The sequence below is a fragment of the Rhodanobacter thiooxydans LCS2 genome (genome assembly GCF_000264375.1).
Taxonomy (GTDB): Bacteria; Pseudomonadota; Gammaproteobacteria; order Xanthomonadales; family Rhodanobacteraceae; genus Rhodanobacter; species Rhodanobacter thiooxydans.
On record NZ_AJXW01000024.1, the window covers coordinates 1 to 57,400 of the forward strand.

At 68.0% G+C, this 57,400-nt stretch carries 50 protein-coding genes, 1 tRNA gene and 1 other RNA gene (1 of these 52 cut by a window edge); 32 read left to right on the top strand and 20 right to left on the bottom strand.

Annotated elements, in window-relative coordinates:
- The first annotated feature begins 285 nt into the window (after positions 1–285).
- The 5 genes from pepQ to cydX all read left to right on the top strand — a co-directional run bounded on the left by pepQ (position 286) and on the right by cydX (position 4,935).
- The gene (pepQ, locus tag UUA_RS05840; RefSeq protein WP_008435077.1) at positions 286–1,602 is read left to right on the top strand and encodes a Xaa-Pro dipeptidase; all 1,317 of its coding nucleotides are present in this window, start codon (positions 286–288) and stop codon (positions 1,600–1,602) included.
- 209 nt (positions 1,603–1,811) lie between these two features.
- Positions 1,812–2,042, top strand: coding sequence for a cytochrome oxidase putative small subunit CydP (gene cydP, locus UUA_RS05845; RefSeq protein WP_008435078.1), 231 nt, complete (start codon positions 1,812–1,814; stop codon positions 2,040–2,042).
- The gene (locus UUA_RS05850; RefSeq protein WP_008435079.1) at positions 2,039–3,610 is read left to right on the top strand and encodes a cytochrome ubiquinol oxidase subunit I; all 1,572 of its coding nucleotides are present in this window, start codon (positions 2,039–2,041) and stop codon (positions 3,608–3,610) included. Before cydP ends, UUA_RS05850 begins: the two co-directional genes overlap by 4 nt.
- A 10-nt stretch (positions 3,611–3,620) precedes the next feature.
- Entirely contained in the window at positions 3,621–4,751 is a 1,131-nt protein-coding gene (gene cydB / locus UUA_RS05855; protein WP_008435081.1) for a cytochrome d ubiquinol oxidase subunit II, read from the top strand.
- Positions 4,752–4,794: 43 nt separating this feature from the next.
- Positions 4,795–4,935: a cytochrome bd-I oxidase subunit CydX gene (gene cydX / locus UUA_RS05860; RefSeq protein WP_008435083.1), complete on the top strand. Its 141-nt coding sequence runs from the start codon at positions 4,795–4,797 to the stop codon at positions 4,933–4,935.
- 16 nt (positions 4,936–4,951) lie between these two features.
- Here the strand turns inward: cydX and UUA_RS05865 are convergent, their stop codons facing one another.
- Positions 4,952–6,295, bottom strand: coding sequence for an aminopeptidase P N-terminal domain-containing protein (locus tag UUA_RS05865; protein WP_039953639.1), 1,344 nt, complete (start codon positions 6,293–6,295; stop codon positions 4,952–4,954).
- Positions 6,292–6,855 carry a UPF0149 family protein gene (locus tag UUA_RS05870; RefSeq protein ID WP_008435087.1) on the bottom strand — a complete coding sequence of 188 codons (564 nt, stop codon included), beginning with the start codon at positions 6,853–6,855 and terminating at the stop codon, positions 6,292–6,294. Before UUA_RS05870 ends, UUA_RS05865 begins: the two co-directional genes overlap by 4 nt.
- Before the next feature lie 97 nt (positions 6,856–6,952).
- Between UUA_RS05870 and UUA_RS05875 the strand changes: the two genes are divergently transcribed.
- The 6 genes from UUA_RS05875 (at position 6,953) to rpiA (ending at position 9,575) form a co-directional block, all read left to right on the top strand.
- A complete protein-coding gene (locus tag UUA_RS05875) occupies positions 6,953–7,192 on the top strand; it encodes a TIGR02449 family protein (RefSeq protein WP_039953640.1) in 240 nt (79 codons plus the stop codon).
- Between the two features lie 8 nt (positions 7,193–7,200).
- Positions 7,201–7,512: a cell division protein ZapA gene (locus UUA_RS05880; protein WP_008435090.1), complete on the top strand. Its 312-nt coding sequence runs from the start codon at positions 7,201–7,203 to the stop codon at positions 7,510–7,512.
- A gap of 64 nt (positions 7,513–7,576) precedes the next feature.
- Positions 7,577–7,763, top strand: a non-coding RNA gene (gene ssrS / locus UUA_RS18790) — 6S RNA.
- 66 nt (positions 7,764–7,829) lie between these two features.
- A complete protein-coding gene (locus tag UUA_RS05885; RefSeq protein ID WP_008435092.1) occupies positions 7,830–8,450 on the top strand; it encodes a 5-formyltetrahydrofolate cyclo-ligase in 621 nt (206 codons plus the stop codon).
- A gap of 11 nt (positions 8,451–8,461) precedes the next feature.
- The gene (locus UUA_RS05890) at positions 8,462–8,899 is read left to right on the top strand and encodes an EVE domain-containing protein (RefSeq protein ID WP_201029812.1); all 438 of its coding nucleotides are present in this window, start codon (positions 8,462–8,464) and stop codon (positions 8,897–8,899) included.
- A 34-nt stretch (positions 8,900–8,933) separates the two neighbouring features.
- The gene (rpiA, locus tag UUA_RS05895; protein ID WP_008435095.1) at positions 8,934–9,575 is read left to right on the top strand and encodes a ribose-5-phosphate isomerase RpiA; all 642 of its coding nucleotides are present in this window, start codon (positions 8,934–8,936) and stop codon (positions 9,573–9,575) included.
- 45 nt (positions 9,576–9,620) lie between these two features.
- Here the strand turns inward: rpiA and UUA_RS05900 are convergent, their stop codons facing one another.
- From UUA_RS05900 to rplM, 4 genes are all read right to left on the bottom strand, one after another.
- Complete coding sequence (locus UUA_RS05900) at positions 9,621–11,591, bottom strand: chloride channel protein (RefSeq protein WP_008435097.1); 1,971 nt, start codon at positions 11,589–11,591, stop codon at positions 9,621–9,623.
- Positions 11,592–11,790: 199 nt separating this feature from the next.
- Positions 11,791–11,865: transfer RNA gene (locus UUA_RS05905), tRNA-Gln, on the bottom strand.
- Between the two features lie 12 nt (positions 11,866–11,877).
- Entirely contained in the window at positions 11,878–12,270 is a 393-nt protein-coding gene (rpsI, locus tag UUA_RS05910) for a 30S ribosomal protein S9 (protein WP_008435098.1), read from the bottom strand.
- Between the two features lie 10 nt (positions 12,271–12,280).
- Positions 12,281–12,709, bottom strand: a complete 429-nt coding sequence (rplM, locus tag UUA_RS05915; RefSeq protein ID WP_008435100.1) for a 50S ribosomal protein L13 — start codon at positions 12,707–12,709, stop codon at positions 12,281–12,283.
- 251 nt (positions 12,710–12,960) lie between these two features.
- On the opposite strand from rplM, the gene coq7 reads away from it, so the two are divergent.
- Entirely contained in the window at positions 12,961–13,602 is a 642-nt protein-coding gene (coq7, locus tag UUA_RS05920) for a 2-polyprenyl-3-methyl-6-methoxy-1,4-benzoquinone monooxygenase (protein ID WP_008435102.1), read from the top strand.
- Between the two features lie 100 nt (positions 13,603–13,702).
- Here the strand turns inward: coq7 and UUA_RS05925 are convergent, their stop codons facing one another.
- Positions 13,703–16,201 (bottom strand): S8 family serine peptidase, encoded by a 2,499-nt coding sequence (locus tag UUA_RS05925; RefSeq protein WP_050981813.1) that lies wholly within the window; start codon positions 16,199–16,201, stop codon positions 13,703–13,705.
- Positions 16,202–16,484: 283 nt separating this feature from the next.
- On the opposite strand from UUA_RS05925, the gene UUA_RS05930 reads away from it, so the two are divergent.
- From UUA_RS05930 to UUA_RS05955, 6 genes are all read left to right on the top strand, one after another.
- Positions 16,485–17,327, top strand: a complete 843-nt coding sequence (locus tag UUA_RS05930; RefSeq protein WP_008435105.1) for a DUF6689 family protein — start codon at positions 16,485–16,487, stop codon at positions 17,325–17,327.
- 102 nt (positions 17,328–17,429) lie between these two features.
- Positions 17,430–18,338, top strand: coding sequence for an FHA domain-containing protein (locus tag UUA_RS05935; protein ID WP_081491510.1), 909 nt, complete (start codon positions 17,430–17,432; stop codon positions 18,336–18,338).
- Positions 18,335–21,634 carry a serine/threonine-protein kinase gene (locus UUA_RS05940; protein ID WP_008435107.1) on the top strand — a complete coding sequence of 1,100 codons (3,300 nt, stop codon included), beginning with the start codon at positions 18,335–18,337 and terminating at the stop codon, positions 21,632–21,634. The genes UUA_RS05935 and UUA_RS05940 overlap by 4 nt, the downstream gene beginning before the upstream one ends.
- On the top strand, positions 21,631–22,362 hold the full coding sequence (locus tag UUA_RS05945; RefSeq protein WP_039953630.1) for a sensor histidine kinase: 732 nt from the start codon (positions 21,631–21,633) through the stop codon (positions 22,360–22,362). Before UUA_RS05940 ends, UUA_RS05945 begins: the two co-directional genes overlap by 4 nt.
- 57 nt (positions 22,363–22,419) lie before the next feature.
- Entirely contained in the window at positions 22,420–23,070 is a 651-nt protein-coding gene (locus tag UUA_RS05950) for a response regulator (RefSeq protein ID WP_008435111.1), read from the top strand.
- Positions 23,071–23,183: 113 nt separating this feature from the next.
- Positions 23,184–23,909, top strand: coding sequence for a 2OG-Fe(II) oxygenase (locus UUA_RS05955; protein ID WP_008435113.1), 726 nt, complete (start codon positions 23,184–23,186; stop codon positions 23,907–23,909).
- Positions 23,910–23,992: 83 nt separating this feature from the next.
- On the opposite strand, the gene speD is transcribed toward UUA_RS05955, so the two are convergent.
- The gene (gene speD / locus UUA_RS05960) at positions 23,993–24,778 is read right to left on the bottom strand and encodes an adenosylmethionine decarboxylase (protein WP_008435114.1); all 786 of its coding nucleotides are present in this window, start codon (positions 24,776–24,778) and stop codon (positions 23,993–23,995) included.
- Positions 24,779–25,067: 289 nt separating this feature from the next.
- Between speD and crp the strand changes: the two genes are divergently transcribed.
- Positions 25,068–25,769: a cAMP-activated global transcriptional regulator CRP gene (gene crp / locus UUA_RS05965; RefSeq protein WP_008435116.1), complete on the top strand. Its 702-nt coding sequence runs from the start codon at positions 25,068–25,070 to the stop codon at positions 25,767–25,769.
- 91 nt (positions 25,770–25,860) lie between these two features.
- On the top strand, positions 25,861–26,604 hold the full coding sequence (locus tag UUA_RS05970; RefSeq protein WP_008435117.1) for a sulfite exporter TauE/SafE family protein: 744 nt from the start codon (positions 25,861–25,863) through the stop codon (positions 26,602–26,604).
- Positions 26,605–26,636: 32 nt separating this feature from the next.
- Here the strand turns inward: UUA_RS05970 and UUA_RS05975 are convergent, their stop codons facing one another.
- The 10 genes from UUA_RS05975 to UUA_RS06020 all read right to left on the bottom strand — a co-directional run bounded on the left by UUA_RS05975 (position 26,637) and on the right by UUA_RS06020 (position 36,825).
- A complete protein-coding gene (locus UUA_RS05975) occupies positions 26,637–27,311 on the bottom strand; it encodes a haloacid dehalogenase-like hydrolase (RefSeq protein WP_008435119.1) in 675 nt (224 codons plus the stop codon).
- Between the two features lie 5 nt (positions 27,312–27,316).
- The gene (gene trpC, locus UUA_RS05980; RefSeq protein ID WP_008435121.1) at positions 27,317–28,111 is read right to left on the bottom strand and encodes an indole-3-glycerol phosphate synthase TrpC; all 795 of its coding nucleotides are present in this window, start codon (positions 28,109–28,111) and stop codon (positions 27,317–27,319) included.
- A gap of 61 nt (positions 28,112–28,172) precedes the next feature.
- Positions 28,173–29,231, bottom strand: a complete 1,059-nt coding sequence (gene trpD / locus UUA_RS05985) for an anthranilate phosphoribosyltransferase (RefSeq protein ID WP_008435123.1) — start codon at positions 29,229–29,231, stop codon at positions 28,173–28,175.
- The gene (locus UUA_RS05990) at positions 29,228–29,824 is read right to left on the bottom strand and encodes an anthranilate synthase component II (protein ID WP_008435125.1); all 597 of its coding nucleotides are present in this window, start codon (positions 29,822–29,824) and stop codon (positions 29,228–29,230) included. Before UUA_RS05990 ends, trpD begins: the two co-directional genes overlap by 4 nt.
- Before the next feature lie 100 nt (positions 29,825–29,924).
- Positions 29,925–31,172 (bottom strand): dicarboxylate/amino acid:cation symporter, encoded by a 1,248-nt coding sequence (locus tag UUA_RS05995; RefSeq protein WP_008435126.1) that lies wholly within the window; start codon positions 31,170–31,172, stop codon positions 29,925–29,927.
- A complete protein-coding gene (locus UUA_RS06000; protein ID WP_008435127.1) occupies positions 31,169–31,942 on the bottom strand; it encodes a L,D-transpeptidase family protein in 774 nt (257 codons plus the stop codon). The genes UUA_RS05995 and UUA_RS06000 overlap by 4 nt, the downstream gene beginning before the upstream one ends.
- A gap of 169 nt (positions 31,943–32,111) precedes the next feature.
- On the bottom strand, positions 32,112–32,969 hold the full coding sequence (locus tag UUA_RS06005) for a MurR/RpiR family transcriptional regulator (RefSeq protein ID WP_008435129.1): 858 nt from the start codon (positions 32,967–32,969) through the stop codon (positions 32,112–32,114).
- On the bottom strand, positions 32,969–34,066 hold the full coding sequence (locus tag UUA_RS06010; protein ID WP_008435130.1) for a dipeptide epimerase: 1,098 nt from the start codon (positions 34,064–34,066) through the stop codon (positions 32,969–32,971). The genes UUA_RS06005 and UUA_RS06010 overlap by 1 nt, the downstream gene beginning before the upstream one ends.
- 171 nt (positions 34,067–34,237) lie before the next feature.
- Positions 34,238–35,641 (bottom strand): C40 family peptidase, encoded by a 1,404-nt coding sequence (locus UUA_RS06015; protein ID WP_008435132.1) that lies wholly within the window; start codon positions 35,639–35,641, stop codon positions 34,238–34,240.
- A gap of 26 nt (positions 35,642–35,667) precedes the next feature.
- Entirely contained in the window at positions 35,668–36,825 is a 1,158-nt protein-coding gene (locus UUA_RS06020) for a DUF819 family protein (protein ID WP_008435134.1), read from the bottom strand.
- A 160-nt stretch (positions 36,826–36,985) separates the two neighbouring features.
- On the opposite strand from UUA_RS06020, the gene UUA_RS06025 reads away from it, so the two are divergent.
- From UUA_RS06025 to UUA_RS06060, 8 genes are all read left to right on the top strand, one after another.
- Complete coding sequence (locus UUA_RS06025) at positions 36,986–38,512, top strand: transglutaminase-like domain-containing protein (RefSeq protein WP_008435136.1); 1,527 nt, start codon at positions 36,986–36,988, stop codon at positions 38,510–38,512.
- 58 nt (positions 38,513–38,570) lie between these two features.
- Entirely contained in the window at positions 38,571–41,567 is a 2,997-nt protein-coding gene (locus tag UUA_RS06030) for a TonB-dependent receptor (RefSeq protein WP_008435137.1), read from the top strand.
- Between the two features lie 152 nt (positions 41,568–41,719).
- A complete protein-coding gene (lysA, locus tag UUA_RS06035) occupies positions 41,720–42,955 on the top strand; it encodes a diaminopimelate decarboxylase (protein WP_008435138.1) in 1,236 nt (411 codons plus the stop codon).
- Positions 42,952–44,163, top strand: a complete 1,212-nt coding sequence (locus tag UUA_RS06040) for a dipeptidase (protein WP_008435141.1) — start codon at positions 42,952–42,954, stop codon at positions 44,161–44,163. Before lysA ends, UUA_RS06040 begins: the two co-directional genes overlap by 4 nt.
- Positions 44,150–45,781: a serine hydrolase gene (locus tag UUA_RS06045; protein WP_425476881.1), complete on the top strand. Its 1,632-nt coding sequence runs from the start codon at positions 44,150–44,152 to the stop codon at positions 45,779–45,781. The genes UUA_RS06040 and UUA_RS06045 overlap by 14 nt, the downstream gene beginning before the upstream one ends.
- Entirely contained in the window at positions 45,778–46,596 is an 819-nt protein-coding gene (locus UUA_RS06050) for a M15 family metallopeptidase (RefSeq protein WP_008435144.1), read from the top strand. Before UUA_RS06045 ends, UUA_RS06050 begins: the two co-directional genes overlap by 4 nt.
- 194 nt (positions 46,597–46,790) lie before the next feature.
- Complete coding sequence (locus tag UUA_RS06055) at positions 46,791–47,816, top strand: serine hydrolase domain-containing protein (RefSeq protein WP_008435146.1); 1,026 nt, start codon at positions 46,791–46,793, stop codon at positions 47,814–47,816.
- A 176-nt stretch (positions 47,817–47,992) separates the two neighbouring features.
- Positions 47,993–48,772: an N-acetylmuramoyl-L-alanine amidase gene (locus UUA_RS06060; protein WP_008435148.1), complete on the top strand. Its 780-nt coding sequence runs from the start codon at positions 47,993–47,995 to the stop codon at positions 48,770–48,772.
- A 194-nt stretch (positions 48,773–48,966) separates the two neighbouring features.
- Here the strand turns inward: UUA_RS06060 and UUA_RS06065 are convergent, their stop codons facing one another.
- Positions 48,967–51,660, bottom strand: coding sequence for a TonB-dependent receptor (locus UUA_RS06065; RefSeq protein ID WP_008435149.1), 2,694 nt, complete (start codon positions 51,658–51,660; stop codon positions 48,967–48,969).
- A gap of 329 nt (positions 51,661–51,989) precedes the next feature.
- Here UUA_RS06065 and UUA_RS06070 point away from each other — a divergent pair, with 329 nt between their 5' ends.
- Positions 51,990–52,766: a DeoR/GlpR family DNA-binding transcription regulator gene (locus UUA_RS06070; RefSeq protein ID WP_008435151.1), complete on the top strand. Its 777-nt coding sequence runs from the start codon at positions 51,990–51,992 to the stop codon at positions 52,764–52,766.
- Positions 52,767–52,939: 173 nt separating this feature from the next.
- On the opposite strand, the gene UUA_RS06075 is transcribed toward UUA_RS06070, so the two are convergent.
- Complete coding sequence (locus UUA_RS06075) at positions 52,940–54,070, bottom strand: amidohydrolase family protein (RefSeq protein WP_039953633.1); 1,131 nt, start codon at positions 54,068–54,070, stop codon at positions 52,940–52,942.
- A 140-nt stretch (positions 54,071–54,210) separates the two neighbouring features.
- Here UUA_RS06075 and UUA_RS06080 point away from each other — a divergent pair, with 140 nt between their 5' ends.
- The 3 genes in view from UUA_RS06080 to UUA_RS06090 are tightly spaced (each overlapping or abutting the next) and all read left to right on the top strand, a layout consistent with a single transcriptional unit that may run on beyond the window.
- Positions 54,211–56,301 carry a glycoside hydrolase family 36 protein gene (locus UUA_RS06080; RefSeq protein WP_235605856.1) on the top strand — a complete coding sequence of 697 codons (2,091 nt, stop codon included), beginning with the start codon at positions 54,211–54,213 and terminating at the stop codon, positions 56,299–56,301.
- Complete coding sequence (locus tag UUA_RS06085; RefSeq protein ID WP_008435156.1) at positions 56,298–57,302, top strand: DMT family transporter; 1,005 nt, start codon at positions 56,298–56,300, stop codon at positions 57,300–57,302. The genes UUA_RS06080 and UUA_RS06085 overlap by 4 nt, the downstream gene beginning before the upstream one ends.
- Positions 57,245–57,400 carry the start of a D-tagatose-bisphosphate aldolase, class II, non-catalytic subunit gene (locus UUA_RS06090; RefSeq protein ID WP_039953636.1) on the top strand. It continues 1,134 nt past the right edge of the window, so only the first 156 of its 1,290 coding nucleotides appear in the window; it begins with the start codon at positions 57,245–57,247; its stop codon lies beyond the right edge, outside the window. Before UUA_RS06085 ends, UUA_RS06090 begins: the two co-directional genes overlap by 58 nt.

Below are 57,400 nucleotides of genomic sequence, written 5' to 3' on the forward strand. Positions count from 1 at the left end.
ACGCAGGAGCGGTTGCCCGATGACCGAACATGAAACAGTCACGCAGGTGACTGTTTCATGTGAGCGAGTCCGGGCATGTACCGGACTCGCGGTCGAAGAAAACCACAGGATGTGGTTTTCTTCACAAGCTCTGAGCCGCCTCCGCCCGTCGTTCGCTGGCGGGCAGCGCGCGTACGCGCGATCATGGCCACTTGTTTCCCCTTCCCCCGTTCACGGGCCGCGCCGGCGCCCGCGCGACGCGGCCACCGGCCGCCGCCGATCCGCCCGCGCCGCCGAGGAGTCACCATGCACGAGCAGGCCGCCCCGCTGTATCCGCACCACCTGGCCACCCTGCGCGAGCGCGCCGACCAGGCCCTCGCGCTGGGCGGCTTCGACCACCTGCTGGTCGCCGCCGGCACGCCGCTGCGCAAGTTCCTCGACGACCAGGACTACCCGTTCATCGCCAACCCGCACTTCAGGCACTGGCTGCCGCTGGACGGTGCGCCGGGCAGCTGGGTCGCGTACACCCCGGGGGCGAAGCCGAAGCTGGTGTTCGTGCAGCCGCGCGATTACTGGCACGTAGTGCCGGAAGCGCCGCGCGGCTACTGGGTCGAGCACTTCGACATCGTCACCGTGCGCAGCGCGGCGGAAGCCGTCGCGCAATTGCCGGCCGGCAGCTGCGCGGTGATCGCTCCGGCCTGCCCCGGCATCGACGGCGTGGAGGTCAACAACCCGCCAGCGGTGCTCGACTACCTGCACTGGTACCGCTCGTACAAGACCCCGTACGAGTTGGCGCTGATGCGCGAAGCCAGCCGCATCGGCACGCGCGCGCACCGCGCCGCCGAGGCCGCCTTCCGCGCCGGCCGCAGCGAGTTCGGCATCCACCTGACCTACCTCGCCGCCGCGCGCCAGACCGACGCCGAACTGCCCTATGCCAGCATCGTGGCCTTGAACGAACACGGCGCGGTGCTGCACTACACACGCTTCGATCGCATACCACCGCATGAAAGCCGCTCGTTCCTGATCGACGCCGGCGCCAGCGCCGCCGGCTACGCCAGCGACATCACGCGCACCTACGCCGCGCCCCACGCGGCCGAATTCCAGGCGCTGATCGACAGCCTTGACGCCGCCCAGCAGGGTTTCGTGGCGAAGGTGCGCGCCGGGCAGAGCTACCCCGAGCTGCACATCCATGCCCACCACGTCATCGCGGGCGTGCTGCGCGAACACGGCTTCATCCGCATGAGCGCGGAAAGCGCGGTCGAGTCCGGCGTCAGCAGCGCATTCTTCCCGCACGGCCTGGGCCATCCGATCGGCCTGCAGGTGCACGACGTGGCCGGCTTCCAGCAGAGCGAGCGCGGCGGCAGCATCGCACGCCCGAACGGCCACCCCTACCTGCGCATGACCCGCGTGCTGGAGGCGGGCATGGTGGTGACGATCGAGCCCGGCCTGTACTTCATCGACATGCTGCTGGCCGAACTGCGCAACCAGCCGCTAGCCGCCGACATCGACTGGGCGAAGGTCGATGCATTCCGCCAGTACGGTGGCATCCGCATCGAGGACGACGTGGTGTGCACCGACGGCGCGCCGGAAAACCTCACGCGCGACGCGTTCGCGCTGAGCTGAGCCGCCGCACCGACTCTTCGCTTCTTCATTGTTCCAGAGCCGAAGAGCTTTCGTCCTCCGCAAGGAGGGCGAAAGCTCTTCGCTCTTGATCGGACCGCGCCACAGCGTGTGGCTCGGGGACATCGCGTCCGCCGCTGTGACATTCGTCCACACCGCGCCTACATCCGCGCGGCGTATGCTGACGAACAGATAATGCACGGATCCGTCCCATGCCCGGTCCCGCGATTTCCAGCGTTCCACCCGCAAGCCTTCGGGCGACGCCACGCCCGCTGCGGCGGCTGACGCTTGAGCTGTTCGGCATCGTCGCGCTGAAGGTCGCGGCGCTCACGCTGATCTGGTGGGTGGTGTTCGCGCCACAACCGAAAGCTGACGTCAGCCCGGCTGCGGTCGCGCAGCGGCTGGCCCCCGCCGCTCACGCGCCGACGGAAGCCCGGCCATGATCCTGATCGACACTGACGTCGTCACGCTGTCGCGCCTGCAGTTCGCGCTGACCGCGCTGTACCACTTCCTGTTCGTGCCGCTGACGCTGGGGCTGGTGTGGATGCTGGCCATCATGGAAAGCGTCTACGTGATGACCGGGCGCGAAGTGTGGAAGCGCATGGTGCAGTTCTGGGGCGTGCTGTTCGGCATCAACTTCGCGATGGGTGTGGCCACCGGGGTGACCATGGAATTCCAGTTCGGCATGAACTGGGCGTACTACTCGCACTACGTGGGCGACATCTTCGGCGCGCCGCTGGCGATCGAGGGGCTGATGGCGTTCTTCCTCGAAGCCACCCTGATCGGCGTGTTCTTCGTGGGCTGGGATCGCCTCTCGCGGATCAAGCACCTGCTGGTGACCTGGTTCCTCGCGCTGGGCACCAGTCTGTCGGCGCTGTGGATCCTGGTGGCGAATGCGTGGATGCAGCACCCGGTGGGCTCGGCGTTCAACCCGGCCACGATGCGCATGGAGGTCACCTCGTTCTCCGAGGTGCTGTTCAACACGGTGGCGCAGGAGAAGTTCGTGCACACGGTAAGCGCCGGCTATGTGCTGGGCGCGATGTTCGTGCTGTCGATCAGCGCGTGGTACCTGCTGCGCGGGCGCAACGTGGATTTCGCCAAACGCTCGATGACGGTGGCGGCCAGCTTCGGCCTGGCCGCGGCGCTGTCGGTGGTGGTGCTCGGCGACGAATCCGGCTACGGCGTGTCGCTGAACCAGAAGATGAAGATGGCCGCGATCGAGGCGATGTGGGAGACCGAGCCGGCACCGGCCCCGTTCACCGTGTTCGGCCTGCCCGACTTGGAGCAGCGCACCACCCATTACGCGCTGAAGATCCCGTGGGTGATGGGGCTGATCGGCACCCGCTCGCTCGACCAGACGATGCCCGGCATCAACGAACTGGTGGATGACGCCAAGGGACGGATCGGCAACGGCATCCAGGCTTACGACGCGATGCTGATGCTGCGCCAGAACAAGGATGACGCACAGGCGAAAGCAACGCTGGCCGCGCACGACAAGGACCTCGGCTACGCGCTGCTGCTGAAGAAGTACGTGGACGACCCCCGCCGGGCCACGCCGGCGGACATCCAGCAGGCCGCCGACAGCACCATCCCGAACGTGCCGGTGCTGTTCTGGTCGTTCCGCATCATGGTCGCCTGCGGTTTCTATTTCATCGCGCTGTTCGCACTTTCGTTCTGGAAGGCGAGCAAGCGCACGCTGGACAGCCAGCGCTGGTACCTGCGCCTGGCGCTGTGGAGCCTGCCGCTGCCGTGGATCGCCATCGAGCTGGGCTGGATCGTGGCCGAGTACGGCCGCCAGCCGTGGGCGATCGAGGGCGTGCTGCCGACCGCGCTGGGCGTGTCGGCGGTGAGCACGGGGCAGATCCTCACCTCGCTGGGCGGCTTCGTGCTGTTCTACACCGCGCTGGCGGTGGTCGACGCGGTGCTGATGCTGAAGTTCGCGCGCAAGGGGCCGGACGGGCTGGGCATCTGGCCGCCGGCGACCACCGTCCTTTCCTCCGACCGGCCCTGAGGAGACCGCCATGCTCGACTACGCGACGTTGCGGGTGATCTGGTGGGCCTTGCTGGGCACGCTGCTGATCGGTTTCGCGATCATGGACGGCTTCGACTTCGGCGTCGCCGGCCTGCTGAAGGGGCTCGGCCGCGACAACGAGGAACGGCAGGTGCTGCTGGAAGGCATCGAGCCGACCTGGGAAGGCAACCAGGTGTGGTTCATCCTGGCCGGCGGCGCCACCTTCGCGGCGTGGCCGATGCTCTACGCGGTGTCGTTCTCCGGCATGTACTTCGCCATCGCGCTGGTGCTGCTGGCGCTGATCCTACGTCCGGTCGGTTTCAATTTCCGCGGCAAGATCCACGACCCGCGCTGGGCCTCGCTGTGGGACTGGGTGCTGACCGGTTCCGGGCTGGCGGTGATGCTGCTGGCCGGCGTCGCGTTCGGGAACCTGTTCCTCGGCCTGCCGTTCCGCTTCGACGACGACCTGCGCATGAGCTGGCATGGCGGCTTCCTCGACCTGCTGCATCCGTTCGCGCTGCTGTGCGGACTGATCTCGCTCGCCATGCTGCTCGCGCACGGCGCGTGCTTCGCGGCGTTCAAGGCCGACCACGCGATCGCCGCGCGCGCGGTGGCGATCGCGCGCTGGACCACGCTGGTGTTCGCCGCGCTGTACGTGCTGGCCGGCCTATGGCTGGCCTGGGGCGTTCCGGGCTACGCGGTCGTCGGGCCGGCGGCGACCGAAGGCGTTTCCAACCCGCTGTTCAAGCAGGTCGCGGTCGGCGGCAGCTGGTTCGCCAGCTACCTGCAATATCCGTGGTTCTGGACCGCCCCGCTGCTGGCACTGGCCGCAGCGGTCGGCGTGCAGGTGCTGGTGGGCCGGCGCAACATGGCCGGCTTTCTCGCCAGCAGCGTGATGGTGGGCGGCACGATCGCCTCGGCCGGCTTCGCGCTGTTTCCGTTCCTGCTGCCGTCCAGCCTCGACCCGCATTCCAGCCTCACCGTGTGGGATGCCTCGTCAAGCCGCGGCACGCTGCAACTGATGCTGGTAGCCACGGCGGTATTGCTGCCGGTGGTGATCCTTTATACCGGCTGGGTGTACCGGGTGATGCGCGGGCGCGTCACGCTGGAACAGGTGCGCAAGGCGCACGGCGGTTATTGAACATGCGGGAGCGCAGCCGCAGCGAACGGGAGACAGTCTGACCATGTGGTATTTCTCGTGGATCCTCGGCCTGGGCCTGGCCTGCGCCTTCGCCATCCTCAACGCGATGTGGTACGAGCTGCACGCCACCGACGAGGCGAACCGCCAGCGCGAGGATTCCGAACTGCCGGACGCGCTGACCTAGCGACGCCCTGGTCCGTTCACCTGCGTGCGGCCAGCAGCGTCTCGATCGCCTCGGGTTCCTTCGGCACCGCGGCGCTCAGCACCTCGTGACCGTCGCGGGTCACCGCCACATCGTCCTCGATGCGGATGCCGATGCCGCGCCAGCGTTCCGCCACCGAGCGGTCGTCGGGCGGCACGTACAGGCCCGGCTCCACGGTCAGCACCATGTCCGGCTCGAGCAGGCGCGACTCGCCGTCGACCCGGTAGTCGCCCACGTCGTGCACGTCCAGCCCCAGCCAGTGGCCGGTCTTGGCGGGGAAATAGCGCTGGTAGCTGCCGTTCGCGACTGCCTCGTCGGCGCTGCCCCTGAGCAGGCCGAGTTCGCACAGGCCCTCGGCCAGCACGCGCACCGCCGCCGCATGCGCGGCGCCGAACGGCCGCCCCGGCCGCACCTCGTCGATCGCCGCCAGCTGCGCGGCCAGCACCACTTCATACAGCGCGCGCTGCTCGCGGCTGTAGCGGCCGTTGACCGGGAACGTGCGGCTGATGTCGGACGCATAGCAGTCCAGTTCGGCGCCGGCGTCGATCAGCAGCAACTCGCCGGCACGCAAGGGCGCGCGGTTGTTCTGGTAATGCATCACGCAGGCGTTCGGGCCGCCGGCGACGATCGGCGGAAACGCCGCCACCGCACCGCGGCTGCGTACTACCCGCAGCAGCTCGGCCTCCACCTCGTACTCGTGGCGGTCCGGCGTGGCGGCCTGCATGGCGGCCAGGTGCGCGTCCGCGGCGACCGCGGCGGACGCGCGCATCAGCTTCAGCTCGGCGCGTGACTTGTACAGGCGCAGGTCGTGCAGCAGGTGGCCGAGCGCCACGAACTCCTTCGGCACCACGCCGCCGCCGCGCAGCTGGCGCAGGCGGCGCATCCAGCCGAGCAGGTGCGCGTCGAAATCCGGCTCGCGGCCGAAGTGGCAGTACACGCGGCCGCGCCCTTCGATCATGCCGGGCAGGATGTCGTCGATGTCCTCGATCGGGAAGGCGTCGTCCAGCCCGAAGTCGGCCACCGCCCGCTCGGTGCCGATCGACGGGCCGTGCCAGCGCTCGCGCGCCGGATCATGCTCGCGGCAGAACAGCACCGCCTCGCCGTGCCGGCGCCCCGGCAGCAGGGCCAGCATCGCGTCGGCCTCGGGGAAACCCGCCAGGTAATGGAAGTCCGAATCCTGCCGGTACGGCCACGCCGCGTCGGCGTTGCGCATGCGTTCGGGCGCGGCGGCAACCAGCACCACGGCATCCTCGCCGGCCATCTGCATCAGCTGGCGCCGCCGCCGCGCGAACTCCTCCGCGCCGATCGCCAGCGCAGCCAGCTTCGAAGCTTCAGGGATCAATGCACGCGGCCGCTGGACGACGGGTCGGGCGCCGCGCATTCGGCGTACAGCAACATTGCCGCGACGCGCACGAACTCCTGCACCTCGACCAGCGCGTCCTCGTCCTCGTCTTCATCGCCGAAATCGAACGACGAGGCAGCCACCGTGCCGAGATCGCGCAACACCTCCTGCGCCTCCTCCGACAACTGCGCGTGCGCCGCGGCGCCAGCCAGACCGAAACCGCCAAGGAAACCGCGGCACCAGTCGACCATCGCCTCGGCGCGTTCGGTCAGCGGGCGGTCGTCTTCCGGCAGCAGCGGCTCGAAGCCCAGCTCGGAATCGGCCAGTTCAGCTTCGCTCTGCCGGGCCAGCCGGTCGAGCAGGGCCAAGTCCTGCGCACCGACCTCGGTGACCTCGCCATCGAGTTGCAGCGCGGCCAGCACCGGGCTGCCGCGCAACGAGCCGCCGCCGGCCAGGTAACCGCTCAGCGAACCATGCAGCTCGCTGGCCGTGGTGCCCAGGCGCAGGCGCCCGACCAGCGCGTCGATCTCGTCGTGGCCCACGAATTCGGGTGCCGCCATGGCGATGCTCCTGCAGGAAATGGCCGCCAGTCTAATGCAGCCCGGCACCGCCACCGAGCCGGCTGCTTTCCGCCGGCGTCCTGTTATAGTTTTGGACATGAGCACGCCCGAACCCGTCCAGACCGATCCGGTACATCAAGAGCTGGCCGCCTTGGCCCGGCAGCTTGACCGGCTGCTCGATACGGTGCGTCGCCTCAGCGAGGAGAACCGCAGCCTGCGCCAGAGCCAGGAGCAGTTGTCCGGCGAGCGCGCCGGCCTGCTGGCACGCAACGAGCAGGCCCGCAGCCGCGTCGAGGCGATGATCCAGCGGCTCAAATCGCTAGAGAACAACGGTTGAGCGCGCCCATGTCCAGCAGCAGTGAACCGGTCGCGCTGCGACTGATCGACCGCGAATTCCTGATCGCCTGCGCGCCGGAAGAGCGCGAGGGCCTGCTGGAGGCCGCCGGCTTCCTTGACCGCAAGATGCGCGAACTTCGCGCCAACGCCAAGGCGCCGAGCTTCGAGCGGCTGGCGGTACTCACCGCGATCAGCGTGGCGCACGAGTTCCTCAGCCTGCGCAAGCAGCACGACAACCAGGAGCGCCGCCTCAGCGACGGCCTCGCCACGCTGCGAAGCAAGCTCGATGCCGCGCTCGACGGCGAACCGCTGCGGCGCTGAGCAGCAGTCCGCACGCTCACCGGCAGTGGCACATTCCGGAACAAGCGTCTAAAATCGGCCCCGGCGTTTTCTGCGATGTGCGCCAGCACGCCGTTACATTTGCCTTGCTCCTAAATACGGCCCCGGGTCGGCTTCACATCGGCTGTTGTGCATGTCCGCCACGTGCGGAAAGCCTTGAGGCCATGTAGCTCTCCCACCTGATCCATCGTGGATCAAGGTCGTTCGGCGGGCAGCGGCATCGCGGTTGACGCCACTCATCCCCCCGCCCCGTTCGTCCGGCGACGAACGGGGCGCACCACGACGGAGTTGCGCGCACCGTGGACGCCCTCGCCCGACGACGCGAGCTTCGCCAGCGCCTGGCCGACCAGCGTCGCGCCCTGCCGCCGACCGAGCGCATCGCCGCTGCCCAGGGTCTGCGCCGCAGCCTTGAGCAGCTGCCCGAATACCTCACCGATACCCGCGTGGCCGGCTACTGGGCCAGCCACGGCGAGTTGCCGCTGAACGTGGCGATCGCGCCGCTGGCGGGCCGCGGCCAGCAGTTCCTGCTGCCGGTGGTCACGACGGGCCGACAGCTGCGCTTCGCGCCCTGGCAAGCCGGCGACGAGGTGCAGCCGAACCGCCATGGCATCCCCGAGCCGGTCGCGCCGGGCGAACTGCTGGAGCCGTTCCAGCTCGACCTGGTGCTGGTGCCGCTGCTCGGCTTCGACCGCCACGGCCACCGGCTCGGCTACGGCGGCGGCTACTACGACCGCAGCTTCGCCTTCCTCAACGAGCAGGTGCGCCCAACCGAGCCGCTGCTGGTCGGCATCGCCTATGCGTTCCAGGAACTGCCCGCAATCGAGGAGGCGGCATGGGACGTTCCGCTCGATTTCGTCGCCACCGAACTTGAGCTGATCGACTGCCACGCCCCAGCTCCGCAGCCGGAGACCGCCGCGTGAACCACTGGCTGATGAAGTCCGAACCGGACGCGTTCTCGATCGACGACCTGAAGCGCAAGAAGCGCGAAGCCTGGGACGGCGTGCGCAACTACCAGGCGCGCAACTACATGCGCGACGGCATGCGCCCCGGCGACAAGGTGTTCTTCTACCACTCCAACTGCGCCGTGCCCGGCATCGTCGGCATCGCCGAAGTCGCCACCGACGCCTACCCCGACCCCAGCCAGTTCGACCCCAAGAGCAAATATTTCGACCCCGGCAGCTCGCGCGACAACCCGCGCTGGATGCTGGTCGACGTGAAGTTCGTGAAGAAACTCAAACGCACGATCAGCCTGGACGAACTGAAGGGCCACGACGCGCTGGCCGACATGCCGCTGCTGCGCAAGGGCAACCGATTGTCGGTGATGCCGGTCGATGCCGCCCACTGGAAATACATCCTGGCGCTGGAATGAGCGCTGCCCGACCCTCTTGCACCGGAACCCATCCATGAGCAACGCCAACGAAAAACGCCTGGCCGGCGAGGCCGCGATCCGCTACGTCGAGGACGGCGCCATCGTCGGCGTCGGCACCGGTTCCACCGTGGCGTTCTTCATCGAAGCGCTGGCCGACCTGAAGCATCGCATCCAGGGCGCCGTGTCCAGCTCGGAGCAGTCCACCGCGCAGCTGAAGAAGCTGGGCATTCCGGTGCTCGATCTCAACGCCACCGGTCCGTTGACGCTGTACGTCGACGGCGCCGACGAGTGCGATCCGTTCAAGCGGCTGATCAAGGGCGGTGGCGCCGCGCTGACCCGCGAGAAGATCGTGGCGGCGGCCAGCGAGAAATTCGTCTGCATCATCGACTCCAGCAAGCGGGTCGAGCTGCTCGGCAAATTCCCGGTGCCGATCGAGGTGATCCCGATGGCGCGCAGCCTGGTCGGCCGCGAGATCGTCAAGCGGGGCGGCCAGCCGGTGTGGCGCGACGGCGTCACCACCGACAACGGCAACTGGATCATCGACGTGCATGGCTGGCAGATCGTCGACCCGGTCGCGCTGGAGAGCGAGCTGAACCAGCTGCCCGGCATCGTCACCGTTGGCCTGTTCGCGCGGCGGCCGGCCGACGTGGTGCTGATCGGCGACCGCGAGATGTGAGGTGCGGGCGGCCCGGCGCAGCGGGCCGCCGTTTCTCTGTCTGCCTCAGGGCTTCTTCGAACCGCGGGCGTGCCCGTAGCCTTCCATCAGGTCGTCGGTAGCCGGGCGCGGTTTCAGGCCGTCGCGGAAACGCAGGTGACGCGAGGACTCGCGGGCCTCGCGCAAGCGCCGCGCATGGGCAGCGAGGATGTCGCCGCGGGTGAGGATGCCTACCAGCCGGCGCGAGTCGTCCTTGCCCACCACGATCAGCCGGCCGACCTTCTCGGCCACCATGTGGTCGGCCGCCTCGCGCAGCGAGTGGCCCTCGGTCACCGCGATGGGCCCGCGCGTCACCAGCTCGCCGAGCGTCTGGGTGTAGTGCCACTGCGGATCGAGCAGGGTGCGGCGGGTCAGCACGCCGTACACCCGGCCGGTCTCGTCCACCACCGGGAACCCCTGGTGGCGCGTCTCCGGTGCGCCGTCGTTGAGCCAGGGGCGCACCTCGGCCAGGGTCTGGCTGGCCCGCAGTGTCACCACCTCGCGCGAACACACGTCGCCCACCGCCACCTGTTCGAGGTAATCCGCCGCGTACTCGGAGGGCACGCGCACGCCGCGGCGGGCGATCTTCTCGGTCATGATGGTGTTGCGCATGATCAGCGCCGAGATCAGATAGGCCGCCGTGCAGCCGCCCAGCAGCGGCAGCAGCGCCGCGGGCTGGCGCGTGGTCTCGAACGCGAACACCACCGCCGTCAGCAGCGCCCGCGAGGAGCCGGCGAAGATCGCCGCCATGCCCACCAGTGCCGCGATGCGCAGGTCGATGTGGAAACCGGGCAGCACCTGGTTGAGGCCAATGGCCAGAACCGCTCCCAATGAACCGCCGATCATGAACAGCGGCGCCAGCGTGCCGCCGGAGGTGCCGCTGCCCAGCGAGATCACCCAGGAAATGAACTTCAGCGCGCCGAAGCTGAGCAACACGGCAAGACCGAAATGCCCCTGCACCAGCGCGTCGATATTGTCGTAGCCCACGCCCAGCGTGCGCGGGTCGATCCAGCCCACCAGACCGGCCACCAACGCTCCGATCACCGGCCACCACATCCAGTGGATCGGCAGTTTCTCGAACAGATCCTCGACGCCGTACACCGCGCGGGTCACCCAGATCGAGGCGTAGCCAACCAGGCCGCCGATCAGCACGAAGCCGGCCAGTGCCAGGCTCCCGGGTTCGGGCACCGCGGGCATCGGGAACACCGGCCCGGCGCCGTAGCTGGCGTAGCGCACGCCCACCGCGGTCACCGTGGCCAGCGCCACCGGGATCAGCGAACGCGGGCGCAGTTCGAACAGCAGCAATTCCACCGCCAGCACCAGCGAGGCCACCGGCGCGCCGAACACCGCCGCCATGCCCGCCGCCGCCCCGGCCGCCAGCAGCACCTTGCGCTCGTTGGCGGTCACCCGCAGCAACTGGCCGATCAGCGAACCCAGCGCGCCGCCGGTAGAGATGATCGGGCCTTCGGCGCCGAACGGGCCACCGGTGCCGATGGCGAAGGCGGAGGACACCGGCTTGAGCCAGGTCATCCGCGCGGGGATGTTCGATTCGTTGGTGAGGATCTGCTCCATCGCCTCGGGGATGCCGTGGCCCTGGATCGCGCGCGAACCCCAGCGCGCCATGATGCCGGCAGTCAGGCCGCCGATGGCCGGCATCAGGATCACCCACGCGCCGATGGAAGTGTCGGCCGGCGACAGCACGAACGAGCCCGGCTTCGCGTTCGGCCCGATCACATCCGAAATGCGGCCGTAGTAGCACAGGTCGGTGATGAGGTTGATCAGCAGCATCAGCAGCTGCGCCACGTAGGCCGAGGCCACGCCCAGGATCACCGCCAGCACGCTGATCAGCAGGATGCGGCGGGTGACCAGGGTGGATTTGCGCGGCATCCGCGCCGCGTCCAGCGAAAGGCCGAGGGCGGGGGCAATCGGCAGCGCGTCGGTGCTGCCTGTCGTGCGCACGTCGGCGTGCCCCACGGGGGTGTCGGTGGCTGGCGTCATGGGATGACCACGGGGGAAACCGCGAATTTTACGCTGTAGCGACGCCCAACCGAAGGGGCAAGGCGCCGGAATCGCGTCGAAATATCCTGCGAATTCATGCAGTTCGCTGCATCAGGCCGGCCACAAACGAAGAAGCCCGCCAAGCGGCGGGCTTCTTGTTCGGACGCCACGCATGCTGGCGCATGATGGCAACTGGAGTTGGCAGCCCCGGATGGATTCGAACCACCGAATGCCTGAGTCAGAGTCAGGTGCCTTACCGCTTGGCGACGGGGCTGTAGAGCTTAGTTTAGCGCTTCGAGAACTGCGTGGCGCGACGCGCCTTGTGCAGACCGACCTTCTTGCGCTCGACCTCGCGGGCGTCGCGGGTCACGAAGCCGGCCTTGCGCAGCGGCGACTTCAGGCTTTCGTCGTACTCGATCAGCGCGCGGGCGATACCCAGGCGGATCGCGCCGGCCTGGCCGGTGATGCCGCCACCGGCAACCGTCACCTTGATGTCGAACTTGTCGGTGTTCTGGGTCAGCTCGAGTGGCTGGCGCACGATCATGCGCGAGGTCTCGCGGCCGAAGAACTGCTCGAGCGACTTGCCGTTGACTTCGATCGCGCCCTTGCCCTTGCGCAGGAACACGCGGGCGGCGGAGGTCTTGCGGCGGCCGGTGCCGTAATTCTGCTGGGTTGCCATGCTCATTTCCTTAAATCTCCAGCGCCTGTGGCTGCTGTGCGGTATGCGGGTGCTCGGCACCGCCGTAGACCTTGAGCTTGCGGTACATCTCGCGGCCCAGCGGGTTCTTCGGCAGCATGCCCTTGACGGCGATCTCGATCACGCGCTCCGGGTAGGTCGCCAGCAGGTCCTTCAGGCTGGTGGTCTTCAGGTTGCCGACGTAGCCGGTGAAGCGGTGGTACATCTTGTCGTCCAGCTTGGCGCCGGTGACCGCCACCTTCTGCGCGTTGATCACCACGATATAATCGCCGGTGTCGCAGTGCGGGGTATATTCCGGCTTGTGCTTGCCGCGCAGACGACGGGCAATTTCGGTCGACAGGCGACCGAGCGTCTTGTCCGTGGCATCGACCACGAACCAGTCGCGCTTGACGTTGTCGGCATTGGCGCTAAACGTTTTCATTTCAGAATACCTGTCTGCCGCCGTGAGGCGGTACGCATGATTCAGGAAGCATGCTTCGGTGGAACAAAGGCGCGAGATGATAGCGGAGCCATCATCCACGGCGCAAGCCCACCGGCCGGCGAGCTGTGAGCTGGCAATGATAGCATGACCACCGTGGCGCTTGAAAAGCCCCCATCATGCGGGCCATCTGCCATAGACGGCGGCGGCGAGACATCCACCGGCTGTCGGGCCGAACCACCGCGGGAAATCCTATGGACATACGCACGCTGAGCCACCTCGACCGCCTGCTTGCCGGCTGCGAACGCGCGCTGGAAGCGATCGCCGGCACGCCCGCGGCGCACCGCCGCTCGCCCGCCGCCGGGCTGGCCGAGGCCGCGCTCGACGATGCCGAGCGCCGACACGCCGCCGGTTTGATGCGCGTCAACCATACCGGCGAGGTCTGCGCGCAGGCGCTGTACCTGGGCCAGGCTGCGCTGGCGCGCAACGCCGACAACCGCCAGCACCTGCTGCATGCGGCCGTCGAGGAAACCGACCACCTGGCCTGGTGCGCCGAACGCCTGCAGCAGCTGGACAGCCGCCCCAGCCTGCTCAATCCGCTGTGGTACGCCGGCAGCTACGCGATCGGCGCTGGCGCTGCGCTGGCCGGCGACCCGCTCAGCCTCGGCTTCGTGGTCGAGACCGAGCGCCAGGTGGAAGCGCACCTGGCCGAGCACCTGGAAAAACTACCCGCGCAGGACGAGCGCTCGCGCGCAGTGCTGACCCAGATGCAGTCGGACGAGATCCGTCACGCGCAGGCTGCGCAGCAGCGAGGAGGCGTTGACCTGCCTGCCCCGCTGCCGACCTTGATGCGGCTCAGCTCGCTGGTGATGAAAGCGGTGGCCTACCGCGTGTAAACCCGGGGTTCCCGCGGGCACGAGCCAGCGCCCACAAAAAATGCGGCCCGGGGAAGCCGGGCCGCATGGCAGATCCGAAACGTTTCGTGGACTCTCCGGCCTACTTGCCGCTTTGGTAAAGCGAGAGATAGCGACCGGCGGCGACGGCATAGGCCGCGCGAGTGACGGAAAGGCCCGGATCGAAGTAGGCGTGCAGGGTCGGCTGCAGGTCATACGGACCCTGGACCACCGTGAAGCGTGCATTGATGACGCCGCGATCCAGCGCCAGCTGCACGTAACCGCGCAGGCTGGCCGGAATCGAAGCCGCATCGTCGAGCGGGATGCGCCGTCCGTCGTAGAACGCGGTGAGGTCGCCAGTGAACGAACGCGCCTCGTTCTGCAGCGCCAGGCTTTGCACCAGGGAATAGGCGAGACTGAGCCGGCTGACACTGTCGTTCGGCCGGAACGTGGCATTCGGCTGCAGCGTCATCACGCCGTCCTGCTTGTTGCTCAGATCGCGCAAGGCGCCACCGCTGGCGACGGCCGACTCGGCAAACAGATACACGCTGTCGCTGGTACCGACATCAGTAAAGCTGCGCTGGCCGGAGAACGGCAGGTATTGGCGCACGCTGGTGCCCATCAGCAGGTATTGCGCCAGCTCACCGCGCTTGAGGAACTGGTCGGGACGGAACTGCCCATTCGGATAACCGTCGACGAGGCGGTTGGCCACGGCGAACTGGATCGCCGACCTGGCCGGATGGTTGGCGATGTCGCCGAGTCCGGTGTACCCGCCGCTGTTGAGGAAGCCGATCTCGCCGTTCACCGTGCCGGGTGCCGCATAGCCGTTGGTGACCTTGGCCGGATCGAGGGCAACGCCGGAGACCGAACCGATGCCGCGCACGGTGACGCGCCACACACCCGGCTTGGCCGGCGCGCCGGTGGTCACCGTGTCGCCGAGCACCGGCAGCGCGATCGACGAGCCGTAGCGCACGCCGTCCGGATCGATCAGCACCAGCGCGAGGGTATTGGCGTCGATGGTGGCGCGCGCGCTCACCCAGGCGGTCTCCGGCCCGACCGTGAAGGACTGCTCGCCCACCGGGCCGATCGGCGCGAAGTTCACCGAGAACGGTACCGGCGGCGGCCCCGCGACGAGCACCTCGCTGCTGTTGAAGCTGTTCAGCGCGTTCACGGTCGCACCGAAGCCACCCCGCACGCCGGCAGCCTCGGCCACTGCGGTGTAGGCGTTGATGTGGCCGGCGCCCGCCTCCCACGACAGCCGTCCGGTCATGTTGGTGGCGGTGCGCGTGATGATGTCGCGGACATTCGCCGGAGTCAGGTTCGGGTTGGCCTCGAGCATCAGCGCGACGATGCCCGCCACGTGCGGCGTGGCCATCGAGGTGCCGCTCATCACCGTGTAGAACGGCAGTTCGGCCGGCGCAAGCGTCGCCGCGTCCTGTTCAGCTGCGAGCGCCGGCAGCGTGCCCGTGCTGTCGCGGGTGGAGACGATGTCCACGCCAGGCGCCACGATGGTCGGCTGGTTGATGTAGGTCCACTGCACGCCGTCGGGCATCTTGAAGGTACCGGACTCGCCGCGCTTGCCGCGCGAGGAGAACCCGGTGAGCACGCCGTTCTTCTCGCCGGCGCCCACCGAGATCACCCACGGCGCCTGCGCGTACGGGTTGTGGGTGTCCTCGCCCGGGCCGTCGTTGCCCGCGGCGAACACGCTGACGATGCCGCGCTTGTAAAGCTCGTAGCTGGCGATATTGACCGGATTCAGCGGATCGAACTTGCCCGAGCTGCCCCAGGAATTGCTGGTCACCCGGATCGGGTTGCGGAAGCTGAACTGGTTGGTCGCGGCGTAATCGAGGCCGCCGACCGCGTCAAGGATGAGCAGCACGGCGCCGGAGCCGTAGCCGACCAGGTCAGCCCCCGGCGCCACGCCGCGGTACAGCCCGTTCGAGCGGGCGCCGGTACCGCCAATGGTGCCGGCGCAATGGGTGCCATGGCCCGAACCCCAGTCGGTGTTGGGCACGCCCTCGACATAGGTGATCGGCAGCATCGAATCGAACGAGGCGAGGTTGGTCACGCCCTGCGTGTTCTGCACCAGGTGCGGGCCGTACTGCAGGTCCATGTGGGTGCCGTCGACGCCGGAGTCGTTGACGACCACGCTCACGCCCTTGCCGCTGAACGGGATCGCGCGGTGGTAGTCGGCCGGGTTCTCCACCGTGCGCGCGGCGCCGGAGATCTTGCGCGCCTCGCTGTTGAGGTACTGCAGCGGGGCGTTGAAATAGATCGAAACCACGTCGCTGCGCGTGGCCAGCGCGCGGATCTCGCCAGGGGTGGCCAGCGCGCCGGCGATCGGCAGCGTGCGCATGGTCACGCCACGATCGATGCCCAACGCCTTGAGCGCGGAAACCTGCTCGGCGGTGACCGGGCCGGACTGCTGGTAACTGATGACTACCTGCAACTGGTCGGTGGCGGCAGCAACGCCCATCTTCGCCAGCAGCTGGGGGTCGAGCTGGGCATCGGCCAGCGCAACGCCGCTGGCCAGCAGGCCTGCCGCCACGGCACAGAGGCGGAAGGTCCTGCGTTTGACGTTTGGAACAAACCTGGACGACATGGTGATGGCTCCGGAAATTCGCCCGCCGGGATGGGGCGCTTTCTGGAGTATCCCGGCCGACATGACGGCTTCTCCATCCGGGATTGCACCCAGCCACCACAGGGGAAATCACCCATGCCACCCCGTCATTGGCATCCCTGCAACCATGCCCTCGGAGCGCCAGACGCGCGCGTACTGAGTGAACTCCCCTATTGGCGCCAGCGGGCCGGATCGGCTAGGTTCAGGCGTTCGCGCGATTTTTCGAACGCCTGCCGTCATCGGCGTCGCATCCAGGAGGCTCGCCATGCCGAAATCCGCTCTTGCCGCCAAGCTGGTGTTTGGCCTGGCGCTTTGCCTGTGCGCCCCGCTGACGCTGGCGCAGAACCTGCCGGTCACCGTCGCGGTCGCCGGCAACGTGGCGACGGTGCGGGTCGACCTGCCGACCCAGCAGACGCTGGCCGAAGTGATCCTGACCTTCGACGACAGCCTGGGCCTGAGCCCCGGCAGTCTCGGCGTGAGCGCGCAGCTGGTGGACCTGTCCAGTCCGGCGCTGCTGGCGCGGCTGCCCAATGCCGGCCTGAACCAGCTCGATCCCTCGTTCCCGCTGATGGTCACGATCGAGCCCCCAACACTGGGCGGGCTCAGCTTTCAGCGCACCGTGCGCGTCGAGGTGCATACCCATGCACTGACCTACGCGGCGGGAAGCCAGCTGCGCCTGTTCAAGGCGCCGCTGAACGGTAGTTTCCGCGACATCACCGATGAGATTGCGCCCGGCAGCGTGCGCGCACGGGGCACCACCGGAGGTTTCTCGCAGTTCCTGGTATTGACCGATCTTCGCTCCAGCAGCGAGGTGGTGGCCAGCAAGTTCGACCGGCTGCAGTCGCTGATCGCGGCGCTGCCGCTGTCCGAGCGCGGACCGTTGCAGATGAGCGCCGACGCGGCGCAGAGCGCCTTCAACCAGGGGCAGTTCGGCGACGCCCTGAACTCGCTCGATCAGCTGCGCGCGCGCGTGGCGAGCCGGGCCGGCACGGCGATTCCCTCGCAATGGCGGGCCACCCGGGATACCGACAACCAGGCCGGCGAACTGCTGGCCGCCACCTCCACGCTGGCCTTCAGCATCGGCTACCAGCGCGACTTGGGTCGCTGAAGGGTTCGCCAGCGCGAACGTGGGTCTGGACGGCGCATGGGCTTCGCCGGGCCTGGCGCGCGGTTGCCTGTGCACGCGAATGCCGTGCGCTAATATCACTGCATGCAGGCACGGCTGACCGCATTTGTCCCAGATCACGCCGCCTTCACCCGCTCCCTCGGCCCGGGTGACCGGTTGCGGATCGGCCGTGCCGACGACTGCGGCCTGCGGTTGGAACACCCCTCGATATCGCGCGCGCATGCCGAACTTTTCGCCCGCGACGGACGTTGGCAGCTGGTCGACCTGCACAGCAAGAACGGCAGCTTCGTCGAGGGCGCCCGGATCGATTCCGCGGTGATCGACACGTCCTGCTGGCTGCGCTTCGGCGACGTCCACTGCGAGTTCGCGCTGCTCGACGGCGCCGCAGCGGAAGCGGACGCCCGGCGCCGCAGCGAACGCCGCCTCACGGCGACTGCCTGCACCGCCCACCTGGACGCGATCGCCCGCAACGACAGCGCCGATGATGCCTCTGGCCAGTCGCTGCCCGACGCCAGCCTGCGCGCGGTGGCCGAGCTCGCTGGCTGCAGCCGCGGCTTCCTGCTGGTCGACACGCACGGCCGCTACCGCGTCCTCGCTGCGCTCGCGCTGGAACCGTCGCAGATGATCGGTCGCGAGTTCGCCGGCAGCCTCAGCGCCGTCACCCGCGCCATCGAACAACGCCGCCCGGTCGTCTTCAACGACATCGGCGGCGATGCGTGGCCCGGCGCCTGTGCTTCGGTCGTCCAGGGCGGCTTGCGCACGCTGGTCTGCCTGCCGCTGCTGGACGGCGACCGGGTGCTCGGTGCGATCTACGCCGACCGCCGCGAACCGGGCCCGCCCCTGACCACGCTCGACCTGGAACTGCTGGAGGCGTTCGCCGAGCGCACCGCGCTGTGGCTCATCGCGCATCGCGCGCGCGAGGACCTGGCCATGGTCCCGCCCACGCCGCTCGACTGGAACAGCATCCTCGGCGAGAGAATGCTGGAGACATGACGAGCGAGCCGACCGCCACTGGCATCTATGCGCACATGAACCTGGCGCCCGGCACGATGCTTGCCGGGCGTTTTCGCATCGAGGCGCTGCTCGGGGTGGGCGGCATGGGCGTGGTCTACCGCGCCCATGACACCGCGCTGGACGTGCCGGTCGCGCTCAAGCTGCTGCGACCCGAGCTGGCGGCGCGGCCGGATTCGTTCGAACGATTCCGCCAGGAGCTGTTGCTCGCGCGCCAGGTTTCCAGCCCCCATGTGGTGCGCATCCACGACCTCGCCCAGCACGATGGCCACTGGCTCATCAGTATGGACTACGTCGACGGCGAAGGGCTGGACCAGCGCATCGACCGTGGCGCGCTGCCGCTGGAGGACGCGCTGCGGATCGCACGGCAGATCGCCCTCGGCCTGCAGGCGGCGCATGCCCGGCAGGTGGTGCATCGCGACCTGAAACCGGCCAACGTGCTCATCGACCGCGAAGGCAACGCGTACATCAGCGACTTCGGCGTGGCCCGTTCGCTCACCAGCAGCGGCCTTACCCTCGCCGGTACGGGCGCGGTGATCGGCACTCCCGACTACCTCTCCCCGGAACAGGCGCGCGGTGATCCGGTGGACACGCGCAGCGACCTGTATGCGCTGGGCCTGATCCTGCGCGAGATGCTGACGGGTACGCCCGCGTTCCAGGGCGCCACCGCCGCCGAGGCGATCGCCCAGCGACTGGTCCGTACCCCGCCGCCGGTCACCCGCGAACGCCCCGACGTGCCGGCCTGGGTCGCCCGGCTGATCGAACGGCTGCTGCGATCGCGCCCGGCGCATCGATTGCCGGATGCGGCCGCCGTGATCCAGGCGCTGGACCGCCGCGCGATGCCGCCCGACCTGCGCGCACATCGTCGTGCCTGGCTCGCCACGGCAGCGTTGCTGACCACGATCGGCGTCGCTGGCACGCTGTGGTGGATGCCGCACGACAAGGCGGCCAGCATCGCCGCCGCGCCGCCGCTCCATCGGGTGCTGGTGTTGCCGTTGCGCGGCGCGGCACTGCCGTCGCCGCGCGTGACCGCGCTGGACGCCTACCTTCGCGCAACCCTGTTCGCACTGCCCGGCGTCGCCAGCGTCGATACCGACCGGACCTTCCAGGCGCTGCGCCAGCTGGACGCCGCCGGCAGCGACCCCGACCCGGCCGCGCTGCGCCGCCTTGCCGTGGCCGACCGCACCCTGTCCCCGGATCTGCGCCAGCGCGACGGTCACTGGTACGTGCACGCCGAGCTGCACGAGGACGACGGCGTGGCGCAAACCCTGGACGGTCCGCTGGCCGCGGATGCGGTGGGCGCCCTGCACGCCTGGCTCAGCGAGCCGGCTCTGGCCAAGGCGCTCGGCGCACCTGCGCCCGCGCCGGAGCTGAAACTACCCACCACCGTCGCGACGCTGGATGCCTTCGGCGCGGTCCTGCAGGCGCGTGAGAAAAACGACATCCCCGCCGCACTGACAGCTTTACGCGCCCTCACCCGGCACGAACGCAACGACCCCGAGCTGTGGCGCACCCAGCTCCGCCTGGCGCAGGCGATCGGCGAGCGCGATGTGGCGCTGGAAGCCATCGAACACGGGCAACGCGCAGCCGACGCCGGACCTGTCCGGCTGCAGCGCGTGTTCGCCGCAGAACGCGCGCTGTACGACGGCGACGTTCCGGCTGCAATCGCGCAATGGCGTGCGCAACTGGCCGAAACGCCCGACGACACCCTGGCCGATCTGCAACTGGCGCGAGCCCAGGGCGGTGGCGGCGATTTTCGCGCTGCCATTGCCCGGCTGTCTCAACTTACCGCTCGCGACAGCGACGACCCGCGCGCCTGGTTCGAGCTGGGCAAGTTCTCGATCATGCAGGGCGAGGCGAGGCGTGCCGTCGACGACTACCTGGTGCGTGCGCTGGTGCTGTACAAGCGTGGCCGCAACCTCTACGGGGTGGCGGAAACGACCAACGCGCTCGGCATCGGCTATGGCCGCCTCGGCCAGACCGCCAACGCCGAGGAGCAATATCGCAAGGCGGCGGCGCTGCAGCGCGACGTCGGCAACCGTCGCGGCGTGGCCACCAGCCTGCGCAATCTGGCCAACGTGCTGAGCCTGCGCGGAGCCTTCGACGAAGCCGGCAGCGCACTCGCGCAGGCCCGCGCGCTGACGGTCGAGCTCGACGACCGCGAGGGGCTGGCTGCCGTAGACAACGAACTGGGCGTGCTTGCCGAGGAACGCGGCGACTACCACGGCGCACTCGAAGCCTACCGTCGTGCGTTGCAGGGCTGGCAGCAGGTCGGCGATGCGCACGGACTGGCCCAGGCGCTCAACGACATCGGCTTCGCCAACTTCCAGCTCGGCCGCTACGACGACGCGCAAAGCTACTGGCAACGCACCGCGGAAAGCGAGGCTGGCCTCGGCGATACCGGCCGCGTCCGCACCGGGCAGAACCTGGGGCTGCTGGCGGCGGCGCGCGGCCGCTGGCCAGAGGCGCGCAAGCTGCAGGAAGGCGCGCTGGCGGAAGCCGAAAAGCAGCAGATGCCCGAAGAAGCGGCCGTGAGCCGGCGCAATCTGGCCAAGCTCGCGTTGATGCAGGGCGACGTGGCCGGCTCGCTCGCCCAGGCCGACAAGGCCATCGCCCTGTTCAGCCAGCGTGGCGATCGGCGCGGCGAAGCCGACACGCGCCTGTTGCGCGTGCAGGCCTTGCTCGCCGCGGACGACGAGGCCGCGGCACGGCGCGAACTCAAGGCGCTCGAAGCTGCCGACCCTGGCACCTCGGGCGAACAACGTGCAGGAGTCGAGATCGTGCGTGCGCAGCTGGCCCTGCATGCGGGCGACCCGAAGAGCGCGGCTGCAGCCCTGAACGCCGCGCAGCCTTTGGCCGAAGCGTCGGGGGTGCGCGAACTTCAGCTGCGGGTGGCGCTGCTGCGCGCGCACATCGACTCGCGCGCCGGTAGCGGCCTGGATGCTGCAACGGCGCAGCTGGGCAATGCCGAGCTGCGGCTGGACTGGCTGACCCTGGCGATGCAACGCGCGCTCGCCGCGCATGATGCGACGGCGGCAGTACGCGCCTACCGCGAGGCGGTCAACCTGATGCGCGGCAGCGAGGTGCTGGGAGCGCCACAGATCCACACCCTGGGCGCCAGCGCCCAGCGGCTGGCGGGTGACGGTGCCGGAGCGGCAGCTGCCGAACAAGCCGCGGCGGCGGCGCAGGCCGCCTTCCAGGCCACATTGCCCAGCCGATTGCACGATGCGGGAAGTCCGCCAGTCCGCCGCGCGGAAGCGGATGCCCCCACGCCATGACCCATGACGCCCCGCCTTCTCCCGTCGAAGCCCACTTGCGCTATCAGCACCTGCTGCAGCGGCTCGAAGCGAGCGAGCGCGAGTTCCGTCGCCTCGGCCGCTCGGTGCTGCATGTGCAGGAGGACGAGCGGCGCCGGCTCGCGCGCGACCTGCACGACGGCATCGGCCAGAACCTGACGGCGCTCAAGCACCGGCTCGCACAGATCGGTGACGCACTGCCGGTGGAACTGGGAACGTTGCGCGCCAGCCTCGACGAGGCGATCGCATTGTGCGCCGACACCCTCGACGACACCCGCCAGCTCTCGCGGCTGCTGCGTCCACCGATCCTCGACGACCTCGGCCTCGAACCGGCACTGCGCTGGCTGGCGCGCAGCCTCGGCGAAGCGGCCGGCGTGGCGATCACGGTGGAAATCGAACCGATACCCGCCCTTGACGAAGAGTTGCAGACGCTGCTGTTCCGCATCACCCAGGAAGCGCTCAACAACGTGGTCAAGCATGCCGGCGCGCGCAGCGTACTGGTGCACCTGGTCGAGCGCAGCGGCCGCATGCAGCTGCAGATCGTCGACGACGGATGCGGCTTCGACCCGGTGCAGGCACAGGCTGCCGGCGGCACCGGCCTGGGCGGCATCCGCGAACGCCTGCAATTGTTCAACGGCCAGTTCGAGCTGCGTTCCGCTTCCGGCCACGGCACCCGTCTGCGCGCGGTCGTGCCGCTGGACAACCGCTGACCCGGGCCCGCCGGGCCTGTGCTTGACGCAACCCGGGATGGCGGGCAGGGTATCCGCATGCCGCCCAAGCCGATCCGCGTCCTGCTCGTGGACGATCACAACCTGGTCCGCGAGAGCCTCGTCGGCATCCTGCAGGGTGACGGCGACATCGAGGTCATCGCGCAGGCGGCCGACGGCGTCGAGGCCATCGACAAGGCCCTGGCCGCCCGTCCGGACATCGTCATCACCGACCTGTCGATGCCGCGCCTGAACGGCATCGAGCTGGTGCGGCGCCTGACCCAGGAATTGCCGGACACGCGCGTGCTGGTGCTGACCATGCACCAGGAAGACCAGTACGTGCTGCAGGCCGTTCGCGTCGGGGCCAGCGGCTACCTGGTCAAGGACAGCGCTGCGGCGGAACTGCTCGCCGCCGTACGCAACGTCCATGCCGGACGCGGGCATTTCGGACCGCACGCCTCGCGCGCGCTGGCGGAGCAGCTGCAACATCCCGAGCGCCTGCCTGACGATCGCTACGAACTGCTCACCGCGCGCGAACGCGAAGTGTTCGGCCTGATTGCCGAGGGCCTGACCACCAAGGAGATCGCGCGCCGCCTGTCGATCAGCACCAAGACGGCGGAAAACCACCGCACCCGCGTACTGGCCAAGATCGCCGTACGCAATACCGCCGAGCTCGTGCGATATGCGCTGCGCCGCGGCTTGCTCGACTAGCTATCCGCGGCGCGCCGCGCTACGGCGTATTCAAGACCGCCCCGCAGCATGCCATGATCAGCGCCTGCATTCTTCCCGCTCTTCCCGCGCGCTGCATGCCAACGGTGCCCCGCATGCCCACTGCCCCTGATGCCAGTGATGGCTCGGCTGACTTCATCGAGACGTACCGCGATGCGCTGACTGCAGCGCAGTGCGCGATGCTGGTGGAGCGTTTTGCAGCCAGCGGGAAAACCCGTCCGGGCCGGGTTGGCAGCGGCGTGTTGCCCGAACTGAAGGACAGTCAGGATCTCGCCCTCAGCGAACAGGTCGACTGGCGCGACGCGGAAGCGTTGCTCAATCAGGCGGTGTTCCGCGGCCTGCTGGCGTACCTGCGGCAGTATCCGCACGTGCTGATTGCGCCGTTGATGCTCGAGGTTCCGGGGCCGGGCGGCACCCGCCACCGGCTGACGCCCGAGCGCCTCCGGGCGATGGACGACGACGCGCTGTCGGCCCTGGCGGAAATGGTCTTCCGGCCGGGCGCCATCAACCTGCAGCGTTACAGCGCGGGGCGCGGCGGCTATCCCTACTGGCATTGCGAGCTGTACCCGCGCGACCTGCGCGCGGACACCCTGCACCGGCACCTGCTGTGGACGATCTACCTCAACGACGGTTTCACCGAGGGGGAAACCGAATTCCTCCATCAGCAGCGGAAGATCGTTCCGCGCACCGGCACGCTGCTGCTGGCACCGGCTTCGTTCACCCACACCCACCGCGGCAACCGCCCGCAGGGCGGCGACAAGGTCATCGCGACGAGCTGGGTGCTGTTCCAGCGCGCCGAGCAGCTGTTCGGCGGAGCCTGAACAGCAGGTGCCGCATGGCGCAGTCCAACCCGGATCCCGGCAGAAAAGTCCGGAAAAAAACCCGCCTTTCGGCGGGTTTTTCGTCACATCAGGTTGCGGCCGTGGAACAGTTCCTCGATCTCGCGCCGCAGCAACTGCTCGATGCGCTGGCGGTCCTTGAACGAGAGATCGTCGGCGTGCGCCTCGAACAGGTAGGTGTCGAGGTCGAAGTCCTTGATGTGCATCTTCGTGTGGAACATGTTCTCCTGGTACACGTTGACGTCGAACATCTCGTACTTCTGGCGGATGTGCTTGGCCAGGTAGTCCTGCACCGAGTTGATCTTGTGGTCGATGAAGTGCTTCTTGCCCTTCACGTCGCGGGTGAAGCCGCGCACGCGGTAGTCGGCGATGACAATGTCCGACTCGAAGCTGTCGATCAGGTAGTTCAGCGCCTTCAGCGGCGAGATCACGCCGCAGGTGGCCACGTCGATGTCGGCGCGGAAGGTGGCGATGCCGTTGTGCGGATGCGTTTCCGGATAGGTGTGGACGGTGATATGGCTCTTGTCCATGTGCGCCACCACCGCGCCCGCGATCGAGTCGCGGCCGAGCTTCTCCACCACCGGCTCCTCGGAGATCAGGATGGTCACCGAGGCGCCCTGCGGGTCGTAGTCCTGGCGGGCCACGTTGAGGATGTTTGCGCCGATGATCTCGGCCACGTCGGTAAGGATCTGGGTCAGGCGGTCGGCGTCGTATTGCTCATCGATGTACTCGATATAACGCTGGCGCTGATCCTCGGACACCGCGTAGCAGATGTCGTAGATGTTGAAGCTCAACGCCTTGGTCAGGTTGTTGAAACCCTGCAGGCGCAGACGGGGGAGTGGCTTGACCACAGGCGGCTCTCCATGGCCGAACACTCGGCCAGCAGCAGAGGCGGGTTAGCGACAAGGGTCCCCGCGATTGGTGTGAAGCACAGGCGCACAGCCTGCACGACCCTTGTGAACCGCATGCGACGGCCTCGCCGCATCCGGAAGACCGCGAAGTATGAGGCAAAAAGAAAAGAAATTGAACCTGCGACAAGCGCTCAGGTTTGCCATAATGCCGACTTGCAAGGATGGTTCACGAACACGCACTGGCGTGTGGCAATGGTTGCCACTGTTTAATGACAACCACCGGTAGGGGATGATCGTGGCGCAACTCAAGTATCAGCTCCAACAGGCCTTCGAACGCTCGCAGGCGCCGCTCGGCTTCGCTCCGGATCCCGCCGCGATGGAGCGCTTCCTGGCGCTGTGCCACCGCCGGCGCTACCCGGGCAAGACCGCGATCATCCGCCCCGGCGACCCGGCCAATACCTTGTATTACGTGATCGACGGCTCGCTGGCGGTGTGCACCGAGGACGAGCAGGGGCGCGAGCTGATCCTCGCCTACATCAGCCGCGGCCAGTTCATCGGCGAGATGGGCCTGTTCGTGGAGCAGGCCCAGCGCGAGTCGATGGTGCGCACGCGCGCCCCGTGCGAGATGGCCGAGGTCAGCTACGAGCGCCTGTTCCAGCTGATGGAAGGCCCGCTGCGCGAGGAATGCCCGAAGATCCTGTTCGCCATCGGCTCGCAGCTGACCAACCGCCTGCTGCGCACCTCGCGCCAGGTCAGCCGGATGGCCTTCATGGACGTCACCAACCGCATCTCGCGCACCCTGCTCGACCTGTGCCAGGAGCCGGACTCGATGACCCACCCGGACGGCACCCAGATCCGCATCTCGCGCCAGGAAGTGAGCCGCATCGTGGGTTGCTCGCGCGAGATGGTCGGCCGCGTGCTCAAGCAGCTGGAGGAACAGCGCATGATCGATGTCTCCGGCAAGACCATCGTGGTGCGCGGCACGCGCTGATTCCACGCGGGCTCGACCATCCGCCGTCTGAACCGGTTTTTTACGGGGACTGGTCAAGGATGGCGTTCCGCCACCGGCTGCGAGACAACGCTTGGATTACGGGCAATTCTTCGTCTTCGCCGGTGTCGGCCTGCTCGCCCAACTGGTCGATGGCGCGCTGGGCATGGCCTACGGGCTGGTTTCCAACTCGATCCTGCTGGCGCTGGGCCTGCCACCGGCGGTGGCCAGCGCCACCGTGCACACCGCCGAGGTATTCACCACCGGCGTCTCCGGGGCATCGCACGCCTGGTTCGGCAACGTGCGCTGGCGGCTGTTCTGGCAACTGGCCATTCCCGGCGCGATCGGCGGCTTCCTCGGCGCGACTTTCCTGGCCAGCGTGCCGGGCGACGCGATCCGGCCCTGGGTCAATGCCTACCTGCTGATCTTGGGCACGATGGTGCTGCTGCGCGCGTTCGGCCGCCGGCTGACCCGCCACCAGGTCCAGCACAGCGGCGTGCTGGGCTTCTTCGCCGGCCTGCTCGACGCGATCGGCGGCGGCGGCTGGGGGCCGCTGGCCACCAGTACGCTGATCGCGCGTGGCGGCGGTGTGCGCAGCACGATCGGTTCGGTCAACGCCGCCGAGTTCGTGGTGACGATCTGCGTTTCCGCCACCCTGGTCTGGCACGTCGGCGCCGGCCACTGGCCGATCGTGCTGGGCCTGCTCACCGGCGGCGTGATCGCCGCGCCGTTCGCCGCCTGGCTGGTGCGCCACCTGCCCGAACAGGCCGTGATGGCCGCCGTGGGCAGCCTGATCGTGCTGATCAGCCTGGGCCAACTGGTGCAGACGCTGCTGTAGGTGCGTGCCGCACGCCGATCACGCGATCGCGTTCAGAACCACTCGACGCGGGTAATCGCGCGGCCCAGCGCCTTTTCCACTTTCTTGCACAACGCGGGCGTGCCGTTGACCAGCACCGGTTCGGCAGCCTGCTTCAGCATCGCCGCGTCGTACATCGAGTCGCCGTAGGCGACCTGCCAGGCGGTAACGCCGTGCTCGGTCAGCGACTGCACCTTGCGCGGACCCACGTTGTGCCACCGCAGGCGCATGCCGAACCAGCCGGGCCGCAGCTGCGAGGCGAGCACCTCCAGGTCATCCAGACCCAGCTGGCGCAGGATGCCGCAGGCCAGGGTGTGCTCGCAGCCGGTGACCACGATCACGCGGTCGCCGGCCAGCTGGTGCCGGCGCAGCGCCTGCAGGCCGTCGCGGCAGAACTGCCCGGGACGGCGCGCCAGCAGCGCGGCGTAGGCGTCGGCGGTGCTGCGGTAGCGCCGCTCGCCCAGCCCCAGCAGGCCGATCGCCGCCAGCATGCGCAGCGACCAGCGACGCGAGAACGGCCGCAGCACCAGCAGCAGCGGCGCGGCCAGCACGGCCAGCGCATAGCGCCACGGGCCGCGGCGATAGCGCTCGCGCACGAACAGGTAGAACGAGTCGCCGCGGATCAGCACGCCGTCGAAATCGAACAGCACCACGCGCGGCGACGCCGCCTCGGTTTCCCCTTCCGTCATGATCGTCACGACAGGGCGAACAGCCGCTTGAGTTCTCTGCCGGGGTCTTCGGCGCGCATGAACGCCTCGCCGACCAGGAACGCCTGGATGCCGCCCGCGCGCAGACGCGCCACGTCTTCTGGAGTGTGGATGCCGGACTCGGCCACCAGCACGCGGTCGTACTCGATCAGCCCCTGCAGGGCCAGCGAGGTCTCCAGCGAGGTCTCGAAGCTGCGCAGGTTGCGGTTGTTCACGCCGATCAACGGCACCGGCAGCGCTTGCGCGCGCTCCAGCTCCTCCTCGTCGTGCACCTCGCACAGCACGTCCAGGTCGAGCTCCGCCGCCAGCAGCGACAGTTGCAGCAGCACGTCGTCATCCAGCGCCGAGACGATCAGCAGCACGCAGTCGGCGCCGATCGCGCGGGCCTCGTACACCTGGTAGGCGTCGATGATGAAATCCTTGCGCAGCACCGGCAGTGAGCACGCCTCGCGCGCCTGCTGCAGGAACGCTTCGCTGCCCTGGAAGAAATCGCTGTCGGTCAGCACCGACAGGCAGGCAGCGCCGGCCGCCGCGTAGCTCCTGGCGATCGCGGCCGGGTCGAAGTCGGTGCGGATCAGCCCCTTGCTCGGGCTGGCCTTCTTCACCTCGGCGATCACCGCCGGCAGGCCGGCGTCGATCTTGGCCTCGATCGCCGCGGCGAACCCACGGGTGCCAGGCAGCTCGGCGATGCGCGCGACCAGCTCGGCTTCCGGCAGCCGGGTCCGTCGCTCGGCCACCTCTTCGGTCTTGCGCGCAAGAATGCGATTGAGGATGTCAGTCATGGCATCTCACTGTGGTGTGGGGCGCGTCCGGTGCGCTAGAGGATACCGGCGCCGCGTGCAGCTACCGCGAAGGGGCAAGCCGCCGGGTGGCTGCCACGAAGGCCTGCATTTTCGCATGCGCCGCACCGCTGGCAATCGTGGCGCGGGCCAGCTCGATGCCTTCGCCGATCGAAGCGGCCACGTCGGCGGTGTACAGCGCCGCGCCGGCGTTCAGGCAGACGATATCGTGCTGCACGCCATGACGTCCCTGCAGCACGCCCAGCAGCATGCCCTTCGACTCGTCCGCATTCTCCACCCGCAGGTTGCGGCTGGACGCCATCGCCAGGCCGAAATCCTCCGGCTCCACCTCGTACTCGCGCACCACGCCGTCGCGCAATTCGCCGACCAGGGTCGCCGCGCCCAGCGAGATCTCGTCCAGACCGTCGCGGCCCCACACCACCAGCGCATGCCGCGCGCCGAGCTGCTGCAGCACGCGCACCTGGATGCCGACCAGGTCGGGATGGAACACGCCCATCAGGATGTTCGGCGCACCCGCCGGGTTGGTCAGCGGGCCGAGGATGTTGAACAGCGTGCGCACGCCCATTTCCTTGCGCACCGGCGCCACCACCTTCATCGCCGGGTGGTGGTTCGGCGCGAACATGAAGCCGATGCCGGTCTCGGCCATGCACTGCGCGACCTGCGCCGGCGCCAGCTCGATCGCCGCGCCGAGCGCCTCCAGCACGTCGGCGCTGCCGGACTTCGACGACACGCTGCGCCCGCCGTGCTTGGCGATGCGCGCGCCGGCCGCGGCCGCCACGAACATCGCGGTGGTGGAGATGTTGAAGCTGGAGGCGCCATCGCCGCCGGTGCCGACGATGTCGACGAAGTGCGGGTGCGCGGGCGCGTCCACCTTCGCCGACAGCTCGCGCATCACCCGCGCCGCGCCGGTGATCTCGCCCACGGTTTCCTTCTTCACGCGCAGGCCGGTGATGATCGCCGCGGTCATCAGCGGGCTCACCTCGCCGCCCATGATCTGCCGCATCAGCGCGATCATCTCGTCGTGGAAGATCTCGCGGTGCTCGATCGTGCGCTGCAACGCTTCCTGCGGCGTGATGGTGATCTCGCGGGCGTGACTGTTCATGCCGCCGCCCTCAGCGGCTGACTCAGGAAATTGCGCAGCAGGTCGTGGCCGTGCTGGGTCAGGATGGATTCGGGGTGGAACTGCACGCCCTCCACCGCCAGCGTCTTGTGCTTGAGGCCCATGATCTCGTCGATCGAGCCGTCCGGGTTTTCCGTCCACGCAGTGACTTCGAGGCAGTCTGGCAGCGAGCCCTGCTCCACCACCAACGAGTGGTAACGCGTCGCCTCGAACGGATTCGGCAGGCCGGCGAACACGCCCTGCCCGCGATGGATCACCGGCGAGGTCTTGCCGTGCATGATCCGCTTGGCGCGGACCACCCTGCCGCCGAACACCTGGCCGATCGCCTGGTGGCCCAGGCACACGCCGAACACCGGGATCTCGCCGGCCAGCTCGCGCAGCACGTCCAGCGACACGCCCGCATCGTCCGGCGTGCCCGGCCCCGGCGAGATCATGATGTGCGAGGGCCTGAGCGCGCGGATGCCGGCCACGTCCAGCGCATCGTTGCGCACCACCTTGACCGCCTGCCCCAGCTCGCCCAGGTACTGCACGAGGTTGTAGGTGAAGCTGTCGTAGTTGTCGATCATCAGGAGCATGGCGGGAGTCGCTTCGGTCGCATTGGCGCAGTGCGTCATGATAACCGCACGCGCGCCACCGCGCCGGGTCGCCGCCCCGCGCGGCTGTCACCGCGTCAATTCACGGAAGCGCCTGACCGAGGTCGCGCCGCGATTGCCGGGCGACGAGGCTGGTGGCGGTGATGTCGCCGGTGACGTTGCCCAGCGTGGCCAGCGCGTCGGGAATGGTGTCGACCGCCAGCATCAGGCCCAGCGGACTAAGCGGCAGGCCCATCGCCTGCGCCACCGGCAGGTTGGTGGCAATGAAGGTGACCTGGCCCGGCAGGCCGACCGAACCCAGGCTGATCACCACCGCCAGCAGTGCGCCAGCCAGCAGTTGCGCGGTGCTGAGGTCGATGCCGTAGGCCCAGGCGATGAACACCGCCGAGGTGACGTACTGCACCGGGCTGGTCAGGCGGAACAGGCTCACCGCCATGGGCAGCACCAGCGCAGCCACCTGCTTCGGGTAGCCGAGCCGGCGGTCGGCACTTTCCAGCATCGCCGGCAGCGAGGCCAGCGACGACTGCGTGCTGATCGCCACCACCTGCGCCGGTACCAGCGCCAGCGCGAAACGGCGTAGCTTCTCGCCGCCGAAGACCACTGCGAGCGGCAGCATCATCACGGTGACCGACAGATACTGCAGGCATTCCACCAGCACGTACACGCCGAGCGCGCTGAGCATGCCCAGGCCCGAGCGGGCGCAGACCGAAAGAATCAGCGCGAATACGCCCAGCGGCGCGATCCACAGCACCCAGCGCACGATCACGATCATCGCGTCGGCGATCGCCTGGAAGAACTCCATCAGCAGCGCCCGCCGCGCCGGCGCGATCCGGGTCAGCGCGAAACCGAGGAACAGCGCGAACACCACCAGCGGCAGCATCGCACTCTGCGCTGCGGCCATGATCGCGTTGTTCGGCACGATCGCCACCAGCGTGTCGATCCAGTTCGGCGCCGCCTGCGCGGCCGCCGGCATGCTGGCATGGTCGAGTGCGGCGATCAGCGCCGGGTTGCGCGGGAACAGCGAAAATACCAGCGGCGCGGCCAGCGCCGCAAACAGCGCGCCGCCGGTCAGCACCACGATGAACACCACGATCGCGCGGCGCGCGATGCGGCCCGAGGCGGCCGCGTCGGTGGCGGTGTTGACGCCCACCACCACCAGCGCCAACACCAGTGGCACCACCGTCATCTGCAGCGCGTTCAGCCACAGCTTGCCGATCGGCTGCGCCACGTTCGCCACCTGCAGCGCCACGGTTTCGTTCCAGCCGGCCAGCAGCAGGCCGATCACCGCGCCGGCAGCCAGGCCGGTCAGCACCCGACTGGTGGCACTCACCGCGCAGCCTCCGCCAGCGCCGGCAGTTGCCACGATGCACGCAGGCGTTCGTACTCGGCCTGTGGCAGCAGCACGAACACCGGATGCTCCTGCGGCTTCAACCAGGCCAGCAGTTTCTGCATCAGCGCCGGCGTCATCGCGGTGCAGCCGGCGGTGGCGTCGGTGGGCGACTTCCACAGATGCGCGAAGATGCAGCTGCCGCCCTGCGGCGTCGCCTGCGCATTGTGCTCGATCACGAAGCCAAGCCGGTAGCGCTGGTCGCCGTTCGCATGCAGGTCGCGCCGCATCGGCTCGCTGGAACCCTTCACCGCCTCCAGGCCCACCACGTTCGCGTCGACGATGCGGTTGTATTGCGCCGCGCCGCTGACGTCCATGCAGTAATCGGTGGCGGTGAGCGCGCGGTACGGCAGCGCGGTGGCCGCGTGCGCGGCGTAGCCGAACGCCTCGCCGATGTGGAACACGCCGGCCGGGCTGCGGTTGTCACCCTCGCGCTTCACCGGGCCGCCGGTTTGCGGCGCGCTCAGGCCCAGCCCCCAGCCGGCACCGCTCTTGCCCATGGTCACCGGCGTGGGCGTGACGACTTCCAGCCAGGCACCGCCGCGCCGCTCGTAGGCGCGCAGCTCGCCGTGGTCGGCGTTCCAATCACTGGTGGTGACCACGATCATCTGACGGGCGTTCCGCCACGACGAATCCGCGGCGCCAGCGTGCGCGACACCGGCAAGCATGACGGCGAACGTCAGCAAGCCCAACGTGCGGAAGCAAACAGTCATCGGTTTTCGTCCTGCATGGTGAAGTTACGCAACTCCGCAGGGCGGGCACCATCCGCCGCTTTCGTGAAACAACACGGGCGGCGTATCGAAGAGCCGGCGGACAGTGCCCGCCCTACGGCAAATCCCGAATCCCGGCTTTCAACAGACGAACGTCTGGTCATCCCGGCCCTCACGGCTCCAGCATCAGCTGGATGCGGTCGAGGTTGGCCAGCAGCTGCGCGTGGAGGTCGTCGTGGCCTTCGCACAGCTGCACGAACACGCCATCGAGCAGGTGCTGCAGCGCCGACTGGTACAGCAGCGGCTGGATGTACGGCAGCTCGTCGTGCGCCGACACCACCAGACAGAGGTCGGCCAGCGCGCGCAGCGGGTTCGCGGTGTGCCGCGTCACCGTGATCACCTGCCCGCGGCGCTCGCGGAAATAGCGGGCGATCTTGCACAGCGCCGGGTGGTTGCCGTGTTCGGAGAACACCAGCAGCACGTCGCCGGCGCTGGCCGCGGAAACGTTCGCGGTCATCCGCGCGGTGTCGAAGTTGTGCACGGTGAGGATGCCCAAGAGCGACAGCTTCAGCGCGAAGCCGCGCGCGTGGATGTCGTCCTCGCCTAGCCCGATGATGAACACCTTGCCGGCGCGGCCGGCCTGCTCGATCGCGTCGGCCACGGCATGCAGGGTTTCCGGCGGATTGATCAGCCGGGTCGCCTCCTCGGCTTCGGACTTGCGCCGCCACAGGTGGCCGGCGGACGAGCCGCCGCCTTCGCCGCTGCTCGCCTCCGCGACCTGCGGCGTGTCGCCGTTGTCGGCGCGGGCGATCGCCTCGCCGACCGAATACTTCAGGTCCGGATAGCCCTTGAAGCCCAGCTTCTGGGTGAACTTGACCACGCTGGACTGGCTGATCCCCAACGCATTGGCCAGTTGCTGCGAGGAGTAGTCGCGCAGCAGCTGCGCGTTCTCCAGGATGAAGTCGGCGATGCGCCGCTCCACTGCCGACATCTGGTCGCGTTCCGAACGGATTTTGACCAGCGGCGACATCAGGCTTCGATCCTCTCCAATCCGCGGATCTCGCGGATGCCCAGTCCGGGGGCATCCGTCACGGAGATTTCCGACTCGTTGAAGATTACCCCACCGTCGACCGGGTTGAACTGGCACAGCGAGGGGCCGTCCAGGTCGACCTTGGTGATCACGTTGGACTTCGCCACCGCCACGTGCACCGCCGCGGCCACGCTGATCGAGGTTTCCAGCATGCAGCCGATCATGCATTCGATGCCGTGCATGCCGGCGATGTCGGCAATGCGCACCGCGTTGGAGATGCCGCCGGTCTTCATCAGCTTGATGTTGATGATGTCGGCCGCGCGCAGGCGGATCAGCTCGATCACCTCCATCGGCCCGAACACGCTCTCGTCGGCCATCACCGGCGTATGCACGCGCTCGGTGACGTAGCGCATGCCGGCCAGGTCGCGCGCCTTCACCGGCTGCTCGATCAGCTCCAGCTTGATGCCGGCGTCCTCCAGCGTCTGCAGCGCGTACACCGCCTGCTTCGCGGTCCAGCCCTGGTTCGCGTCCAGCCGCAGCAGCGCACGGCCTTCCACCGCCGCGTAGATCGCCTTGACCCGCTCGATGTCGACGCCGATGTCCTTGCCCACCTTGATCTTCAGCGACTCGAAGCCGCGCTCCACCGCGGAGACCGAGTCGGCCACCATCTTGTCGATGTAGTCCACGCTGATGGTGATGTCGGTGGTGATCACCGGGTCGCCGCCACCCAGCAGCTTGTACAGCGGCGCGCCGTAGAGCTGGCCCCACAGGTCGTACACCGCGATCTCCACCGCCGCCTTGGCGCTGGTGTTCTTCTCCATCGAGGACTGGATCAGCTGGGTGAGGTGGTTGAGGTTGGCGATGTCCTGGCCAATCAGCCGCGGCGAGATGTAGTGGCGGATCGCGTCGATGATCGAGCCGTGGGTGTCGCCGGTGATCACCGCGGTGGCGGGCGCCTCGCCGTAGCCGACCTGGCCCGTGTCGGTATGCACCATCACCACGATGTCCTCCACCGTGTTGACCGTGCGCAGCGCCGTCTTGAACGGGGTCTTCAGCGGCACCCGCAGCATGCCGAACTGGATGTCTGTGATCTTCATGGATTGGCTTGCTCTGATCCTGTGCGATGACATTTCACGACGTCATTCCCGCGCAAGCGGTAGATGCTCTTTCAACGGCGAAGCTGGGCATCCATCCTGCTCCGGAGCGGAAAGGCGAAGTGGATTCCCGCTTGCAAGGGAATGACGCCGCGAGAGAGGGATGGGTTTCCGTCATGGGCGGATGCGCACGATGCTGGTCATGCGGTCGACATAGCTCTGCTGGTCGTTGAACAGCAGCGGCAGCAGCGGCGTGACCGACACCGCATTGAGCTTGACTCGTGCCTTGCTGCCGTCGGCCTTGCGGTAGCTCATACCGGTGGTGTCGTGGATCACGTATGGCTGGCCGTGCAGGTGGCCGATTACCATCATCACGTGGGCGGGGATGTAGACCAGGTCGCCCACCTCAAGCGCCTGCGCGGCCTTGAGACGTTCTTCGCGGCTGTCCTTCGCGGTGAACGCGCGATGTTCCAGCGCGGGGCTGATCGCCTGCCTGCTGGTGTTGCGCGGCATCTCGACGCCCATGCTGCGGTACACGTCGGAGACGAAGCCCGAGCAGTCGCGGCCGTCGTAGGCGTGGCCCCAGCCATAGCGCTCGCCGAGGAACTTGAACGCCTGGCGGATGAGGTTGGCGCGGGTCAGCGGCAGGTAGTCGCTCGCCGTATCGGTGTTCTTCTGCAGCAGCGCCGGGGTGAAGCCGAGCTTGCCGTCGGCCTTGCGCAGCGGCAGTTCGAGTACGTGCGCGGCGTACGGAGTCTGCCCGTTGACCGGCTGCTCCGGAGGCAGGCCGGTGGCCAGCGGCACGCGCGTGCCCATATCCAGTTGCAGCTGCGACACCGCCGGTTGCTCGCGGGTGAACACGGTGCGCTCGACAGCGCCGGTGACCACCCGGTACGGGGTCTTGTCGGCATAGCCGAACACCTCGGCGGCGCTGCGCTCGGCCACGTTTTCCTTTTCGGTCCACGCGGCATAGCGCGGGCTGACCACGAACAGCCACCGGCCATCGGCGCTGGCGTGCACGATCGCCACCGGCGTGCCGGGGAACTCGGCCGTTTCCTGGAAGCGGTCGATGTCGGTATCGCCCTTCACGCTGAATACGCGCAACGCGGTGGGGAACGTGCGCAATGCGGCGCGGCGCACCACCAGGCCGTAGCGCGTCGGCTGCTGCGCGGGGATCGCGTCCAGGGCGAGGTTGCCGACCGCCGCATCCAGCGTGGCAGCCGGCACCGGCCGGCCGTCGACGTCGAACAGCGGACGGTCCGGTCGCTCCGACAGTTTCTCGATCCAGCCGGCGATCTGCTCGCGGCCCAGGGTTTTCGGCAACGCGTGCAGGTCGTGCATGGACGGATCGACCTGCAGCAGTTTCGCGTTCTGCGCCTCGATCGCGGCGCGGTCGAGGATCACGCGGTCCGGCTGCGTCTGTAGACCGATCCAGAACGCCGGCGTGAGCTGCGCCTCGTCGACGCCGAGCACGCCAGACGGCGGCACCGTCAGCCCTTCGTTAGCCTCGCGCGCCTGCAGCGGGGCGCCGGCGAAGGCGAGCGCGAACATGGTGGCGGCAAGCAGGGGGATTCGCATCGTCTTGGTCCTATGTTGATACCGCATCACGGGCCGGCCAGCGCCGACAGCACCGTCGCCACCACCAGCCCGAAGCCGGTGCCCAGGATGTAACCGAGCAAGGCCAGCAGGATGCCCACCGGCACCAGTGCGGCCGAATAGCTGGCCGCCAGGATCGGCGTGGCCGCCACCCCGCCAATATGCGCCAGCGAGGAGATGCCGCACAGGTACAGGTCGAAGCGGAACAGTTTGGCGAAGCCGACCAGCAACACCGCGTGGATCGCGATGACGGTGACGCCGCACAACAGGTACAGCGGCGCCGCGGCGATGCCCTGGAAGTTGCTCTGCGAAGCCAGCACCGCCACCACGCTGATCAGCATCGCGCTGGAGATCGTGCTGGCGCCGGGGAACTCGGCCAGCGGCGTATGCGCCGCCACCAGGCCGAAGCCGGTGGCCAGCAGGATGGTCCAGGTGGTGGCGCTGACCATGCCGGACACCGGCAACCAGCCGGCCAGCCAGGCCGCCAGCGCCGCCGCCGCCAGCGCCATGCCCAACCACAGCAGCACGCTGTCGTAAGTGGTCGGCGCCTTGGTCTTCACCGGCGCCAGGGGGATGTCGCCGCTGGATATCGCCCGGGTCCAGCGGTTGAACGCCGGCGCCAGCCGTGCCACCGAGAACAGCACCACCACCCACATCGAGTAACCGAGCGCATCGGTCAGCAGCGACATCGCCAGGTAGGTATCGGACATGCCGATCGCCTGCTTCACCGCGATCATGTTCGCGCTGCCGCCGACCCAGCTACCGGACAGTGCGGCCAGCGGCTGCCAGGCGTCGCCGGGCAGCCAGTGGCGGTAGAGCAGGTAGGTGGCGATGAAGGCCATGAACAGGCTCAGCGAGGTGCAGGCGAACACGCCAAGAACCCGCGGGCCAAGCCGCCAGATCGCGCGCAGGTCGCAGTTGATCATCAGCAGGAACAGCAGCGCCGGCACCAGGTGCGTCACCAGCGTCGACTGCGCCGCCTTGATCTCCGCGTTGACCTGCCACAGCCCGGACACCGCCAGTGCGGTGACGAACAGGTAGGTCAGCACGATCGGCGGCAGTACCGAGAACAGCTTCCAGCCGTAGCGGCGCTCGATCGCCGGAAACAGCCCGGCGATCAGCAGCATCAGCGCCAGGTAAGGCCAGACCGTGTGGATCACTTGCATCCCCTCGTGGATCGTTCGCGGGTATTCGCAGGCTGGCCAGCTTTCACCATCAAGGAATAGCTGATTCTTCTTTGCTACGCCAGAAGCATAAATTATTGACCAGCATTTGCAAGCGTGTTACACAGCGGCTTCAGGGGATTCGTTGCGGGGACGTTTGTCGATGGATACGTTGCTGCCTGTCGCACCGGGAATATGCCGCCGCACTCGCGGTCTGCGCCTCGCTGCGTCCCTGCTCGCCCTGCTGTTCGTCGTGCCGTTCGCGCATGCCGAAAGCAACCAGGACGGCAAGGCCGTCACCCCCATCATCGCCCAGATCGACGCCGGCCACTTCAAGGCCGCCGAAGCGGCGATCGCCGGCGCACTGGCACAGCCCGGACTGACCGCCGACACGCGCGACGCGCTCGCGTTCCAGCGCGAACGCATGCGCCGCATCCTGCTCGACTTCACGCTGAGCGCCGACGACGTCAAGACGCGCGTACGCAAGCAGATCCCCGACCTCACCGATGCCGAGTTCGCGAAATGGAACGCGGCCGGCCTGTTCGAGCACCAGGTGATCGACGGCCGCACGCTGTACTTCAAGCGCACACCCGGCAACCTGTTCCGGCTCAGCCCCGAAGCGGTAGCGCGACGCGCGGTGCAGGCGCCGATCACCGACGGCCCGATGGAATCGCTGAACGACCACCAGCGAGCGATCTACCAGGCCGCGCTGGCCGAACACAGGAGCAGCGTGCTGCCGCAGCGCCTGCGCATGACGCAGACGCTGACCGTCGAAGCCGACGCGGTGCCCGCCGGCGAGACGATACGCGCGTGGATTCCCTACCCGCAGGCGGTGCCCGGCCAGCAGGAAGACATCCGCTACGTGGCCAGCGTGCCGGCACGGCACGACATCGCGCCGGAGTCGGCGCCGCAGCGCACGGTGTACCTGGAAAAGCCGGCAGTGGCCGGTCAGAAAACCGTGTTCTCGGTCACCTACGAGCTGACCCTGCTCGCGCAGTACCACGCGATCGACACGACCAGGGTCACGGCGGAGAAGATCACGCCGGAGCTGGCCCCGTTCGTGGCCGAGCGCGCGCCGCACATCGTGTTCACCGACGCCATGCGCGCATTCTCGCGCAAAGTCGTCGGCGACGAGAAGAACCCGTACCGCATCGCGCAGAAGCTGTTTGCCGCGGTCGACCGCATCCCCTGGGCCGGCGCGCGCGAATACTCGACGATCTCCAACATCAGCGACTACGCGCTGCATGCCGGCCACGCCGACTGCGGCCAGCAGACCCTGCTGCTGATGACCCTGCTGCGGCTCAACGGCATCCCCACGCGCTGGCAGTCGGGCATGGTCTATTCGGACGACGGCAGCCGTTACAGCAACATCCACGATTGGGGCTACCTCTACCTGCCGCCGTACGGCTGGGTGCCGATGGACGTCACCACCGGCCGCCTGCAGCCGAAACCCGGCGACGACCAGGCGCTGGAGTGGTTCTACCTCGGCGGCCTCGACAACTGGCGCATCGCCTTCAACGACGACTTCGGCCGCCACTTCCAGCCGTCCAAACGGCACTTCCGCTCCGACGACGTGGACTCGCAGCGCGGCGAGGCCGAATGGCGTGGCGGCAACCTTTATTTCGATCAACTGGATTACGACTTCGACTGGCAGGTGCTGCCAGCGGCGCAGGGACGCAGCAGCAACTAACCAACCAGCAGCTTTTCATGAACATGGCATCGACGGCGTCGATGGGGGAGATGGGGACATGAGCAACACCCGGACATTGCGCAGGACCGTACTCGGCACGGCGCTCGGACTGGCACTGGCCGCCTTCGGCGGACCGCAGGCGTACGCAGCCAACAACGACGGCTCGGTGGCCGGCCGCACCCAGGCCGGCGCCACCGTGGTCGTGATCAATCCGGCCACCGGCCTGACCCGCACGATCACCGCCGACAACGACGGCAGCTACCGCTTTCCGTTCCTGCCGGTGGGTCAGTACACCATCAGCGCCAGCAGCGGCGGCCAGCCGGTGGGGCCGACGCGCAATGTCACGGTGGCGCTGGGCACCACCACCACGGTGGACCTGGGCGCGGCGAACGCGACCAGCCTGGCCACCATCAACGTCACCGGCTCGGTGCTGCCGGTGATCGACGTGAGCTCCACCGAATCGGCCACCATCGTCTCGCGCGCCGAACTGGCGCGCCTGCCGGTCAACCAGAACGTCACCTCGGTGGCCCTGCTGGCGCCCGGCGTGGTCAAGGGCAACGCCGCCTTCGGCGGCATTTCCTTCGGCGGCTCCTCAATCGCGGAGAACGCGTTCTACGTCAACGGCCTCAACGTCACCGACTTCTACAACCGCAACGGTTTCTCCGAGGCGCCGTTCGCGTTCTACGACCAGTTCCAGGTCAAGACCGGCGGCTACTCGGTCGAGTTCGGCCGCACCACCGGTGGGGTGGTCAACGCGGTGGCGCGCTCGGGCACCAACGAATTCAAGGGCGGCGTGGAGATCACCCTGGAACCGGGCAACTGGCATTCGCGCGCCGACGACCACTACGACGCCAGCGGTCACCGCTACCTCACCGCTAGCCGCGACCGGGACTCGCTGGTGAAGACGAACGTCTGGGCGTCCGGTCCGATCGTCAAGGACAAGCTGTTCATCTTCGCCATGTACGAGGCCCGCGGCAGCACCCCGCGCAACACCAACAACGCCGGCACCACGCTGACTTCCAACAACTCGGACACCGGCTTCTGGGGCACCACCATCGACTGGAACATCACCGACAGCAACGTGCTGCAGCTGATGGCGTTCTCCGACAAGAACAAGAACACCGGCGACGTCTACAGCTACGACTACGACACCAGCACCATTGGCACCCGCACCAACCAGGTCTTCACCGACACCGGCGGCAAGAACTGGGCACTGACCTGGACCAGCTACCTCACCAACGACCTGTCGATGAAGCTGATGACCGGCCGCAACGAACGCGAGGCATTCACCCACTCGCAGCTGGACGTCGACTGCAACTACGTCGCGGCCAACAATGCGTTCAGGGCGATCCACGACCCCGGCGTGCGGCTGGGCTGCACCAGCAGCTCCACCGTGTACAAGCGCAACGACACCCGCAAGCAGGCGCGTGCCGACTTCGAGTGGACGCTGGGCGACCACCTGCTGCGCTTCGGCTACGACCACGAGAACGACACCTCCGACTATAGCCGCCACTACGCCGGACCGGGCGCGTACTACTACAACCTGTATGCCGCCAGCGCCGGCTCCACCATCTCCAACGGCGGCGTGGTGCCGGCCGGCTACGACTCCTACGTGCGCGCGCGGCGCTACGAGATCGCCGGCACCTTCACCACCAAGAACGCCGCGTACTACATCGAGGACAACTGGCAGCTCACGCCAAACCTGGTGCTCAACGCCGGCGTGCGCAACGACAGCTTCGACAACCAGGACGCCGCGGGCCGCAGCTACATCAAGATGAGCCGGCAGATCGCGCCGCGGCTGGGCTTCTCCTGGGACATGAAGGGCGACGGCAGCACCAAGCTGTTCGGCAACCTCGGCCGCTACTACCTGCCGGTGGCCAACGTGATCAACATCAAGCAGGCCGGTGGCCTGCTCGACGAGCGCACCTACTACGCGTTCGACGGCTGGGACTACAAGACCCTCAACGGTGTGCAGTACGCCGTCCCGAAGCTCGGGCCGCAGATCGGCGCGGTCGACAATTCGCAGGGCAACGGCACCGTGGGCGACCTGCGTTCCGAGGTCGACAAGAACATGGACCCGGTCTACCAGGACGAGGCGATCCTGGGCTTCCAGCAGCTGATCACCTCACAGTGGTCGTGGGGCGTCAGCGCCACCTACCGGCGCCTGCACAACGCGATCGACGACATGGAGATCAGCGCCACCCCGCAGTGCGGCGGGGACGGCTACGTCGGCTGGGTGATGGCCAACCCGGGCAAGAGCGTCACCGTGTGGGGCGACACCCACTGCACCGGCACCGCCGACGGCTGGGTCACCATCGATACCTCCAAGCAAGGCTGGGCGATGTACGACGCCTCCGGCAATTATCTCGGCCAGCGCGGCTGGGTGAAGCCCAAGCGCACCTATGCCGCCGTCGAGCTGCAGTTGAACCGCGCGTGGGACGAGAAGTGGGCGATGAACGCCTCATACACGATGTCGTGGAACCGCGGCAACGCGGAAGGCCCGGTCAACTCGGATACCGACTTCGACGACACCGGCCGCACCGAGAACTTCGACGATCCGTGGGTGAACCTGGGCGGCAACGGCTACCTGCCGAACGACCGCCGCCACCAGTTCAAGCTCCGCGGCACCTATGCGCTCACCCCGCACTGGCAGCTTGGCGCCGACGTGAACGCCGCCTCCGGCGGCCCGATCACCGGTTTCGGTGTGGGCAACCCCTACGACGCCACCAACTACCACAGCTACTTCATCTGCGTGCAGAACTGCGACTCGCCGGTATCCGAGGACCGTGTCTACGAGCGCTCGCCGCGCGGCAAGTACGGCCGCCTGCCGTGGACCTTCACTCTCAACGCCGGCATCAGCTACATCCAGCCGTTCGAAGGCGGCGAGTTCCGGGTGAAGCTGGCTGTCTACAACCTGCTCAACCAGAAGCACACCACCGCGGTAGACCAGGACCTGCAGACGTCCATCTCCAACTCCACCAGCGACACGTTCCGCCAGCCGCTGGGCTTCCAGTCGCCGCGGTTCACCCAGCTGACCATGTCCGTCAACTTCTGATCGTCCTCCCCCGATCGCGGCCCGCGCAATTGGCGGGCCGCTTTTTTTCCGGCGCCACCGCCCCAGCCACCGATAGCGAAATCATGCCCACGCAGATGACGAACCGCCCGGCGGCACAGGAAACTGCCCGGGAAACGGATGGTGCCCCCGGCATGTTCGACGGCGTCGACCTGCGGCGACTGGCCGAACGCATCGCCACCCCCTTTCATGCCTACTCCGCCGGCGCGATCCACCGGCGCATCGACGAACTCCAGGCCGCGCTGGCGGGCCTCGACGCCACCGTGTGCTTCGCGGTCAAGGCCAACCCCAACCTCGCCATCCTGCAATTGATGGCGAACGCCGGCGTCGGCGCCGACATCGTCTCGGTCGGCGAACTGCGCCGTGCGCTCAACGCCGGCATCCCGGCCGAGCGCATCGTGTTTTCCGGCGTCGGCAAGAGCGCCGACGAGATCGCCGGCGCGCTGAACGTCGGCATCATGCGCTTCAACGTCGAATCGCTGGACGAATTGCACACGCTGCAGCGCCTCGCGAAAGCGCAGGAGGTGACCGCGCGCGCCGCAGTGCGCATCAACCCCGACGTGGACGCGCGGACCCACGCGAAGATCTCCACCGGCAAATCGGAAAACAAGTTCGGCGTCAGCATCGACGAGGCGCGCCGCTGGTTCGCCGAGCGCAAACAACTGAGCCACGTGCAGCTCGACGGCCTGCACGTGCACATCGGCTCGCAGATCCTCAGCGTCGAACCGTTCCGGCTCGCGCTGCAGCGGGTCGCCGCGTTCTGGCAGGAACTCGAACGAACCGGCCACCCGATCAACAGCATCGACGTGGGCGGCGGCCTCGGCGTGTGCTACCGCGCCGGCGTGGACCGGCCGCTCGCTGCCGCCGATTACGTCGACGTGATCCGCGCCGCGCTGGCCGGCTACCGCGGCCGCCTGCTGCTGGAGCCGGGCCGCTGGCTGGTGGCCGAGGCCGGCGTGCTGCTGACCCGGGTGCTGCGCGTCAAGGAAGGCGCCGAGCGGCGCTTCCTGGTACTGGACGCGGCGATGAACGACCTGCAGCGGCCCAGCCTGTACGACGCCTGGCACGACATCGTGCCGGTCGCCGACACGCCGCGCCCGCCGGCCACCTACGACATCGTCGGCCCGGTCTGTGAAACCGGCGACACCTTTGCGCGCGCGCGTGAGCTGCCCGAGTGTTCGGCGGGCGACCTCTTGCTGATCAGGGCCACCGGCGCGTACGGTGCGTCGATGGCGTCCACCTACAACTCGCGGCCGCTGGCGGCCGAGGTGCTGCTCGACCAAGGCCGCTACGCCGTGGTGCGCCGCCGCCAGCACTTCGAGGAAATGATCGCCGGCGAGCAGCCGGCGCGGAACTGGGAAACCGCATGAACCTGACCGTCCGCCTCGCCCTTCTCGCCACCTTGGCCCTGCCCGCCGCATTGCATGCGCAGACGGCGCAGGACCCGCCGGTCACCATCGACACCCACGTCGACATCCCGTTCAACTACATGGCCGAGCCACGCTTCGACGTCGGCAAGGACACGCGCCTGCTGGTCGACCTGGGCAAGATGGAACGCGGCGGCCTGAACGCGGTGTTCTTCGTGGTGTGGGTGCCGCAGCACGCGCTCGACGCCGCCGGCTACGCCAAGGCGGTGCAGCAGGCCAGCCAGAAGTACGACGGCATCGGCCGCATGCTGATGATGTATCCCGACCGCATCCGCCTGGCCACCACGCCGGAACAGCTGCTGGCCAACCGCAAGGCCGGCCTGCTCTCGGCGACCATCGAGATCGAGAACGCCTACTCGCTCGGCCACGACCTGCACCGCCTCGACGCCGCGTTCGATCGCGGCGCGCGTTCGGTCGGCCTGGTCCACGTCGGCAACAACGACCTGTGCAGCAGCTCGCTGCCCGACACCAAACACGGCGAGCCGGCGATGAACAGTGCCGGCGACCAGGGCATGAGCGAGTTCGGCCGCGCCGTGGTCAAGCGCGCCAACCAGCTCGGCATGCTGGTCGACATCTCGCACGCCTCGGACAACTGCGTGCGCGACGCGCTCAAGGTCTCCAGCACGCCGCTGATCGCCTCGCACTCCGGCGCCCGCGCCGTGCTCGACCACCCGCGCAACCTGCCCGACGACCTGCTGCGCGCGATCGCCGCCAAGGGTGGCGTGGTGCAGGCGGTGGCATACAAGGAATTCCTGAAGCACGACCCCGGCCGCGAGGCCGCCGAGAAAAAATTGCAGGAGGCGGTGGCCAAGCAGGCCGGCGAGAAGAAATACGACAGCGACAACGACGACTACCGGCCCGAGATGGAAGCGGGCATGGCCGAGATCCAGAAGAAATATCCACTGGCCACGCTGGACGACTACGTCAAGCAGATCCGGCACATGGTGAACGTGGCCGGCATCGACCACGTCGGCCTCGCTTCCGACTTCGACGGCGGCGGCGGCATCACCGGCTGGAAGGACGCCAGCGAAACCCGCAACGTCACCGCTGCGCTGCGCAAGGCCGGCTTCAGCGACGCCGATATCGCCAAGCTGTGGGGCGGCAACCTGCTGCGCGTATGGGGCGAGGTGGAGCGGCATGCGCAACATTGATGCCGCGCGCCTTCCACCCCCTCCCCTGCGACCGAAGGAAGTCCCTGTGGGACAACGCAGGGGAGGGTTGGGGTGGGGTGCTCTTGCTTTTCTGCTCCTGCTAGCACCGCCGTTCGCCACCGCCCAAACCGCCAACCGCAGCTACGACAAGATCGTCGACGCAGTGATCGAGCGCTACCACCTGCCCGGCATCGCCGTTGGCGTGATCGAGGACGGACAGGTCGTCTACGTGCGCACCGCCGGCGAAACCGTCGCCGGCTCGGGCCAGCCGATCACCCCACACACGCTGTTCAAGATCGCCTCCAACAGCAAGGCGATGACCACCGCCCTGCTCGGCCGACTGGTGGACCAGGGCAAGCTGCGCTGGGACGATCCGGTGACGACGTACCTGCCGCAGTTCCGCATGCACGACCCGTGGGTCACCGCGAACATGCGCGTGGCCGACCTGCTCACCCATGCCAGCGGCCTGCCCGAGGGTGGCGGCGACCTGATGCTGTGGCCGGAGCCGAACGCGTTCACCCGCGCAGACATCATCCACGGCCTCGCCTTCATCAAGCCCGGCTACAGCTTCCGTTCGCAATACCAGTACGACAACCTGCTCTACGTGGTGGCCGGCGAAGTGGCCGCCGCGGCCGGCGGCGCGCCTTACGAGACGCTGATGCACCGCGAGGTGTTCGCGCCGCTGGGGCTGGACCGCTGCCAGGTCGGTGCGTGGAACCGCGACGCGGTCGGCGACGTGGCCGCGCCGCACCGTCGCGACGGCGAGCGCAACGTGGCGATGCCCGAGGCCGCGGCGATTCCCGCGATCACTTCCGCCGCCGCCGGCGGCATCCGCTGCGACCTCACCGACATGCTGAGCTGGGCGCGCAACTGGCTGGTGCCCACCCACGCGCAGCTGCAGTGGCTGTCGCCGGTGCAGCGCGAGGTGCTGCAGGCGCCGCACATGCTGATCCCGGTCTCTGCACAGCGCCGCGCATGGGACCACACTCACGTGATGGCCTACGGCTACGGCTGGCGCATGGCCGACGTCGACGGCCAGTGGAGCGTGTGGCACACCGGCACGCTGAACGGCATGTACTCGATGCTGGCCCTGCTGCCGGATCGTGACAGCGGCTTCGTGTTCATGATCAACGGCGACGCGGACGAAGCGCGCACCGTGCTCGGCGAAGTGCTGATGAAGCACTTCACCGCGGCCGCCGACGATCGTGGCGTGGACTGGTATGCCGATGCGCTGGCGCAGCGGGCGAAGCAGCGTTCGCCGTCGTCGCCCGCTCCCGACACCTCGGCGCAGCGACCGGCCACGCCGGCCGAGCTGGCGCGCTGGAGCGGGCAGTATCGCGACCCGTGGTTCGGCGACGTCACGCTGTGTCCGCGCGAGGGGAAGGTGCACTTCGCCGCCGCGAAGTCGCCGACGCTGGCCGGCACGGTGATGCGTCTGGGCGAGCGCTACCTGGTGCACTGGGACGATTCGTCCAACCTCGACGCCTGGCTGGATTTCCACGCCGCCAGCGGCAAGCAGCCGATCGGCCTGCGCATGGCCAAGCTCGATCCCGAAGGCGATTTCAGTTCGGATTACGAAGACCTCGACTTCCAGCGCGTAGGGAGCTGCCGCCCATGACCAATCTGTCGTCCATCACCACTGGTAGGAGCCCGCTGGCGGTCGATGCTTTTTCCTTGGGGCTGCAGAGCAAGAGCGTCGCCCGCAAGCGCGCTTCTGCAAAGGCCCGGCATCTGATCGCGTTCGCCTTGCTCGTTTCCCTTGGCGGCATCACCCACGCGGAACAGCCGCCCACCCTGTCTCCGGCGACGACCGCCGCGGCGGCGAACCTGGTCGACATCCGCGCGCTGGTGCCGGACATCGCCGAGGACATCAAGTACGCCGGCCGCGACAACTTCGTGGGCGCGCCGGTGGACGGCTATCGCGCCCCGGCCTGCCTGCTGCTGCGCCCGGTCGCCGAGGCGCTGGCGCGGGTCGAGCGCGAGCTGCGCACGCGGCAGCTGCGCCTGAAGATCTGGGACTGCTACCGCCCCGCCCGCGCGGTGGCGCATTTCGTGCGCTGGGCGCACGACCTCAGCGACCAGCGCACCAAGGCGCAGCACTATCCCACGCTGGACAAGTCGAAACTGCTCGGCGATTACATCGCGCCGGTCTCCGGCCACAGCCGCGGCGCGACCATCGACCTCACCCTGCAGCGCTGCGCCGCCGACGGCAGGCATTGCACGCCGCTGGACATGGGCACCGATTTCGACTTCTTCGACGTGCGCGCGCACACCGATGCGCCCGGCATCACCACCGTGCAGCACGCGAACCGCCTGCTGCTGCGTGACGCGATGGCGCGCGAGGGCTTCCGCAACTATCCGCTGGAGTGGTGGCATTACACGCTCACGCCGGAACCCACGCCGCATACGCTCTACGACGTGCCGGTGCAATGACCACGCCGCCGGACAACCACACACCCGAATTGTAGGAGCCCGCTGGCGGGCAACGCTTTTGGAGCCGGGATGACCAGACATTCGTCTGTTGAAAGCCGGGATTCGCGAGGGCATCGCCCGCCAGTGGGCTCCTACGGGTGTTTCGCCATGACGATGGGAGTGTTGCCGTGTTCAAGAGATCTGCCGTCTTCGCCATGACCCTGCTGCTCGGCGGCTGCGCCTCCGGCGCCAGGCCGGTCGACGCTACCGACACGCTGATGCAGCGCTACGCCGGCGATGTACCCGGCGCCTCGCTGCTGGTGCTCAAGGACGGCAAACCGATCGTGCGTCGCGGTTACGGCCTGGCCAACCTCGAAGACGGCGAGCGCGCCACGCCGACCACCAACTACCGGCTCGCCTCGGTGAGCAAGCAGTTCACCGCCGCGGCGATCCTGCTGCTGGCCGAGGACGGCCACCTCCACCTGGACGACCCGGTGCGCCGCTGGCTGCCCACGCTGCCGCAGACGACGGCCGCGGTCACGCTGCGTCAGCTGCTCGACCACACCGGCGGCCTGGTCGACTACGAGGACCTGATCCCTCCAGGCACCACCGCCCAGGTCAGCGACGACGACGCGCTACGCCTGCTCTCCGCCACGCCGAAGATCTATTTCGCGCCGGGCAGCGCGTACCGCTACAGCAACTCCGGCTACGTACTGCTCGGCCTGGTGGCGGAACGTGCCTCCGGCATGAGCCTGCCGCTGTACCTGGAGCAGCGCATCTTCCGGCCGCTGCACATGGACCACACCCTACTCTACGAACACGGCAAGGGGCCGGAAGTGGCGAACCGCGCCTACGGCTACAGCGAGGAGCACGGCCAGTGGACGCGCACCGACCAGAGCGTCACCAGCGCCACCCGCGGCGACGGGGGCATCTACTCCTCGATCGACGACCTGGCCAAGTGGGACGCCGCGCTTTACGACGACCGCCTGCTCAGCGCCGCCTCGCGCCGGCTCGCCTTCAGCCCGCACATGAAGGTCACCGGCGAGCCGTACGAGGCCAGCTACGGCTACGGCTGGCGCATCACCGGCGACACGCTGTGGCACTCCGGCGAGAGCATCGGCTTCCGCAACGTGATCGTGCGCTGGCCGCAGCAGCGCCTCACGGTGATCCTGCTCAGCAATCGCAACGATCCGGAGCCGTACCGCACCGCGCTGGCGATTGCCCAGCCCTACCTGCATTGACCGCTGCCATCACTTTCGCCCATCCTCACCGTCATTCCAGCGAAAGCCGGAGACGCATTTCAACAGTCGTAGGCTGGTCATCCAGTGATATATGCGTGCGAAGCACACGAAATGGATTTTGAGTACTTCGCACGAGTCACCCGACTGGATTCCAGCGTTCGCCGGAATGACGAGCCATGAAGCCCACCGCCATGTGCCTGACACTTCCCGCATCCCGCCTGCTGCGCATCATTGGCCTGCTGCTTCTGCTCGCCCTGCTCGCCGCCTGCGCGCCGCTGCCGCCGCGCAACCCGCTGGCGACCTGGGTACCGTCGCCGAATTACGACATCCGCCGGCCGGTGCTGATCGTGCTGCACTACACCCAGCAGCAGTCGGTGCAGCAGAGCCTGGACACCCTGCGCTCGAGCAACAGCATGGGCCCGGTCAGCGCGCACTACCTGGTCGGCGCCGACGGCCACATCTACCAGCTGGTGCCCGACCAGTGGCGCGCCTGGCAGGCCGGCCCGGGGCGCTGGGGCACCGTCACCGATCTCAACTCCGCCTCGATCGGCATCGAGCTGGACAACGACGGCGCCACGCCGTTCGCCCAGCCGCAGATCGACAGCCTGCTGCGTCTGCTCTCCGACCTCACCACGCGGCTGCACATCCCGCCCACCCAGATCATCGGCCACGAGGATCTCGCCCCCGGCCGCAAGGACGACCCCGGCCCGCTGTTCCCGTGGCAGCAGCTTGCCGCCGCCGGCTACGGCCGCTGGCCGCAGGGCGAACTGGTCGACCCGCCCGCCGGCTTCGACCCATGGATGGCGCTGGGCCTGGTCGGCTACCCGCTGGACGACCGCACCGCCGCGGTGCGCGCGTTCCACCATCACTTCCGCGGCATGCAGGGCGACACGCTGGATGACGAGGACCTGCGCATCCTTTACAACCTGGCGCAGCAGATCGTGGGCGGCGGCTGATCGAACGGAGCATTCGCACTTCAAGACGGTGTGCACAGGCATGACGCGGCCAGTATGTGCGCTGCCGCATTGCCGGCGCCGGGCGCGCCCCCAAGCCACAACCTCATCCCGGCAACTCGCCCATGCGGACGTGCGAAGCCGAGCACCGCTTGAGTCACGCGGGAATCTTCCGTGCCGGAAAATTCCCCGCCGATCTAGAACCGCAGGTTCACGCCCAGATTGACGGACCGGCCATACCGGAAATAGCCATCCGACAGCAACGGATTGCCATTGATGCTGTAGGTCTGCGGGTCGTCCAGCAGGTTCTGCCCGTCGAGGGTGAAGCTGAGCATGTCGTTGACCCTGTAGGACACGTGTGCGGTCAGCCAGGTGAGCGAATCGGCCAGTTCGTTGTAGCCGGTACCCAGCACGTTGACCGCCTTGACGAAGCCGTCGGTGTGGTCGGCATTCACGCCCAGCGACCATTTGCCCTTTTCGTACATCACGCCCAGTGAATAGGTCGCCGGGGCGATGCCCTCGAGCGGGCGCTTCTCGCCGTTCACCCAGCTGCGCGACAAGTTGCGGGTGTACTGGGCACGCACGCCGAAGCCGTTCTCCCAGAAATGCTGGAGGCCCAGTTCGAGGCCGCGGACCTTGGCGTGGTCGCCGTTGATCGGGCGCACCACGTTGAACAGGTAGCCCGGCACGCCGATGTCCTGGCCCGGCTCGAAGCTGGTGGTGATCTGGTTCTTGATGCGCTTCTCGAACACGGCCACGTTGGCGATGGAGTGGTCCGCGAAGTACCACTCCAGCGACAGGTCGCCCTGGGTGGCGGTGTAGGGCTTCAGGTTCACGTTGCCACCATAGACTTGGGTGAACTCGCCCCACGACACGCTCTCGGTGGTGTTGGTCGGCGCCAGCGTGTCCACCGCCGGACGCGCCATGGTCTTGGCGACGCCCGCACGCAGCTGCAGCTCGTCGGTGAAATGCCAGGTGAAATTCGCCGACGGCAGCAGGTAGGTGTAATTGGCGTCCTCGGTGATCGGAGTCGGCGCAGCGTACTTGGCCGTGTAGTTGAACGGGCCGTTCTCGGTGATGCTGAGGATCTTCGCGTCCCAGGCCTGGGCACTGGTGCGCGTCTTGACCAGGCGCGCGCCGATGTTGCCGTCCCAGCGGTCGCCGGACATGTCGGCTTCCACATAGAAGGCATTGGTCTTTTCGCTGACCCGGTAGCTCTGCAGCGGATTCCACGCGGGCGCGGCCATGGCGTAGTCGTAGGGGGTGCCGTCCGGACGCAGGTGGCCGTTGTAGGCCTGCAGCTGGGCCAGGTAGTTGGGCACGTCGAAGGCCAGGAAGCTGCGCGGGAAGTTGCTGTCCACGTCGCTCATGAAGTTTGGCAGATGGAAATTGTGCGAGAGCACCCCACCGCCCAGGTCGGCCACGTTGATGGCGTTGGCCTCGGAATAGTAGTCGGCGCCGCCGTTGAGGGTGTTGTTGACCAGGTCGCGCGACTTCCTGCGATCGGTCCGGGTCACGCCGAAGCGCAGCAGGTCCACGCCCCAGCGACCGACGACCAGCTTGCCGGCCACGGTGCCGCCGGTGATCTTGTCGTCGATGTTGTCGCCGCTCAGCTCCATGTAGTGGGTATTGAAGTCCGACGCGGTGAACTGGTTGTTGGCAAGGCCGGTGGCAAGGTCGCGGCCGTCGTTGAAGCGGACGTCGACATTGGGCACCGCGTTCGGGCCCAGCGTGATGCGCGCGATGTTGGGCTGGTTCATGCGCAGGACGACGTAGCTGTCCTGGCCGCCGGAATGCCGACTGGAGGTCGAGCGGTACAGGTCGCCGGTCAGGGTCAGGGCGGGCGTGACCTTCCATTCGCCGTTGATGCCGTAGAGGTCGGTGTCGACCACGCGGTACTGGGTCTGGTTCAGCAACTCCGGATTCAGCCGCAGCGATGGATCCGGGTTGTCCATGGTGAAGCCGGTGACGATGCCGTTCTGCACGGTCATGTTGGACCAGCGGCCCGGCGCGAACAGCGGATAGTAGGACTGCTGGTAGGACACCTGCGGGGAGTTCAGGCGGGTCTTCAGCCCATCCACCACGATGCGCACATCGTCGCTGGGATGCCATTCGATCTTGCCGGAGTAGGCGCGGCGTTTCTTGTCTTCCATGATCGAACCGACGCGGAACTGGCCCGGGCCGATCAGGCCGTATTCGTCCGGGTCCAGCACGCCGTTGCCGTTGGGGTCGATGTTGCCGCCCCAGGCGTTGCCCCACCAGTTGGGATCGTTGGGGTCGGGGTTGCGCGTCCAGCCGCCGTCGTTGCCGGCCACGTCGGTGCGATCCTTGCGGTCGGCGCGGACCACGCCCAGCAGGATGCCCAGCGTGTCGTTGAAGAAGGTGTTGCTGTAGGTGGCCGAGAACTTGCGCCCGTTGAGTTCGGACATCTGGTTGCGGTCGCCTTCCAGGCGCACGATGCCGTGCTGGCCCTTCTGGTCGAACGGGCTGGCCGAACGCAGGTTGATCAGGCCGCCGATGGCGCCTTCGGTCAGCGAGGCCTGGGCGCCCTTGATCACGTCGGCGCCGCTGATCACGTCGGCCGGCAATACATCGAAAGCGAAGTCGCGGCCGGCGCCGTCGGTGGCCAGGATGCGCCCGTTGAACGTGGTCAGCGTGTAGTCCGGGCCCAGGCCGCGCACGCTGACCTTCTGTCCCTCGCCGCCAGCCGTGCGCGAGATGGCCACGCCGGTGATGTGGCTGAGGGAGTCGGCCACGTTGTCGTCGGGAAACCTGCCCAGCTCGAGCGCGCTGATCGAGTCCTGCACGGTGGTGGCGTCGCGCTTCAGTTCGGCCGAGCGCGCCAGGCTGCCACGCACACCGGTGACCGTCACCGTTCCCAGTTCGGTCACGTTGCCGCGCTTTTTTGCCGTTTCGTCGGCTTGCGATATCGGCGATTGAGTTGTTTGATCGGACTGCGGTGCTTGCGATTCCTGGGCCGCCGGCGCGCTGTCCGACGTGGTTTGGGACAAGCCCGTCGCAGGCATCAGCAGGGCAAGCGCAACTCCAAAATACAGTGTGTTTCGGTGTAGGGGCGCGGCATTCACTGGCTCTCTCCTCCGGGCTGGATGGCGGACCTGTCACATAAACAACGAAATCGAGCCTATATCATGTTTCGTTTCGCATCAATAGCGAAATACAACGAAATACGGCATAATCACGCGCACCCGCAGGAGCCCCCATGGCCGCCACCCGCGATACCAGCCAGCGACGCCTCCAGATCAGCGAACTCGTCCGCCAGCACGGTAGTGTTCAAGTCGCCAGCCTTGCCCTCCGCTTCGGCGTGAGTGCGCAGACCGTGCGCAAAGATCTGCGCTATCTGGCCGAACGCGGGGTCATGGCAAGGGCTTATGGTGGGGCGATCGACAGCGGCGTGGTGGGTGGTGTTCTGACCGAACCCAACTACGAGGCGAAATTCACCCACCTGGACGAAAAACGCCGTATCGGCGTACGCGCCGCGGCGTTGATCAAGCCCGGCGACACGGTCGTCATCGACTCGGGCACCACCGGCATCCAGCTGGCCGAAGCGTTGCCGGACATCGATATCACCGTGGTCACCAACGACTTCGGCGTGCTGGTCGCGCTCGCCCCCAAGAACAGCATCACGCTGGTCATGCTCGGCGGCGAACTGCGACGCCGCAACATGGCGTTCTACGGCGGGCTGACCGTCGAGGCGCTGGACGCGCTGCACGTGGACAAGCTGTTCCTCGGCGTGGACGGATTCGACCTGGAGCGCGGCATCACCACCCATTACGAGCCCGAGGCGCTGCTCAACCGCAAGATGGTGGAGGCCTCGCGCCAGGTCATCGCCATCACGGACAGCTCGAAGTTCGGCAAGATCTGCCTGCATCGCATCATTCCGGTCAGTGCGTTGAACATGCTGATCACGGACACGGGCGCAACGGAGGACATCATCCAGGCCAGCCATCAACTCGGTTTCGAGTTGCAACTGGCCTAGGAGCGTGGGCGGTAGCAACCAAGCAGGCGAGGCAAAGCCGTTTTGAGCCAGCTGGCGTGACGGTTTGCCGGCCCATAGTGGTTCTATGGGCCAAAAACCGGCGCGGAAGATGGCCAAAACGGCGCAGCCGCAGCCGCTTGTGTTGCCGCCGCCCTCGCTCCTAGGACCCATCCTCAGCCGGCCGGTCTGGGCACGGCGAAGACACGCCTGGCGTTGGCGTAGTAGATCTTGTCGATCACGGCGCGCGGCAGGGCAAGACCCGCCACGTCGGCATGGATCATGTCCACCCGCTGGGTTTCACCGGTGGCCAGATAGCGCCAGTCGGAGCCCCACACGGCGTGCGCCTCGCGCCTGAATTGCGCAGGATCGGCATCTGCCGTGAAGGTCAGGTCGGTGCCGTACAGCACGCGGTCCTGGTAGCGGATGAAGAAATTCCGCACCTTTTCGCGATCCCGCACCGACTGGTACTGCACCTGGCTCATGCGCGCGGCCATGTCGACGGTCGCGTTGGGGAAGCGGTCGAGAAACGCGGCGATGCGGTCGACGTCGTATTCCAGGCTGGCCAGGTGCGCGCCGACGAAGCGCAGCTTCGGATGCTTGGCCACGAAGCGGTCGCGCGCGGCCATCAAGTCCTCGTAACCCGGCATGTCCGGGTGCAGGTACATGTAGTACTCCGGGTGCTTGCTGAAGTACTCGCGGTCGTTGTCGGTGGTCATCTGGTCCAGCGGCAGCCAGCAGTTGCGCGGCTCACCCTGGTGGTCGATCAGGGCCACGCCAAGCGAGCGAATCTTTTCGGCCACAGGTGCCAGGCCCGGGTCGTCGAGCATGATCAGCTTGCCTTTGGCGTCCTTCTCCACCAGGCCCACGTTCTTCCAGATCTTCACCGCGAGCGCACCCTTCGCCACGTCGCGAGCCACGCCCGCGTTGACGCGCTCGGTCCAGCCCGGCGTCCCGAAGCCCTTCATCGAGAAGGTGGTGGCCCAGTGGAAATGCACCGGGTCCTTCGCGGCGAAGGCCAGAGCGAGCTCGTGCTGCCGGGCCACGCTGGGGAAATCGGGATAGTCGACGTTGATCGACAGCAACTCGAAGCCGTCCGCGCGTGCCTGTTCGAGAAACGCCGTACCCGGCGCGTTGGCGTGGACGTGGGCGTCGTACTTGCGCACGCGGGCGAAGTCCGCCATGGAGTAGCTGTCCGAAGCAGCGGCAGTACCCGCCGCTTGCTGCGGAAGCGGCGTGGCAGCAACGGAAAGCGCAGCCGCCAGCGCGACCGCACTCATCATCATGCAGCGAATAACTCTGCTCATCGCATCACCACGAATGTATAACGAAACTATATCGCACCATATCGAAACGAAACGCTTGCATCAATAGCTGGAACTGACGCAGAATCGGAACAACCCCCCGGCTGGACACCGCCATGCCCCCCATTGGACGACGCACTGTATTGAAGCTTGTTGCTGGCAGCGTGATAGGCGGCGCGGCCTGGGCCGTTCTGCCGAAGGCGCTGGCAGCCCCGTTCCGAACCGGCAAGAGCGGCAGCAAGGGTGGCAGCGACAGTGCGGTAGCCCGGGATGCGGTGCTTGCGATCGCCTTCGACCACAACCTGCACACCCGCCTGGTGGCCCACGGCAAGCCGCTGACACCCTACCAGCCCAGCGAAAGCCTGCTGCTGGCCGACGGCGCGGTCGAGGACTTCACCCTCAGCGGCCAGCGGGAACAGCCGGTCACGGACGCGCGCCACGGCGCCGGCCACCAGACGATCGCCACCGGTCGCTCCAGCCGCCAGCTCGAGAAGGAAGTGACGGTTACGTTCTTCGACAGCCTGCCCGGCTTCGCGGTACTGCAGACCCGCTACCGCAACCTCGGCGATGCGCCATTGCAGGTCACCGGCTGGCGCAACGCCGCGCACGAGCTGGCCGATGCGCCCGGCGGGTTCTGGAGCTTCGCCGGCGCGACCCACACCGACCGCCGCGACTGGGTGCTGCCGCTGGGCGCCGGCTTCAACCAGCGCAACACGCTGGGCATGGACTCGTCCGACTACGGCGGCGGCATCCCGATGGCCGACATCTGGCGCCGCGACGTCGGCCTGGCCGTCGGCCATGTGGAACCGGTGGTGCGCCAGCTGAACCTGCCGGTGCGCAAGACCGCCGGCGGCGCGCATATCGCGGTCGAATCACCGCAGGTGTCCACCCTGGCCCCGGGCCAGACCCTGACCACCGAACGCACCTTGCTGGCCGTGCACACCGGCGACTACTTCGCGCCACTGCAGCAATACCGGCAGTTCATGCAGGCCGACGGCCTCGTGGCGCCGGAAGCGCCGGCCTCTGCTTTCGCGCCGGTCTGGTGCACGTGGGGCTACGGGCGCGACTTCAGCGTCAGGCAGATCCTGGACACCGTGCCCAAGGCCCGCGACCTGGGCTTCGGCTGGGTGGTGCTGGACGACGGCTGGCAGACCAACGAAGGCGACTGGCGGATCGACACGCACAAGTTCCCGCGCGGCGACGCCGACATGCGCGCCTTCACCGCGACGGTGCGCAGCCACGGCATGCACCCGCGCCTGTGGCTGGCGCCGCTGGCGGCCGACCCGGGCAGCGACATACTGCACGACCACGCGGACATGCTGCTGCTGGACAAGCACGGCGCCTTCCAGACCATCACCTGGTGGAACGCGCTGACGCAATGCCCGGCCTACCGGCCCACCGTCGACTACTACGTGGCGCTGGTGAAGAAGATCATCGGCGACTGGGGTTTCGAGGGCATCAAGTTCGACGGCCAGCACCTCAACGCCGTGGCGCCCTGCTACAACCCCGCGCACAAGCATGCCCGCCCCGAGGAATCCGTCGAGGGCCTGGCCGCGTTCTGGAGCGCCATCCATCAGGCGGTGCACGAGGCCAACCCGCAGGCGGTGGTCGAACTGTGCCCCTGCGGCACCGTGTTCGCCTTCCACAACCTGCCGGCCACCGACCAGTACCCCGCGTCCGATCCGCTGTCCTCATGGCAGGTGCGCAGCAAGGGCAAGACGATGAAGGCGCTGATGGCGTCGCGCAGCAGCTACGCCGGCGACCACGTGGAACTGTCCGACCACGGCGACGACTTCGCCTCCACCGTCGGCATCGGTGCGGTGGTCTCCTCCAAGTTCACCTGGCCGAAAGACACCGACCACCCTGCCGAACCCCTGCCGCCGGGCGGCTACAAGCTCACCGCGGAAAAGGAGGCGCTCTGGCGCAAGTGGGTGGCGCTGTACCAACGGCACATGCTGCCCAAGGGCGAATACCTGGGCACGCTGTACGACATCGGCTTCGATCGGCCCGAGGCGCACGCCATCGCCAAGGACGGCGCGATGTACTACGCCTTCTACGCCGACCACTTCGACGGCGCGCTGCAGCTGCGCGGGCTGCCCGCCGGCCGCCACCGCGTGCGCGACCTGTTCAACCAGGTCGAGCTGGGCGAGGTGGATGCCGGCGATCCGACGCTGCACGTTGCGTTCAAGCGCTTCGTGCTGCTGCAGGCCACGCCACTGGCGGCACAGGCATGAGCATCGCAGCGACCAGCACCGGCGCCGCGCCGCGCCGCCGCCCCTGGCTGGCCTTCGCCATCACCACCGTCGCGCTGTGGGGCGTGTGGGGCGCGCTGTCGCCGCTGTCGTCCGCGCACGGCTTCCCCGAGACACTGGTGTACGGCGTGTGGGCGCTGACCATGATCCCGCCGGCGCTGTTCATCCTGTGGCGCGGCGGCTGGGCGCTGGAGCATTCGCCGCGTGCGGTCGCATACGGCATGACCATCGGCCTGCTCGGCGCGGGCGGGCAGATGCTGCTGTTCCACACGCTGACCATCGGCCCGGCCTACTTCGTGTTCCCGATCATCTCGCTGTCGCCGGTGGTCACCATTGCGCTGTCCTACCTGTTCCTGCGCGAACGCACGGGCCGTATGGGCACGCTGGGCATCGTGCTGGCGCTGCTGGCGCTGCCGATGCTGGACCTGTCCTTCGGCCGCGGCGCAAGCGGCGGCCTCGGCTGGTTCCTGCAGTCGCTGCTGATCATGCTTGCGTGGGGCGTGCAGGCCTACTTCATGCGCCTGGCCAACCACACGGTGCGCGCCGAGAGCATCTTCTTCTACATGACCGTGGGCGCGCTGCTGCTGGTGCCGGTGGCACTGGCCATGACCGACTGGACGCAGCCAGTCAACACCGGCCTCGACGGGCCGTGGATGACCGCCGCGATCCAGCTGCTCAACGCCGTCGGCGCGTTGACCCTGGTCTACGCCTTCCGCCACGGCAAGGCGATCATCGTCGCGCCGCTGACCAACGCCGGCGCGCCGCTGGTGACCGCCGCGCTGTCGCTGATCTTCGCCAGCGTCGTGCCGGGCCCGCTGAAAATGGTCGGCCTGGTCATGGCCCTGGTCGCCTCCCTGCTGCTGGTGCTCGAGCCGGAGCGCGATCCGCCTTCCCCTTCTCCCTCCCCCGAACGGACTCCCCTCCCATGCATGTCCTGCTCGACCTCATCGCACGACACAGGCAAGGGCACGCCAGCGGCGTGACCTCGATCTGTTCGGCGCACCCCCTCGTCATCGAAGCCAGCCTGCGTCACGCACAGCGCACCGGCCAGGCGTTCGTGCTGTTCGAAGCGACCTGCAAC

Bases quoted from the DNA above. Each gene is read 5' to 3' on its own strand.
- UUA_RS05890 (WP_201029812.1), top strand. From the start codon at position 8,462: ATGAAGTCCGAACCGGACGCGTTCTCGATCGACGACCTGAAGCGCAAG.
- UUA_RS05990 (WP_008435125.1), bottom strand. From the start codon at position 29,824: ATGCTCCTGATGATCGACAACTACGACAGCTTCACCTACAACCTCGTG.
- cydB (WP_008435081.1), top strand. From the start codon at position 3,621: ATGCTCGACTACGCGACGTTGCGGGTGATCTGGTGGGCCTTGCTGGGC.
- coq7 (WP_008435102.1), top strand. From the start codon at position 12,961: ATGGACATACGCACGCTGAGCCACCTCGACCGCCTGCTTGCCGGCTGC.
- rpiA (WP_008435095.1), top strand. From the start codon at position 8,934: ATGAGCAACGCCAACGAAAAACGCCTGGCCGGCGAGGCCGCGATCCGC.
- UUA_RS05975 (WP_008435119.1), bottom strand. From the start codon at position 27,311: ATGACGGAAGGGGAAACCGAGGCGGCGTCGCCGCGCGTGGTGCTGTTC.
- UUA_RS06060 (WP_008435148.1), top strand. From the start codon at position 47,993: ATGAAGCCCACCGCCATGTGCCTGACACTTCCCGCATCCCGCCTGCTG.
- rplM (WP_008435100.1), bottom strand. From the start codon at position 12,709: ATGAAAACGTTTAGCGCCAATGCCGACAACGTCAAGCGCGACTGGTTC.
- UUA_RS05950 (WP_008435111.1), top strand. From the start codon at position 22,420: ATGCCGCCCAAGCCGATCCGCGTCCTGCTCGTGGACGATCACAACCTG.
- UUA_RS05900 (WP_008435097.1), bottom strand. From the start codon at position 11,591: ATGACGCCAGCCACCGACACCCCCGTGGGGCACGCCGACGTGCGCACG.
- UUA_RS05955 (WP_008435113.1), top strand. From the start codon at position 23,184: ATGCCCACTGCCCCTGATGCCAGTGATGGCTCGGCTGACTTCATCGAG.
- UUA_RS05875 (WP_039953640.1), top strand. From the start codon at position 6,953: ATGAGCACGCCCGAACCCGTCCAGACCGATCCGGTACATCAAGAGCTG.
- UUA_RS05940 (WP_008435107.1), top strand. From the start codon at position 18,335: ATGACGAGCGAGCCGACCGCCACTGGCATCTATGCGCACATGAACCTG.
- trpD (WP_008435123.1), bottom strand. From the start codon at position 29,231: ATGAACAGTCACGCCCGCGAGATCACCATCACGCCGCAGGAAGCGTTG.
- UUA_RS06030 (WP_008435137.1), top strand. From the start codon at position 38,571: ATGAGCAACACCCGGACATTGCGCAGGACCGTACTCGGCACGGCGCTC.
- cydX (WP_008435083.1), top strand. From the start codon at position 4,795: ATGTGGTATTTCTCGTGGATCCTCGGCCTGGGCCTGGCCTGCGCCTTC.
- UUA_RS06085 (WP_008435156.1), top strand. From the start codon at position 56,298: ATGAGCATCGCAGCGACCAGCACCGGCGCCGCGCCGCGCCGCCGCCCC.
- UUA_RS05850 (WP_008435079.1), top strand. From the start codon at position 2,039: ATGATCCTGATCGACACTGACGTCGTCACGCTGTCGCGCCTGCAGTTC.
- UUA_RS06000 (WP_008435127.1), bottom strand. From the start codon at position 31,942: ATGACTGTTTGCTTCCGCACGTTGGGCTTGCTGACGTTCGCCGTCATG.
- rpsI (WP_008435098.1), bottom strand. From the start codon at position 12,270: ATGGCAACCCAGCAGAATTACGGCACCGGCCGCCGCAAGACCTCCGCC.
- UUA_RS05930 (WP_008435105.1), top strand. From the start codon at position 16,485: ATGCCGAAATCCGCTCTTGCCGCCAAGCTGGTGTTTGGCCTGGCGCTT.
- UUA_RS06040 (WP_008435141.1), top strand. From the start codon at position 42,952: ATGAACCTGACCGTCCGCCTCGCCCTTCTCGCCACCTTGGCCCTGCCC.
- UUA_RS06010 (WP_008435130.1), bottom strand. From the start codon at position 34,066: ATGAAGATCACAGACATCCAGTTCGGCATGCTGCGGGTGCCGCTGAAG.
- crp (WP_008435116.1), top strand. From the start codon at position 25,068: ATGATCGTGGCGCAACTCAAGTATCAGCTCCAACAGGCCTTCGAACGC.
- lysA (WP_008435138.1), top strand. From the start codon at position 41,720: ATGTTCGACGGCGTCGACCTGCGGCGACTGGCCGAACGCATCGCCACC.
- UUA_RS05925 (WP_050981813.1), bottom strand. From the start codon at position 16,201: ATGTCGTCCAGGTTTGTTCCAAACGTCAAACGCAGGACCTTCCGCCTC.
- pepQ (WP_008435077.1), top strand. From the start codon at position 286: ATGCACGAGCAGGCCGCCCCGCTGTATCCGCACCACCTGGCCACCCTG.
- UUA_RS05935 (WP_081491510.1), top strand. From the start codon at position 17,430: ATGCAGGCACGGCTGACCGCATTTGTCCCAGATCACGCCGCCTTCACC.
- UUA_RS05870 (WP_008435087.1), bottom strand. From the start codon at position 6,855: ATGGCGGCACCCGAATTCGTGGGCCACGACGAGATCGACGCGCTGGTC.
- UUA_RS05945 (WP_039953630.1), top strand. From the start codon at position 21,631: ATGACCCATGACGCCCCGCCTTCTCCCGTCGAAGCCCACTTGCGCTAT.
- UUA_RS06050 (WP_008435144.1), top strand. From the start codon at position 45,778: ATGACCAATCTGTCGTCCATCACCACTGGTAGGAGCCCGCTGGCGGTC.
- UUA_RS06055 (WP_008435146.1), top strand. From the start codon at position 46,791: ATGACCCTGCTGCTCGGCGGCTGCGCCTCCGGCGCCAGGCCGGTCGAC.
- cydP (WP_008435078.1), top strand. From the start codon at position 1,812: ATGCCCGGTCCCGCGATTTCCAGCGTTCCACCCGCAAGCCTTCGGGCG.
- UUA_RS06025 (WP_008435136.1), top strand. From the start codon at position 36,986: ATGGATACGTTGCTGCCTGTCGCACCGGGAATATGCCGCCGCACTCGC.
- UUA_RS05880 (WP_008435090.1), top strand. From the start codon at position 7,201: ATGTCCAGCAGCAGTGAACCGGTCGCGCTGCGACTGATCGACCGCGAA.
- UUA_RS06015 (WP_008435132.1), bottom strand. From the start codon at position 35,641: ATGCGAATCCCCCTGCTTGCCGCCACCATGTTCGCGCTCGCCTTCGCC.
- UUA_RS06020 (WP_008435134.1), bottom strand. From the start codon at position 36,825: ATGCAAGTGATCCACACGGTCTGGCCTTACCTGGCGCTGATGCTGCTG.
- trpC (WP_008435121.1), bottom strand. From the start codon at position 28,111: ATGACTGACATCCTCAATCGCATTCTTGCGCGCAAGACCGAAGAGGTG.
- UUA_RS06005 (WP_008435129.1), bottom strand. From the start codon at position 32,969: ATGTCGCCGCTGGTCAAAATCCGTTCGGAACGCGACCAGATGTCGGCA.
- UUA_RS06070 (WP_008435151.1), top strand. From the start codon at position 51,990: ATGGCCGCCACCCGCGATACCAGCCAGCGACGCCTCCAGATCAGCGAA.
- UUA_RS06075 (WP_039953633.1), bottom strand. From the start codon at position 54,070: ATGAGCAGAGTTATTCGCTGCATGATGATGAGTGCGGTCGCGCTGGCG.
- UUA_RS06045 (WP_425476881.1), top strand. From the start codon at position 44,150: ATGCGCAACATTGATGCCGCGCGCCTTCCACCCCCTCCCCTGCGACCG.